Raw genomic sequence first — 56,519 nt, 5'->3', positions numbered from 1 at the left:
TGGTGGGGCTGGGCGAGGGCGAGAACTTCCTGGGGTCGGACGTGGTCGCGTTCATCGAGCACACCCGCACCGCGCTCGAGCTGGGGCAGGACGAGGTCGTCGAGATCACCCCCGATTCCGTCGTCGTCACCGACGCCAAGGGCGCCGTGGTGGATCGCGAGCCCTACTCGATCGACTGGGACGCGGCCGCCGCCGAGAAGGGCGGCTTCGCGACGTTCATGGACAAGGAGATCCACGACCAGCCCACGGCGGTCGCGGACACGCTGCGGGGACGCCTCGACAGCCAGGGCCGCCTCAAGCTCGACGAGGGCGTGGTCGACGAGTACGTGCTCAAGTCGATCGACAAGATCATCATCGTCGCGTGCGGCACCGCCTCGTACGCCGGCCTGGCCGCGCGCTACGCGATCGAGCATTGGACGCGCATCCCGGTCGAGGTGGAGCTCGCGCACGAGTTCCGCTACCGCGACCCCATCGTCTCCGTGAAGACCCTGGTCGTGGCCATCAGCCAGTCGGGCGAGACCATGGACACGATCATGGCGGTGCGCCACGCCCAGAGCCAGGGCGCGACGGTGATCGGGATCGTCAACGCTCAGGGCTCGACGATCGCACGCGAGGCGGACGCAGTGCTGTACACGCGTGCCGGGCCGGAGATCGCGGTGGCCTCGACCAAGGCCTTCGTGTCGCAGATCACGGCCGGCTACCTGCTCGGCATCTACCTCGCGGAGCTGCGCGGCAACAAGTTCCCGGACGAGATCGACGCGCTGCTGCGCGAGCTCGACGCGATCCCCGCCAAGGTGCAGCGGGTCCTCGACACGTCGGCGCCCATCCGGGAGATCGCCGCGTCGATGGCCAACGAGCGCACCGTGCTCTTCCTGGGCCGTCACGTGGGCTTCCCGATCGCGCTCGAGGGTGCGCTGAAGCTCAAGGAGCTCGCCTACATCCACGCCGAGGGCTTCGCCGCAGGCGAGCTCAAGCATGGCCCCATCGCTCTGATCGAGCAGGATCAGCCCGTGGTGGTGATCGTGCCGAGCCCGCGTGGGCGCGAGTCGCTGCACTCCAAGGTGCTGTCGAACGTGCAGGAGGTGAGGGCCCGCGGAGCGCGGACGCTGGTGGTCGCCGAGGAGGGCGACACCGTGGCGGCCACGCACGCGGACGAGATCTTCTACGTGCCGTCGGCGCCGGTGCTGATGACGCCGCTGCTCACCGTGGTCCCGCTGCAGATCTTCGCGCTCGAGCTCGCTGCGGCCAAGGGATACGACGTGGACCAGCCGCGCAACCTCGCCAAGTCGGTGACGGTCGAGTAGCCATGCCGGTTGTGAGCGTAGGAATCGACGTGGTCGCGCTGGAACGCTTCGACGAGGCGGTGAGCCATTCCAGCACCTTCCTTGAGCGCGTGTTCACGCCGCGCGAGCGCGAGCTGGCGCCGCACAGCCTCGCGGCCCGATGGGCCGCGAAGGAGGCGATCGCCAAGGCGCTGGGAGCGCCAGGGGGCATGCGGTGGCACGACTGCGAGATCCTCCGCGAGGACGGCGGACGGCCGCAGCTCACCGTGCGGGGCACCGTCGCGGCACGGGCCGCCGAGCTGGGCATCGACCGCTTCCATCTGTCGCTGTCGCACGACGCCGGCATCGCCTCGGCCGTCGTCGTGGCGGAGTCCGACGCATGAGTGCGCTGGAGGTGACCGTCGACTACGGCGCGATCACCCACAACGTCGAGGTGCTGCGGCGGCACGCGGGCGGCGCCGCGCTTCTCGCCGTCGTGAAGGCCGGCGCGTACGGCCACGGCCTCGTGCCTGCGGCCGCGGCAGCGCGCGCCGGCGGCGCCGCGTGGCTGGGTGTCGCTCAGCCGTACGAGGCGCTGCGCCTGCGCGAGGCGGGGGACACCGGGCGCATCCTGACGTGGCTCTACGGGCCGTCGCTTCCCGCACGGGACCTGATCGCCGCTGACGTCGACGTGTCGTGCTCCTCGATCGAGGTCCTCGACGTGATCGTGGCGGAAGCTCGAGCTGCCGGCACCGCCGCCAGGGTGCACATCTGCGTGGACACCGGTCTCAGCCGCGAGGGCGTGGCTCGCTCGGAGCTCGGAGCGCTGCTGGACCGCGCCGTCGAGGCGCAGGGCGCGGGTGCGGTGCGCGTCGTGGGCATGTGGTCGCACCTCGCGTGGGCAGATGCTCCCGGGCACCCGACCATCGATGCCCAGGCGGACGTCTTCCGGGAGGCCCTGGCCCTCGCGTCCGCGCGAGGCCTCGATCTCGAGGTCCGCCACCTCGCCAACTCGGCGTGCACGCTGACGCGGCCGGATCTCCACTTCGACCTGGTGCGCCCCGGCATCGCGATCTACGGGCTCCCGCCGGTGCCCGATCCGGCAGGGAAGCGCTTCGGCCTGCGCGCCGCCATGGCGGTCAGGTCCGAGGTCATCCTGGTCAAGGACGTGGCCGCTGGCGAGGGCGTCAGCTACGGACACGACTACGTGACCGCGATGCCGACGACTCTGGGGCTGATCAGCGCCGGCTACGCGGACGGCGTGTTCAGGGCTGCTGGCAACCGCGCCGAGGTCGAGATCCGCGGCCGTCGCCACCGGATCGCCGGGCGCGTCTGCATGGACCAGTTCGTCGTCGACCTCGGGCCGGTCACCGACGTGGTCGCCGGCGACGTCGCCACCCTGATCGGCCCTGGCGGTCCCACCGCGACCGAGTGGGCGGACGTGCTCGACACGATCGACTACGAGGTCGTGTGCAGGTTCGGCGGCCTGCGGCCGAAGGGGGCAGCATGATCGACGTGACGCTGGAGATCGCGGACGCCGAGGCCATGCGCGGGCTCGCGCACGACCGCGTCGCTCCGCTGCTGCGCGCCGGCGACCTCGTCATCCTCACGGGAGACCTGGGCGCGGGCAAGACGACGTTCACCCAGGGGCTCGGCGCGGCACTGGGCGTGCGCGGTGACGTCGCGAGCCCGACCTTCATCATCGCCCGCACGCATCCGTCGCTGGGGGACGGGCCCGACCTCGTGCACGTCGACGCGTATCGCCTGTCCTCGCTCGCGGAGCTCGACGATCTCGACCTCGACACGGCGCTCGAGGAAGCGGTCACGGTGGTCGAATGGGGCGAGGACGCCGCGGCGCTCTCTGACGACCGGCTCCACCTCACGATCACGCGCGATCGCGGGGGCGAGGTCGACATGAACGACCCGTCCGGTGGCGTGCGGGTAGTGGCGGTGACCGCGCACGGAGCGCGGTGGGACGGCATCGAGCTGCCCGCGGCCTAGGCTGGTCACCGTGATCCTCGCGCTCGACACCTCCGCGGCTGTCGCCGTCTCGCTCGTCGACGGCGAGGCCGTCGTGGCGTCGCGCTCGACCTTCGCTCCGCGGGGCCACGCCGAGCTGCTCTCGGGGCACGTCCACGACGTGCTGGCAGAGGCGGATGTCGACGGTGCGGACCTCGACTCGATCGTGGTCGGCACGGGACCCGCGCCGTTCACCGGGCTGCGCGTGGGGCTCGTGACGGCACGGACGCTCGGATTCGCGTGGGGCGTTCCGGTCAGGGGCGCGTGCTCTCTCGACGCGCTCGGCGCCGAGCACCGCGACGTCACAGTGGTCGCCGATGCGCGGCGCAAGGAGGTCTACTGGGCGCGGTACGCGGACGGGGTCCGCATCGAGGGTCCGCACGTGAGCGCGCCCACCGACGTTCCTGTCGAGGGTGCGGTCGTGGGGCGCGGGGCCGCGCTGTACCCGGAGGTCTTCGCGGGAGCGGTGGCCGCCGATCCGGACCCCGCGTGGCTCGCGCGCGTCGTCGCGGCCCAGGTCGCGACGGGTGCGTTGGACTTCCCCTTGGAGCCGCTCTACCTGCGCCGTCCGGACGTGCACGGCGTCCCCGGGGCGTGACCCCCGCATCGGCCCCCGCCGTGCGGGACCTCGAGGAGGGCGACCTCCCTCGGCTCGCGGCGCTCGAGGCCGAGATCTTCGGCCGTTCCGCGTGGTCGCGGTCGCTGATCCGCGATGAGCTGCTCTGGGGCCTGTCGCGCTGGCGCGGAATCGACGACGGCGGCGTGCTCGTGGCGTACGCCCTGTACGGATTCGAGGGCGATGCCTTCCACCTCATGAACCTGGCCGTCGCGCCCGAGGCCCGCAGCCGCGGGCTGGCGCGGGCCCTCATGGACGACCTCCTGGCCGAGGCCGCGCGCCTGGAGGCGGCCGACGTCTGGCTCGAGGTGGCGGTCACCAATGATCCCGCGATCGCCCTCTACCGTGCGTACGGCTTCGAGGACGTGCGGGTGCGACGGAAGTACTACCAGCCGGAGGGGATCGATGCCCTCGTCATGCGTCGACGGATGCCCTGAGGCTCGCGCCGAGCCGCTCGCGGCGGCGCAGCCAGCGCTCCATGGGGATGGTGGTCAGCGGCGGCACCGCAGCGATCAGCGCCACCAGCGTCAGGCCCAGGCCCCAGCGGAAGCGCACGGCGCACGCCAGCGCCAGCGCCCCGTAGATCAGGAACGCGATTCCGTGGAGCGGACCGAAGACGCTCACGCCCAGGTCGGTGACGTGCAGCACGTGCTCGAGGAGCATGCCGGCCAGCAGCCCCGTCCAGGTCACCGCCTCGACCACCGCGATCGCCACGAACGAGCGTCCCAGGCGCGACTCGGGCATCGGGAGCGCCTGGGGGTTGGACGGCGTCACAGCACCGTCACCGCCTGATCTGCGCTCATCCTGCCCTGGCGCTCGCCCGCGCCGTGGTCCTCGGGGTGCGGGTATCCCACGCCGAAGAGCACCTCCGATCGCCACGACGTGCCGCTCAGCAGTGCGGCGTCCATGCCCGCCTTGTCGAAGCCGCCGTAGGGGCGCACCGCCAGTCCTGCGGCGCGCAGCCCGATGATGAAGTAGCCCGCCTGCAGCATGGTGCCGGTATGCGACATGCGCTCACGCCGCACCGGGTCCTCGTCGAGACGCGCGGCGGCGGACTCGCTGCCTCCCAGGCTCGGGATCGAGTCGTGGAAGCGCTCGTCGCGGGCGGCCACCAGCAGCAGTGGAGCGCGCTCGAGCTTGGGTCGGTTGCCCGGCAGGGCGTTGTCGATGACGGCCGCGCGTGCCTCATCCGACTGCGCGATGGCCAGGCGCATCGGGACGGTGTTGTTGCCGGTGGGGCCCCATTTGACGAGCTCCCACACCTCGCGGATGGTCTCGACGTCCACCGGCTGGTCGTCGAAGTGGGTGTTCGAGCGCGCGTCGGTGAAGAGGGCGGCGCGCGCGGCAGCGTCAAGCACGAAGGAGGTGGGCATGGGTCCCATGATCCCGCACCCTCCGTCGTGAGCGAAATGGGCCCGATTCGCTCACCTAGGCGCTGAGGCGAGCGAATCGGGCCCATTTCGCTCGGGAAGGGGAGGCCGGTGGGGCGCGCGACTAGGCTGGGCGCGTGAATCCATTGGTGCTGGGGATCGAGAGCACGTGCGACGAGACCGGGGTCGCCCTGGTCGAGGGCACGGAGCTGCTCGTCGACGTGACCGCGTCCTCGATGGACCAGCACGCGCGCTTCGGGGGCATCGTGCCCGAGGTCGCCTCGCGCGCGCACCTCGAGGCGTTCCTGCCCACGCTCGAGGAGGCTCTGACGCGAGCCGGCAGGACGCTCGGCGACGTCGATGCGGTCGCCGTCGCCGCGGGTCCCGGCCTGGTGGGGTCGCTCACGGTGGGCAACGCCGCCGCCAAGGCTCTCGCGCTCGCGATCGACCGGCCGCTGTACGGCGTGAACCACGTGGTGGGCCACGCGGTGGTCGACGAGCTCGTCCACGGCGAGTTCCCCGACCGCGTGATGTCGCTGGTGGTCTCCGGCGGCCACACGTCGCTGCTCCTGATCGAGGGATCCGCGGTGCGCGTGCGCGAGCTGGGGCACACCCTGGACGATGCCGCGGGCGAGGCCTTCGACAAGGTGGGCCGGCTGCTGGGCCTGCCGTATCCGGGCGGCCCGCACATCGACCGGCTCGCGCGCGAGGGCGACCCGACCGCCATCCCGTTCCCGCGGGCGCTCACGGCTCCCAAGTTCCGCGAGAAGCACGCCTACGACTTCTCGTTCTCCGGCCTGAAGACGGCGGTCGCGCGCTGGGTGGAGGCCGAGCGGGACGCGGGCCGCGAGATCCCGCTCGCCGATGTCGCGGCCTCCTTTGCCGACGCGGTTGCGGACGTGCTGGTGATGAAGACCCTCGACGCGTGCCGGGAGCATGATGTCGAGACGCTGGTGATCGGCGGAGGATTCTCGGCGAACTCGCAGCTGCGCGAGATGGCCGCGGCGCGCGGCGAGGCTGCCGGGATCGACGTGCGCATCCCGCCCATCCGCTACTGCACGGACAATGGCGCCATGATCGCGGCGCTGGGATCGGCAGTCGCGCGGCGCGGCGACCCGGCGTCGTCGCTCGACTACGGAGTCGACTCATCGATGCCGCTCACCACCGTGGCGGTCTGACCGGGATGAATCGGGCCCTCGTGGGCGGCCTCGCTGGAGCGGCCGCAGTGGCGGCAGCCGCCGCAGTCTGGTGGTGGTGGCCGGCTTCGGAGGCTCCGGCAGCGCCGACGTCCCCCTCCGCCTCGCCCTCCGCGACGCCGTCGACCACCTCTCCTTCGCCGAGCGCGAGCGCGACCCCCAGCCCGGCGCCCGAGCCCACTCTCGCGTGGGGCCCGACCCTCGCCGAGTGGGACGCCGCGCTCGCCGATGCGCAGGCGCTGAGCGTCGAGCAGGCCGCGGGGCAGGTGCTGGTCGCGGCGGTGTCGACGACCTCGGCCGATGCGGTGGAGACCCTCGTCGGCGACCTGGGTCTCGGCGGCGTCATCGTGATGGGCGACGCGGTCACCGATGCCGATGGTGTGCGCGCCCTGACCGAGGCGGCGCAGCGGGGAGGAGCCGACCGCGACTGGGACACGATCGTGAGCGTGGACCAGGAGGGGGGCGCGGTGTCGCGGCTGCGGCCGCTCGTGCCGGGTCTGCCGTCCTTCATGGCTGCGGGCGCCGCTCAGGACAAGGACGCCGTGCGGTCGATCTACGCCCAGGCGGCGGTCGACATGAGCGAGCTCGGGTTCACGATGGACTTCGCACCGGTCGCGGATGTCACGATCGGCCTCGACGACCCGATCATTCGCGCGCGTTCAGCGGGCTCCGATCCGGACGCGGTCGCGGCCACGGTGGACGCCGCCGTCGCAGGCTTCGTCGATGCGGGCGTCACGCCGGTGATCAAGCACTTCCCCGGGCATGGGTCCGTGACCACCGACTCCCACCAGGCCCTGCCGGTCCAGAGCGCGACCGTCGCGGAGCTCGCGGCCCGGGACCTGGTTCCGTTCGCCTCCGCGATCGAGGCCGGCGCGCCGGCGATCATGATGGGCCACATTGCGGTCGCCGAGTGGGGAGTGGGCCCGGCGACGCTCGAGCCGGCGGCATACGCACACCTCCGCGAGGAGATGGGATTCGACGGCGTCATCGTGACGGATGCGCTCAACATGGGCGCGGTGCAGTCCGGTCGCGCTGCCGGATCGGCCGCCGTCGAGGCGCTGGTCGCGGGCGCGGACGTGCTGCTGATGTCGCCCGACCCGGCCGCCGCGCGCGCAGCGATCGTCGAGGCGGTCCGCGCCGGCGACGTGTCTCGCGATCGCCTCGATGAGGCCGCCGCTCGGGTGATCCTGCTGTCGCGGTGGACGGCCGGCATCGAACGGACGGCCGATGCGGGGGACACGTACGCGCGCGACCTCGCGGTGGCGGGGGCGACGGTCGCCGCGGCGGACTGTGCGGCTCCCTGGGTGGCTGACACCGTCTCGATCTCGGGCGGCTTCGCGGGTGACCGGCAGGCCCTGGCGAACGGTCTCGCCGAGCACGGCGTCGCGGTGGGCCCAGGTGGCACCTCGATCGCGATCGTGGGTGCGGACGACGGACGGGCGAGTGCGGACGTCGTGGTCGCGCTCGGGGGTCCGTGGGGCCTGAGCGGTTCGACCGCGGACGTGTACGTGGGCCTGTACGGCCGCAGCGCCGATGCGATGGCTGGGTTGGCAGACGTGCTCGTGGGTGCGGCGTCGCCGGGCGGAGACTGGCCCGTGAACGTCGACGTTCCGTTCGAGACGTGCGCGCCCTGATGGCTTCCTGACGCCTACAGAGGCTGGACGATCAGGGCCGTGCGGCGGCCTGCGATGCGCGTGAGAACGACCGTCGCACGCTCGTCGCCCCGAAGCTTGAGCTGCGGGCGCAGCTGCTCCGGAGTGACGTCCACGCCGCGCTTCTTGATGTCGACCGTGCCCACGCCGCGGGCGCGCAGCGCTCCTGCGAGCACCTTGGTCTTGAGGGGCATCGCCTCGAGCACGCGGTAGCCGCGTGCGAACGGTGTAGTCACGGGAGCAGGTGCGGCCAGGTAGGCGATCGTCGGGTCGAGGGTTCCGGCCCCCAGCCGGTTCGCGAGCTCACCCACGAGGCCCGCGCGGATCACGGCGCCGTCGGGCTCGTAGAGGTACTCGGTGAGGGCGCTCGGCTCAGCATGGTCGGTGCTGCCGGTCAGCCGTTGCGCGCCGTTGTCGCGGATGACGAGCGCCGCGTGGCCCACGGTCGTCGCGAGGGGCCCGCACCACAGGCCCGCCTCCACCACCGACCCATCGACCGAGACCCACTCGGCCTCGGCTCCATCCGGAACCGCGTCGTGCGGGATCGCGGGGCCTACCTTGACGCCCACCGCCGGCGTCCGCTCGCGGAGTGCGAGAACGGCGTCGAGGGCCGGCGAAGAGTCCCGAGGGTCGTGCCGGCGCCCGCGCGCGTTGCGGCGAGCGGGGTCGGCGAAGATGCCGCCGACCTCCATCTGCGAGACCACGTCGAGCGCATCGGCGTGCACCACGCGCGCGCCATCCCAGTGCCGCAGGTTGTGATCAGCGACGAGGGCGGTCGCCTCGTCGATCTCGAAGGCCGTCACGTCGAGCCCGAGCGCGGCGGCGGCCATCGCATCGGCCCCAATGCCGCACGTGAGGTCCGCGACCTCGTGTATCCCTGCAGCGCGGTAGCGCTGCGCGTGGCGAGCGGCGATAGGCAACCGCGTCGCCTGCTCGAGACCGTCCTGCGTGAAGAGCATCCCTGCCGCGAAGTCGCCGAACTTGACGCCCGCATCGGCCCTCAGCCGTGACTGCGTGAGAACTGCCGCGACGAGCTCGGGCGCGACGCCGCCGGCCCGCAGTTCGCGGCCGATGCTCTCGGCGCTGTCACGACTGTAGGGAGGCATGGCGTCGAGCAGTGCGAGTGCCTGCGACGAGGTCAGCAGGCGGGCGAGCGCGGCGTCCATGCGGTGATCCTTTCACGGAGCGCGAACGCGTCCCCAGTCGGTTAGCACTCGCCCGGTGCGAGTGCTAAATTGGGCAGTGCTCCACCCCGGAGCACGCGGCACCAGCCCCGCTCTCTGACCCCCGCGACGGCAGGAAGCGGAGCGAGTCGCGATCCAGTTCATACGTGGATACATGGAAGGTGAGGTCCGCAGTGTCGGTCTCTATCAAGCCTCTTGAGGACAAGGTCGTGGTGAAGCCGGCGGACGCCGAGCAGACCACCGCCTCCGGCCTCGTGATCCCGGACACCGCCAAGGAGAAGCCCCAGGAGGGCGAGGTTCTGGCAGTGGGCCCGGGTCGCTTCGACGACAACGGCAACCGCATCCCGCTCGACGTCGCGGTGGGTGACAAGGTCATCTACAGCAAGTACGGCGGCACTGAGGTCAAGTACGGCGGTCAGGACCTCCTGATCCTGTCGGCCCGCGACCTGCTGGGCGTGGTCGGCTGACGCCGTCCCACGACATCACGAAGGCCCCGGAGAACGTTCTCCGGGGCCTTCGTCGTGCGAGCCTGGATTGCGCCAGGGGACGGGCGCCCGTCAGCTCGCCTTCTTGAGGCGGCCCGCGATCGTCGCGTGGCGCTCGTCCTCGCTCATACCGCCCCACACGCCGAACGGCTCACGAGCCATCAGCGCGCGCTCTCGGCAGGTGTCGAGGACGGGGCAGCTCTCGCAGTACTTCTTCGCTGCCTCGGCGCGGCGGCGCCGCGCTGCGCCCCGCTCGCCCTCTGGATGGAAGAACAGGTCGGGGTCTGCTTCCCGACACGCTCCTTCGTATTGCCACTCCCACTGGTCCTGCGTTGGTGCCGGCAGCTTCGCAACCGTATCCATGGCACTCCCATCTCTCCTGTTGGGCCCGGGAGAGGGCTCGCCATTGAGCCGATCCCCCCAGGGTGCACTTCACCGTAAAACGGACATATCGGATAGGTCAAGACTCGATAACATCCGTCGTACAGATTGAGCACTACTTCCATTCATACCTGCCCCGAAGCACTTTGGCTAGACCCCCCGGGGGAGCATTCACCGGTCCGACATCGGGCCTTCACGAGTCGCTGACGATTCGGGTCCTCCCGCGTCCCGTCGGGCCGCCGAAGTTCCGTAGAATCGGGCCATGGCGCCCGTTGATCACGACCCCTTCGCCTTCACTGGCCTGACCTACGACGACGTCCTCCTCCTGCCCGGACAGAGCGACGTGATCCCTTCCGAGGTCGACACCTCGACGCGGCTGACCCGCGGCATCCGCATCGCCAGCCCGCTGCTGAGCGCGGCCATGGACACCGTCACCGAGGCCCCCATGGCGATCGCGATGGCGCGCCAGGGCGGCATCGGGGTGCTGCACCGCAACCTGTCGATCGAGGATCAGGCGCACCAGGTCCAGATCGTGAAGCGCTCCGAGTCGGGGATGATCTCGGACCCCGTGACCGTGGGGCCCGAGGCGACGCTCGCCGAGCTCGACGCGCTGTGCGGCAAGTACCGGGTCTCCGGGCTCCCCGTCGTGGACGAGGACCGCACCCTCCTGGGCATCATCACCAACCGCGACCTGAGGTTCGTGGACCCGGGCGCGTTCGAGACCCGCAAGGTCCGCGAGGCGATGACTCCCATGCCGCTGATCACCGGGCACGAGGGCATCTCCAACGACGACGCTGCGGAGCTGCTGGGCCGCCACAAGGTGGAGAAGCTCCCCTTGGTGGATGACGGCGGGCGCCTGACCGGACTCATCACGGTCAAGGACTTCGTCAAGACCGAGCAGTACCCGCGTGCGACCAAGGACGAGCACGGCCGCCTGCGCGTGGCCGCTGCGGTCGGGTTCTTCGGCGACGCCTGGGAGCGCGCCCTCGCGCTCGTCGACGCCGGCGTCGACGCTCTCGTGGTGGACACCGCCCACGGGCATGCGCAGGCGATGATCGACATGATCAAGCGCCTGAAGGCCGACCCGGCGACGGCGCACGTGCAGGTGATCGGCGGCAACGTGGCGACTCGCGAGGGTGCCCAGGCGCTGGTGGACGCCGGCGTGGACGCGGTCAAGGTGGGTGTGGGCCCGGGGTCCATCTGCACCACGCGCGTGGTCGCCGGCGTGGGAGTTCCACAGATCACAGCGGTGAACGAGGCGTTCAAGGCCGCAGGCCCGGCGGGCGTGCCCGTGATCGCCGACGGCGGCCTGCAGTACTCGGGAGACATCGCGAAGGCGCTGGTCGCCGGAGCCGAGTCCGTGATGCTGGGATCGCTCTTCGCGGGCTGTGCGGAGGCGCCAGGCGACCTGGTGCTCGTGGGCGGCAAGCAGTACAAGTCGTACCGCGGCATGGGGTCCATGGGCGCCATGGCCTCGCGCGGTCGCGTCTCGTATTCGAAGGACCGCTACTTCCAGTCCGATGCGCCGAGCGACGACGACATCATCCCCGAGGGCATCGAGGGACGCGTGCCCTTCAAGGGCTCGCTTCACGACGTGGCGCGCCAGCTCGTGGGCGGCCTGGGCCAGTCGATGTTCTACGTGGGTGCCCGCACCATCGACGAACTGCGTTCGAAGGGCCAGTTCGTGCGCATCACGCCGGCGGGCCTCAAGGAGTCCCACCCCCACGACATCCAGATGACGGTCGCGGCGCCCAACTACACCGGTCTCGCGTAGGCGGGCGCGCGGCTCCCGCAGTGGAGATCACCTGGCAGCTGCTCGCGGTCCTCGCGCTGGTCGCGCTTCTCGCCGGCTGCCTCGACACTCTCGCGGGGGGCGGCGGGCTGCTCACCGTTCCGGCCCTGCTTCTTGCCGGAGTCCCGCCCCTGCAGGCGCTCGGCACCAACAAGCTGCAGGCGCCCGCTGGCACCGGCATGGCCACGTATCAGGTGATCCGTCGGCACGGTGTCCGGTGGCGAGAGGTGCGATGGCCCATGCTGTGGGCGTTCCTGGGATCCGTGGCGGGCTCGATCGCCATCCTCTTCGCGTCGACCGACGCGCTCGAGGTGGTCATCTCCGTGGTCCTGGCGGTGATCGCCGCGTACTTCCTCTTCGTACCCAAGGCCCATCACCCGCCGGCATCGCCACGCATGCAGGACCGCGCCTATGAGGGCACGATCGTGCCGGCGATCGGGGCCTATGACGGGGCCTTCGGGCCCGGCACCGGGTCACTGTTCGCGCTGTCTGGCGTGGCGCTGAGGGCCCTGCCCTTGCGGCGGGCGACCGCAGTCGCCAAGACGCTGAACTTCGCGACCAATGTCGCCTCTCTCATCGTGTTCGCCTTCGCCGGGAAGATCGTGTGGGCGATCGGCGGAGTCATGATCGTGGGCCAGCTGATCGGTGCGTACGTCGGTTCGCACATCCTGCTGCGCGTCAACCCTCTGGTGCTCCGGGTGGTGATCGTGGTCGTGTCGCTGACCATGCTGTGGCGCGTGCTCGCGTCGTAGCGATCGGGTGGGCCGCCCACCACACGGCAGTGACAGATGGGTCGTGTGGGGCGCATGCGAGTCCCCACCGTTCACCTGTGCCTCATGGGCACCAGGTGTGTGGTGAGCGGCGCGCGCCGGGGCACAGGAACCGCCACAAGTGACGGATCCGAACGGTCAGGGGTAGAGCCCGCGCAGCTCGTGAGCCTCGATCACGCGCCGCACGCTGAGAGCCGTGGCCGCCTCGCGATAGGTCAGACGATGCGCGCCCGCGTACTCGACCACGTCGTGCCACGCCCGGGTCATCCTCTCCTCGAGCCGGTCCTTCACCTCGCGCTCGCTCCACTGGTAGGCCTGGTTGGCCTGCACCCACTCGAAGTAGGACACGACCACGCCGCCGGCGTTCGCGAGGATGTCCGGCACCACGAGGACGTCGCGCTCGCCCAGGATCGCGTCCGCCTCGTTGGTCGTGGGGCCGTTCGCTCCCTCGACGATGATGCTCGCCCGGACGTGGTCGGCGTTGTCCTCCGTGATCACGCCCTCGACTGCCGCCGGGACCAGGACGTCCACGTCGAGCGTGACGAGCGATGCCGGGTCGATGGGCTCGGCACCCGGGAATCCCGCGACGGAACCCGTCTCGTCCGCGTGCGCTCCCAGCCGGGTGATGTCCAGGCCGTCGCCTGCCCACACCGCGCCGTCGATGTCGCTCACGGCCTGCACCCGCACGCCCGCGTCGGCGAGGAAGCGCGCCGCCCCGCGGCCCACCTTGCCGAATCCCTGGACCGCGGCGGTGGTGTCGGACGGGTCCATGCCCCGGCTCGCCATCGCCATCAGCGCGATGTGCGCGACGCCGCGGGAGGTGGCGAGCGCCCGGCCCAGCGATCCGCCCAGCGAGATGGGCTTGCCCGTCACGACCCCCGGCACGGTGTGCCCGACCGAGGCCGAGTAGGTGTCCATGATCCAGGCCATGGTCTGCTCGTCGGTACCGATGTCGGGCGCCGGGATGTCGACCTCGGGCCCGATGATCGGCAGGATCTCCGACGTGTACCGCCGCGTGACGCGTTCGAGCTCGGACCCGCTGTGGTCGCGGGTGTCGATCGCGACGCCGCCCTTCGCGCCGCCGTAGGGCACGTCCACGAGCGCGCATTTCCACGTCATCCACATGGCGAGCGCGCGAACCTCGTCGAGGTCCACCGCGGGGAAGAATCGCAGGCCGCCCTTCGCAGGCCCGCGCGAGAAGTTGTGCTGCACCCGGAAGCCCTCGTAGACGGCCGTCGAGCCGTCGTCCCGCCGGAGGGGAACCGCGACGGCCATCTCGCGCCGCGGGATCGCCAGCATGCGATGGGTGCCGTCGTCCACGCCCAGGTGATCAACCGCGGCGGCGAGCTGGGCTCGGGCGTCCGCGAGCGGGCCGTGGTGGGCGTCGAGCTGCGTGGGGACCGGCGGCGTGGAGCCGTCGTGCGGGGCAGTCATGCGACCTCCTTGTCGACTGCCTCCACGCTAACGCCGCTGGACGGTGACCGCCCTGCTCGACGGCCCGGACACGCCGGTCAGAACAGTTGATCGGCCTCGGCTTCTTGCGTGGGCTGTTCGTGGATCACCACGGGCCACTCGGGGCTCGGCAGGTCCTCGGTGCGCCCCCGCGACTTGAGCCACGCGGCGAAGCCCACGGCCCAATCGTGGTGCGCCGCCTTCTGCTGCTCGTGCAGCTGGTCGAGATCCACCTCGCGCATCGACGGATAGGCCGCCGCGAGCGCATGCACCAGGTCGAGGGTCGCCAGGACGTCCGCGTCCGCAGCGTGGAGATCATCCGCCACGACGGGCACCGCGTAGAGCGTGCACAGGTCGAGCAGCTTGCGCTTGCCCTTGCGATAGCGATCCAGGTGCCGGTCCAGCACGTACGGGTCCACGATGGGCCGCAAGCCGTGCGGAACGCGCGACTCAAGCGACGCGAGACCGTTCCGCGCGAGCTCGGCCTCCAGGATCGACAGGTCGTACTGGACATTGAAGCCCACCACAGGAACCTCGTCCGCCAGCGCCCGAGCGAGCGCGTCCGCGATCTCCTCCAGCGCATCGGCCGGCCGTGCGCCTTCCGCGCGCGCCTGCTCCGTGGTGATGCCGTGGACCTCGGTCGCCCGTGCAGGGATCTCGATGCCCGGATCGATCAGCCACGTGCGTGTCGAGATCGAGTCCCCGGAGCGCGTGATGATTGCCGCCGTCACGATGCGGTCGCGCGCGGTCGAGATGCCGGTGGTCTCGGTGTCGAAGCCCACCATGGTTCCGTCTAGCCAGCTCATGGGACCACTCTTCCATGTGGGGCTGACACCGCGTGCCGATAGGGTGGAGCGGTGAGCAACGAGATCGAGATCGGCCGCGGCAAGCGCGGTCGCCGGGCCTACTCCTTCGACGACGTCGCGGTGGTGCCGTCGCGCCGCACGCGTGACCCCCAGCAGGTCAGCCTGTCGTGGCAGATCGACGCCTTCCAGTTCGACATCCCCGTCATCGCGGCGCCGATGGACTCGGTGATGAGCCCCGCCACGGCGATCGAGCTGGGGCGCCTGGGAGGCCTGGGCGTGCTCGACCTCGAGGGTCTGTGGACGCGGTACGAGGACCCCACCGCGCTGCTCAAGCAGATCGCCGGCTACGACCCCGCGGACGCAACCGCGCGCCTGCAGGAGATCTACCGCGAGCCCATCAAGGACGAGCTCATCGAGGCCCGCCTTCAGGAGATCCGCGCCGCCGGCGTGCCGGTGGCAGGCGCCCTGTCCCCGCAGCGCACCCAGGAGCACTACGCGACCGTCCTCAAGGCCGGCGTGGACCTGTTCGTCATCCGCGGCACCACGGTCAGTGCCGAGCACGTCTCGGACGCGACGGAGCCGCTGAACCTCAAGAAGTTCATCTACGACTTGGATGTGCCAGTCATCGTCGGCGGTGCCTCGACCTACCAGGCGGCGCTGCACCTCATGCGGACCGGCGCCGCGGGCGTGCTCGTGGGCTTCGGTGGCGGGTCCGCGCAGCGCACGCGCGCGACGCTCGGCATCCACGCGCCCATGGCGACTGCCGTCTCGGACGTCGCGGCGGCGCGTCGCGACTACCTCGACGAGTCCGGCGGCCGCTACGTCCACGTGATCGCTGACGGAGGGTTGGGGCGTTCCGGCGAACTGGTGAAGGCGTTCGCCTGTGGGGCCGATGCGGTGATGATCGGGGCGGCGCTGGCTCGCTCGACCGAGGCTCCCGGAGGCGGCTTCCACTGGGGGCAGGAGGCGTACCACGGCGAGCTGCCGCGCGGTGCGCGCGTCGAGGTGGGTCAGGCGGGAACGCTCGCCGAGATCCTCAACGGACCTGGCCACACCGCGGACGGCACCACGAACATGATGGGCGCGCTGCGCCGGTCGATGGCGACCACGGGCTACTCGGACCTCAAGGAGTTCCAGCGGGTCGACGTCGTCGTGTCGCCGTACCACCCCGCCTGACGGACTTCAGCGCCGGCGAAGCAGCACCACTCCATCGACCAGGTGGCCAGGCTTCCCGTCTGGGCCTACCGCGTCGCGCTCGACCTCCTCGACGCGCACCTCCTCCCACACCTCTGGATCGAGGGCGAGGGCATCGGCCTCCTCGCGCGCAGTCAGGAACGAGTGGTGGCGCACGTGCTCGGGATCCGCCCACGGCGGTGCCGCCGCGTGAGTGACGAGAAGTACGTGACCGCCAGGCGCCACCGCGGCCGATGCGCGCTGCAGGATCGCTGTCCGCGGCAGGTGGACAGGGGAATGGAGAAAAGATGCGGTGACAAGGTCATAGGTGCCGTCCGGCTCCCACTCACTGAGGTCTGCGGCGACGAACGTCGCCGACTCGGCCCCAGCCTCGACGGACGCTACCGCTGCTCGGGTGATGGCCGTCGGCGAAATGTCGACGCCCGTCGCCTCCCAGCCGAGCTGCGCGAGGTGCACCACGTCCGCCCCTTCGCCGCATCCCAAGTCCAGGGCGCGGCCGGGCGTGAAGCGTGCGACCGCATCGGCCACCGTGGCGTTGACCTTTCCCGACCATGCGGGGCCCGCGGAGCCATAGCGGTCCTCCCAGAAGTCCGCGGGAGCCTGATCGTGCCACGTTCCTCTCGCGGCCACCGCGCGGTCGACGTCCTCGCCCACGAGGAAGCCGTTCATGTGCGCTCCCGCCCACGTGCCCGCGCTCGCGGACATGGGGACGTTGGCCATGGGCTGGATGACGTTGCCTGCGGCCCAGATGCGCGGGTGGCTGGTCTTGCCCATCTCGTCGACCGCGATCACGGAAGCGCCCGCGACCTCGGTGCGGTCGAGGCCCAGGTTCGCGAGCGCGTCGTCGTGGGGGATGGGCGCGCCGCCCGCGAACAGTGCGTCGATCGCGTGGGTGGTGCCGTCCGCGGTGACGACCTCGGTGATGGCGTCGCCGGGCCCGCGGATCTCGGTGATCGCGCCGTCGGAGACCGTGATGCCACGGGCGATCATTCGCGCGCGCTCGGCTTCCTCCAGCAGTCCGTCGCGTTGGAGGAAGACCGTGAGGTGCTTCGCGAGCTGGCGGACCATGAAGCCCAGGTGCACCTGCGGCGGCGCGGTCGCCAGCACACCGATGCGCTGGTCGCGCACCTCCCAGCCGTGGCAGTAGGGGCAGTGGATGACGCTGCGGCCCCAGCGCTCGGCGAGTCCCGGGATCTCGGGCAACTGATCGGTGATACCTGTCGCGAGAAGGAGAGTGCGCGCGTGCGCCGTGCCCTCGTCGGTGGTGATGGCCACGGTCTCTTCGCGGTCTGCGACCTCCGTGACGGTGCCGGACCTGACCTCGACGCCGTAGCGCTCCAGTTCCCGGCGGCCGTCCGCGAGCAGATCCGCGGGGTTGCGACCGTCGTGCCCCAGGATGCCGTGCATGTGGTCCGTGAAGCGGTTGCGGGGCTGGCCGCCATCGATCACCAGAGTGCGCCGGCGGGAGCGGCCCAGCATCTGGGCTGCGGAGAGGCCGGCGGCGCCGCCGCCGATGATGACGGCGTCCCAGAGTTCGGTCGTCGCATCGGCGCTGGAGTGGGTGTCGTGTGTCATGGAGCGAGCATGCGCCGGGCTCGCTCGCCGGTGCAAGCCTGCTTGCCAAATATGCAAGACTGGTCGAGTGGACGAACTCTCGCAGGTGGGTCCGAGGCTGCGGGCGGCGCGGCAGGCGCGCGGATGGACCCTCGACGATCTCGCGGCTCGCGCGTCAGTCTCCGCGAGCACTCTGTCGCGGCTCGAGTCGGGCAAGCGGCAGGTGACGCTCGAACTGCTGCTGCCGCTCACGCGCCAGCTGGGGATTCGGGTCGATGACCTCCTGCCGCCCGCCGACCGCGACCCGCGGGTGCGCCGCGCGCCCTTGAAGCGGGGTGGGCTCGTGATGGTCCCCCTTGCGCCCGAATCCTCCACCCTTCGCGCGTATCGGATCACCTATCCTCCCGTTGCCAAACCGCCGGCGCCGCGCGTTCACGACGGCCACGAGTGGCTCTACGTGCTCTCGGGCCAACTGCGACTGCTCCTCGGTGACCAGGAGCTCGTGCTGTCGCCCGGCGAGGCCGCTGAGTTCGACACTCGAGTGCCGCACGCGATGTGCGCTGCGGGGGTCGAACCTGCTGAGGTGCTCAGCATCTTCAATGAGGCCGGCGAGCGGCTGCACACCTACTCGAGTGAGTAAACGGTCCGCGGCGAGCACGCGAGCCACAGTTCGCATGGCGCGAGACCCCGCGGTGTGATGGAGTGAGAGGACGGAACACACACGGGGAGGCGCCATGACTGAGCACGCAGTGCACACGGACCACAGCCACGCGCACGGCGCGGACTGCGGTCACGCGGCCGTCGAGCACGACGGCCACACGGACTACGTCCACGACGGACACGTCCACCACCCCCACGGCGACCATGTCGACGAGCACGAGGGCGTTCACGCGACCGCGGAGGAGCACGCGCACGGCCACGGCGACGACTGCGGTCACGAAGCCGTCGAGCACGGTGACCACGTGGACTACGTGCATGACGGCCACAAGCACGCGGCGCATGGAGATCACTACGACGAGCACTGAGGTCTAGCGAGCACATCGCAGGGGGCGCCCGGCAGTTGCCGGGCGCCCTTGGTGCGTCTGGGGCCACGCGCACCGATGCAGGTGGCGCGTCACCTTGCGCGCAAACGATAACGGTTAGCGTTTCTGACAAGATCTCGTTACCGTGGACGCATGGCAGCGAAGAAGAAGAAGTTCGGCAACCCCGCCCGGCAGGCCCAGGTGGCGGAGGCGGACCAGAAGCGCGCGCTCGCTGTGCAGGCCACCGCGGTCGCGGCGGCCCAGGCACGTAAGGACGAGGGCTGCTCCTGCTGCGACTGCGGCTCCACCTGCTGACGACGGACCTCAAGTCGGCGGCAGCGTCCTGCCCGAAGTGAAACGAGGGCCGATGCGCGGGGCGCCCCGCGCATCGGCCCTCCCTTCACGTAGCGCTACTCGTTGTCGCCGCCCGTGGCGAGCGCTCCCTGGGCCTTCTCGTAGGCGCCGCCCTGCGCATCGGGCCACACCCAATTCGCGACCGCGGGGATGTCCGCACCGTGCTCACGCGCATACCTGCGAGCGGCGAACCGCCGGTCCGACAGCTCCTGGCGCAGCGACGCGGCGCGGGTGCCCAGGTGCGGCACCCGGTCGATGACGTCCATGACCAGGTGGTAGCGATCGATGTCGTTGACCATCGCCATGTCGAAGGGCGTCGTGGTGGTGCCCTCCTCCTTGTAGCCGCGCACGTGCCAGTTGCTGTGTCCCGTGCGGCGGTAGGTGAGGCGGTGGATCAGCCACGGGTAGCCGTGGTAGTTGAAGATCACCGGCTTGTCCGTGGTGAACAGCTGGTCGAACGCGCGGTCCGTGAGCCCGTGGGGGTGCTCCTCCTCGGGCTGCAGGCGCATGAGGTCGACTACGTTGATCATCCGGACCTTGAGGTCCGGCAGCTCCTGGCGCAGGATGTCGACGGCGGCGAGCACCTCGATCGTGGGCACGTCGCCCGCGGCGGCGAGGACCACGTCGGGCTCCTCGCCCAGCGGCACATTCGACGCGAAGTCCCAGATGCCCAGCCCGCGCGTGCAGTGGTCAATGGCCTGGTCCATGGTCAGCCACTGCGCTTGCGGCTGCTTGCCGGCGACCACGACGTTGACGTAGTCGCGCGAGCGCAGGCAGTGGTCGTACGTCGACAGCAGGGTGTTGGCGTCCGCAGGCAGGTAGACCCGCACCACCTCGGCCTTCTTGTTGACCACGTGGTCGATGAAGCCGGGGTCCTGGTGCGAGAAGCCGTTGTGGTCCTGGCGCCACACGTGGCTCGACAGCAGGTAGTTCAGCGAGCCGATGGGCCGGCGCCACGGGAGCTCGCGCGACACCTTGAGCCACTTGGCGTGCTGGTTGAACATCGAGTCGACGATGTGGATGAACGCCTCGTAGGACGTGAAGAGGCCGTGGCGGCCGGTGAGCAGATAGCCCTCGAGCCAGCCCTGGCACTGGTGCTCGGAGAGCATCTCGACCACGCGTCCGGAGGCGGCGGTGTGGGCGTCGTCGTCCTCGCGCTTGCCCTGCCACACCTTGTCGGTGACCTCGAGCACGTCCTGGAGCCGGTTGGAGGCCAGCTCGTCGGGGGCGAAGATCCGGAAGTTGTCCGGGTTGTTCTTCATGACCGCCCTGAGGAAGGTGCCTAGCTGCTTGGTGGCCTGCGCGGGCCCCGCCCCCGGGTGCGGGACGTCGACGGCAAAGTCGCGGAAGTCGGGCATGCGCAGGTCCTTGAGGACCAGGCCGCCGTTCGCCTCGGGACGGGCGGACATGCGCAGCTCGCCGGCCGGGGCGATCTCGCTCGCCGAGGGGAGCGGGGCGCCAGCATCGTCGAACAGTTCGTCCGGGCCGTAGGACTGCAGCCAGTTCTCGAGGGTGCGCAGGTGCTCGTCGGTGTCGCGCGCGTTGGACAGCGGCACCTGGTGCGAGCGCCAGGAGCCCTCGGTCTGCTTGCCGTCGATGTGGTCGGGGCAGGTCCAGCCCTTGGGAGTCCGGAACACGATCATGGGCCACATGGGGCGGTCCATGTCCGGGTTCTCGCGGGCCTCGGCCTTGATCGCGGCGATCTCGTCCATGACGTCGTCCAGCAGGGACGCGAAGCGCGCGTGGATCGAGTCGTGGTCCTCGTCGTCGAAGCCGGCGACGAACACGTGGGGCTTATGGCCGTACCCGCGCATGAGCGCGTCGAGCTCGTCCTCACCGATGCGCGCCAGCACCGTGGGGTTGGCGATCTTGTAGCCGTTGAGGTGGAGGATGGGCAGCACCACGCCGTCGGTGGCGGGGTTGATGAACTTGTTCGAGTGCCAGCTGGTGGCCAGGGGGCCGGTCTCGGCCTCACCATCGCCCACGATCGCGGCGACCAGCAGGTCGGGGTTGTCGAACGCGGCGCCGTAGGCGTGGCTCAGGGCGTAGCCGAGCTCGCCGCCCTCGTGGATCGACCCCGGGGTCTCGGGCGCGACGTGCGAGGGAATGCCGCCAGGGAACGAGAACTGCTTGAACAGTCGCTTCACGCCGGCATCGTCGTACGAGATGTCCGGGTAGGTATCCGTGTAGGTGCCGTCGAGGAAGCTCGAGGCCACCAGTCCGGGACCGCCGTGGCCCGGGCCGATGATGTACATGGTCTCCTGCTGGCGCGCGCGGATCATGCGGTTGAGGTGCGCGTAGAGGAAGTTCAGCCCAGGTGTGGTGCCCCAGTGGCCCACGAGGCGGGGCTTGACGTGGTCCCGGTGCAGGGGTTCGCGCAGAAGCGGGTTGTCGAGCAGGTAGATCTGCCCCACGCTCAGGTAGTTCGTCGCGCGCCAGTAGCGATCGATCGCACCGATCTCCGCGTCGCTTGCCGCATCGCTCGTGCGTGACTGCCAGGCAGTATCCGTCATCGTGACCTCCGTGTCCGTGCTGGTCCTCCCAGCATTCCACCGGCGTGGTGATGATGCGCGGGCAAAGGTCCTAGGTCGCCGGTTGTTCACCCTGCGTGGGGATCCCCGCCTCGCTGTACGCCACCGTGACGAGTGACGGCGCGAACGTCCCGCGGGCTATGGCGCGAGGTGCGAAGGTGCCGCCGCGGGTGGTCGCGGGACGCTCCAGTTGGCCGATGCGGTGGTCGAGCAGGGAGGTCCACGCGGCGGCTCGGGAGGTGGAGCGGGGCGGCAGGAAGGTGAGGATGAGGGTTTCTACCAGCACGAGGGCGCCCGCGGTCACGGAACCCCACACCGGCCCCGCCTCGACCCCGAAGCCCAGCGCGACCACCGCAACGGCACCCACGGCAGCGAGCGCGAGCGCTCCCGTGAGCAGCGGAGAGCTCGCGTGACCCGCGACCGCGGCCCGCAACGTCACCAGCGCCTGGGCGTCGTCGCATGCCAGCACCGCCCGCGCATCGGCCCTCGTGACGGCACGGGTACGCGAGCCTGCTCCGAGCGCTGGCCCGATGCCGAGCGCGGTCCAGAGGTGGTCGAGGTCCGTGTCCTTCGCCATGCGGCCATCATTCGCCGCTCCGCCGGGGTGCGCAAGGGTGGGTGGTCATCCGTCAGCAGGATGGTCCGCCACCTGTTCTATGCATATCGTGGTGCGCGTCCCTACCGCCCCCCGTGCAAGGAGCCTGAGTGACCACCCTCGAGATCGATGGCCTGACCAAGTCCTACGGCACCGTGAAGGCACTGCAGGACGTCTCCTTCGACGTGCCGGGGGGAGAGCTGTTCGGCTTCGTGGGCTCCAACGGAGCGGGCAAGACCACGACCATGCGCATCATCCTGGGAGTGCTGCGAGCCGATGCGGGGGTCGTCCGGTGGAACGGCGCTCCCGTTGATCTGGGGGTGCGCAGGAGCATCGGCTACATGCCCGAGGAGCGCGGGCTCTACCCGCGCATGAAGGTCGGGGAGCAGTTGGTCTACCTCGCGCGCCTTCACGGGTTGAGCGCAGCCGATGCGACGGCCGCGATGGAGCACTGGACCGAGGTGCTGGGGGTCGCCGAGCGCCGCGACGATGCCGTCGAGAAGCTGTCGCTGGGCAACCAGCAGCGGGTGCAGCTGGCATCGGCGCTCGTGCATGGCCCGGACATCCTGGTGCTCGACGAACCGTTCTCCGGTCTCGACCCCGTCGCCGTGGGCGTCATGAGCGACGTCCTGCGCGGGCAAGCCGACAAGGGAGTGCCCGTCATCTTCTCCTCGCACCAGCTCGAGCTGGTGGAGCGCCTGTGCGACCGCGTGGGAATCGTGAAGTCGGGCCGCCTGGTCGCCTCCGGAGCGATCGACGACCTGCGTGCGACGGACACCCTCGCGTGGACGCTCGCCGCGTCCGGCGTGGGGCTGCCTGATGCCCCTCCCGGCGTCTCCGTCGCGCCCGATGGGGACGGACGCTGGCGCGTCGAGGCCGAGTCCGCAGACGCCGCCCAGGCCTTCCTCGCATCGGCCGTCTCCACTGCCACCGTGACGGAGTTCTCGCCTGTCCGCCCCAGCCTGACCGACCTGTTCCGCGACGTGGTCTCCGAGACCGAGGAGGTGGCGTGAGCATGCTGTGGCTGATCGCTCATCGCGAGTTCCGCACGCGCACGTTGTCCAAGGCGAACATCATCTCCAGCGCGATCATGATCGTGCTGATCGTGGGCGCCGCGGTGATCCTCAAGCCCATCCTGTCGAGCGACGATGAGGCGGCCGTGGTCCAGGTGGATCCGGCCACGGCGGAGCTCGTGCCGTATCTCGAAGGCGTGGCCGCCGCGCAGGAGCTCGACTACGTGATCGAGGAGGCGGAGGTGGTCGTGCCGGGCGCCGACGGCGAGATGCCCGAGGGCGTCACGGCCATGATCGCTGGGACTGCGACTGCGCCGGAACTGTACCTCGGCGGCGGGGATGGGACGTTGGTCGGGCTCGTCGACGACGCCACTCGCGCGCTGGCGCTGGAGACCGAGGTGACCGCGCTGGGTGGAGACCCCGCAGCGGTCAGCGGTGCCCTCGACGCGGCGGTGCCGACCGTCGTGATGGTGGGCGACAGCGACGACTTCGACAGCGGCACGTTCTTCGCGGGTCTCGTGGTGATCGTGATGCTGTTCATCATCCTCATCCAGAGTGCCTCGGTGATCATGATGGGCGTGGTCGAGGAGAAGTCCTCGCGCGTGGTCGAGATCCTGCTGGCGACCGTCCGGCCCGCGACGCTGCTGGGCGGCAAGGTGCTGGGCGTGGGGATGTACGCGCTTGTGCAGGCCGCCTCGATGGTGGGCCCGATCATCTTTGCAGCCTGGTATCTGGACCTCTTTGCGACGCTCAACCTCGAGGCGGGCCCGCTGCTGGTGAAGTTCGGCGTGTGGTTCCTGCTGGGCTTCGCCGTGTTCATCGTCTTCTTCGGTGGCCTTGCCGCGCTGGTGTCGCGCCAAGAGGACATCGGGGCGGTGACGACGCCCATGATGCTGCTCATGATGGTGCCGCTGTACCTGGCGATCTACCTGGTGCCGTCCAATCCCGACGGCACGGTGACGCAGGTGCTCACCCAGATCCCGTTCTTCGCGCCGTTCATGGTGCCCATGCGATCGGCGTTCGGTGCCATCACGACCGCGGAGACGCTGCTGGCCGTGACCATCTGCCTCGTGACGATCCCGCTCCTGACGTGGGTCGCGGGCCGCGTCTACGCCGGCGCGGTGCTCAACACTGGAGGGCGCATGAAGCTGGCGGACGCGCTCAAGCGGGGGTGACGGGCGCCGCGAGCGCCCGTGATCGGAACCGCGGATGCACCAGCACGAACAGCGCCACGAGCGCCATCATGGCCGCTCCCGCGATGATCGGTAGCGCTGGCGCGAGCCCATACAGCGCGGTGCCGGCCGTGGGAGCGACCACGAACGTGAGCCCATTGGTCGCGTTGATGAGCCCAGCGAGACCGCCCTGCTCGTCGCGGCGCACCAGCAGCGTCGGCCCTGCGGTGTAGCCGGGCATCGCGATGCCGAGGCCCACGCCGATGACGAGGATCGCGCCGATCAGGGGGACAGCTCCCGCATCGGGAATGAGGATGCCGAACCCAGCGAGGGCGACCACGCTGCCTACCCGCAGAAGCGTGGGTGGGCTCCATCCGCTCCGCGGCACGATCACGGCCTGAGCGACGATCAGTCCGATGCCGGCTGCGAGCAGCGCGCCCCCGCTGACGACGCCGGTCGCCGATGAGCCGAGCCCCAGTCGGTCCTGCACGAGGAAGCCGATCAGCACCTGGATGAAGCCCAACGCGGTGAACATGCCGAAGCCCGCCAGCAGGAACGGCCAGACGCGGCTGTCGAACGGCCGCACCTGTGCCGGCGAGGGAATCAGCGTGTGACGAGGCTCCTTCCGCAGCCGGGCGATGAGCAGTGCCATGCTCGCCGCCAGCAGCACGGGGACCGCGACCAACGGCGCCATGAGCCCCAGTGCCGCGAGCGCGCCGCCCACGATCGCGCCGCCGATCAGGGCCATGCCCTGAACGGCGCCTACGCCGGCCATGCCCTTGACTCGCGCGGCCTCGTCCTCGGTGACATCCGCGATGTACGCCTGCGCGGTGGGCGCGACCGCCGAGATCGCAGCGCCGAACCCGAGCCCTCGCAGGAGCAGGAAGGCGCCGAACAGCGCCGCGCCCGTCACGGCGCCGGTCATGCCGAGCCACGCCACCAGCGCGAACGCTGCCATGACAGTCGTCGCGACGGCGAACGCAGCGACCAGGACCGGCTTGCGTCCGTGTGACTGCGAGCGCCTGCCCCAGTACTGGCTCGTCAGCACGAGCGTCAACGCGGCCGTGCTGATGGTGACGCCTACCTGCCACTCAGCGAGACCGACCTCTCGCGCGAGTGGCGCGATGATCGGATTCAGAGTCATCTGCGCGAGGTAGACGAGGAACACCGCTCCAAGCACGAGCCTGACCTGCGTCTGCGCGGCCTGGGCTCCCGGAGGCGGATCGACGGGCGTGGGGTTGGTCATCGGGTCTCCTTCATGGTCTGGGCATCGGTCGTCGCGGCGCTGGGCGTCGCCTGGAGCTCGCCGGGAGAGACGAGCGTGATTCCGCGGTCGGCGGCCAGCGCCAGCAGGTCGTCATCGTGGCTGATGAGAATGACCACCGCGCCGTCGGCGGCCACCCGTCTGATCTCGTTGGAGATCGACTGGAGGTGTCGACGGTCCACTCCCGAGCTCGGCTCGTCGAAGACGACGATGCGACGCCCCGCGACCCTGGCGGCGGCCACGACCAGGCGCTGCTGCTGGCCGCCCGACAGCGACAGCGGGTGGCGTTGCGCTAGGGCGTCGAGATCGAGCGACGCGAGGACAGCCGACGTGTCGAGGTCGCCTGCGGCATCGGTGCACGCGAGCCTGATCTCCGCCTCCACGCTCTCGGTGAAGAGCTGACGCTGCACGTCCTGCATCACGATCGCCGATGCGCGTTGACGTGCCCCGCGGCTCAATTCGCGACCGTCCAGTCCGACGACACCGGAACTGCGCTGGAGTCCGGTGATGACGCGCGCGAGCGTGGACTTTCCTGCGCCGTTGCGACCCCGGATCGCGGTCACCTCGCCCGCGCGCAGCACCGCGCGAGAGATGTCCAGCACGGTGCGCCCTCCCAGGTGACACCTCACCGCGTCAAGCTCGAGCGCGCCTGCTGGTACCTCACCGGCCGGCACCTCACCGGCGCCCGTGCCCGCCTCGATGCTCGGGCCGGTCGCGGGAGCGCTCGGCAGGTCGGCCGAGCGGACCTCGCCACGCAGGCCTTCTCGGGCCAGGTCCGCGTCGGACACTCCACGAAACTCAGCCGCCGACCAGACGGCGTCGACGGCCCCATCCCGCATGACGATGACGCGGTCGACCAGGCCTTCGAGGTATCGCAGGCGGTGCTCGGCGACGACGATGGTCACCCCTGCCGACTTGAGCTGGCCGAGCGCGCCGATGAGTCGAGCCACGGCGTCGGGCGACAGGTTCGAACTGGGCTCATCCAGCAGCACGACCCTCGGCTCGTGCGCGGTTGCAGAGGCGATGGCGACTTGCTGCTGTTGGCCGCCCGACAGATGGCGCAAGGGCTGGTCCGGCGGCATCCAGGTCGCGAGCCGCGCCACGGTCCGGTCGACCCTGTCCCTGGTGAGCTCACGGGCGAACCCGAGGTTCTCCATCGCGAATGCCGTCTCCTCGCGAACCGAGTCGGTGAAGAACTGCCGCCCGGGATGCTGGAGCACCGTGCCGGTGATGGAACCCAGTGCATCGAGCTCCACGTCGGTCGTGACGACGCCGTCGACCGTCACGGTCCCGGTGAGCACGCCGTCGTCGTGGAAGTGGGGCACGAGGCCGTTGATGAGGCGCAGTGCCGTCGACTTGCCCGAGCCCGACGCTCCGCACAGCGCGACGAGCTCCCCGCGGGCGATGCTCAGGTCGAGTCCGCGCAGGGCAGGGTGGTCGGCATGGGGGTAGGTCCACGTCACTCCGCCGATCTCGATCATGGGATTCCCTCGGCGAGCGGGCTGGGCAGGACCATGCTGATCGCCGCGAGCGCAGCGACGGCTAGCGCCAGAGCAGCGTCGGGCCATCCGAACCGCGGCGGGTCGAGCGTGACGGGCGTCCGGCGGGACCCGAGTCCGCGCAGAATCGTTGACGCCGAGAGATCCTCGCTCGCCCGCAGGCTCGCGGCGATCATCGGGACCGTGAAGCGTTCGATGCTGAGCACGGGATGGCGCACGAAGCCTCGCGCGCCGACGAGCCCGCGAAGCCGCATGGCGTCGAGCACTGCCGCCGAGGTGGATGCGACCACCGGAAAGAAGCGCAGCATCACGGCCAACGTGACCGCGATCGCTCGCGGGATACGCCACGCGCGCAGGCCGGCGCTGAGCCGCGTGGGCGATGTCGTCGCGACGAGGTGCGCCCCCACGCCGAAGGCGGCGACGAACCGGATGAGGTAGCCGCACGCGATGCCGATGGTGGCGGTCAGGCCGTTGGGCCACACCACGGGAAGGATCCACCCCAGCGCGTACATGATCGCCGCCGATGCGAGCAGCACCGCGACCCGCGACCAGGAGGGCTCGGACGCGGCGAGCGCTACGGCCAGCACGATCCCGGCCGGGACGAAGACAAGACCCGACGGGCTCATCACCGCGACGCTGACGACCAGCACCAGCAGGATCCTGGAGCGCGGGTCGAGCCCCCGCCGCGCCACGGCGCCGACGGGAGCCGCGACGTCAGGCGAGGCCAGCGCGGACAAAGTGCTTGCGTAGGACCGCGGTGCCCAACAGGCCCCCCAGGAAGCCGCAGACGATGCACGCGAACCACAGCATCAGGACCACGGGAGCCGACAGCAGTGCGTCCATCTGCTCGACGTAGTCGCTTCCCAATCCGGCGGCTCCCTGTGCCTCGAGGTATGCCTCGCGGTCGAGGAGCAGCGGGATCCAGGGCCCGATCATCCAGGCGGAGAAGATCGTGTAGGCCCAGATGGCGGACCACTTCGACCGGTAGCGGCCCGCGACGATCACGACCTCCGCGAGGAGCGACACCGCCACGATCACGAGCGCGCTCTGCCACGGGTGGCCCCATGCCATGGTCGTGAGCCCGAAGACGACGCCGAACACGGTGACCATGCCCGCATGGCGGACGCGGGTGAGGAACAGCATGTACGGGATGCCGCCCACGACGGGCACGAGGGGGAGCGTCAGCACCATCACGAGTGGACTGATGACGCCGACCATCCCGATCGCGAAGACGACGACGACGTACAGCACGGCGAAGATCGCGATGGTGACGATGTCGCGGGCCGTGAAACTGAACGACAGCGGAGAGCGCTCGGAGGGTGAGGCCGGGGCGCTCGCGGCGGCGGAGGTGGGGGATTCGCTCATGAGGGGACTTTCTGTTCTCGAGAGTGGGTGGGTGCCTCGGACCGGCGAGGCGGGGGATCAGTCCGGTCGGGTGAGCTGCCATCCGGCGGCAGCGACGCGTTCGTTCCAGTAGCGGGCGTAGGTGCCGTTCGCCGCCAGCAGTTCGGTATGAGTGCCGGCCTCGCGGATGCCGCCCGCGCCGTCGAGCATGACGATCTGGTCGGCCGTCATGATTGTCTGCAGGCGGTGCGCGACGACGATCATCGTGCGGCCCTCGCGAGCATGATCGATCGCCTGTCCGATCGCGATCTCGTTGCCGATGTCGAGCGCCGAGGTCGCCTCGTCGAGGAGCACGATGGGTGCATCCTTGAGGAGGGCGCGGGCGATCGACACCCGCTGGCGCTCGCCGCCGGACAGGCTTGAGCCGCCCTCGCCGACCCGGGCATCCCAGCCGCCAGGCAGGCGCTCGGCGATCTCGTCCACGCGCGCCCGCGTAGCGGCCTCGATGACCTGTTCGCGTGTGAGATCCGGGTTGCCCAGCCAGATGTTGTTGAGGATCGTGTCGTCGAAGAGGTAGACGTCCTGGAAGACCGGCGCCACCGCAGCCTCGACGGTTGCCGTGCCGAGCTCCGGCACCGGCACGCCGCCGATCAACACCGCGCCTGCCTCCGGGTCATAGAAGCGGGCAATGAGCTTGGTGATCGTGGTCTTGCCCGAGCCCGACGGGCCGACGATCGCCGTCATCTCGCCGGAGCGCGCTGAGAACGACAGGCTGCTCAGCACCGCGTCGCCGCCGTAGCCGAAGGTGACATCGTCGAAGCGAACACCCCAGTCGGCGGGCTCTCGCGGCGCGGAAGGCTCCGGAAGGTCGGCGACCGCTGCGAGCGCGTCGAGCTGGTCCAGTGTCGTGCGGGCGACGGCGATGCCGCCGCCCAAGTCGCCTGCGTTGATGATCGGTTCGTTGAATCGCACGCCCAGCACCAGCAGTCCGATGAGCGTTGCCACGTCGACGGACCCGCCCACGGCAAGGTACGCACCCACGACGAGCACGACGGTGATCGACAGCTGGACGATGCCCGCAAAGGTCGCGATGCCCACGCCGCCGCTGGCCAGCATCCCTCGGTATGCCTGGTGCTGGCGGTGGAGAGCCTCGTCAACCAGGGTGTCGGCCGCCGATCCCTTGCCCGCGGTCCGGAGCGTGGGCTGGACCCTCGCGAACTCGATGACCCTGCTCGACGCGTCGGCCACCGCCTCGGAGTGGACGGCGTCGGCGCGCGCGACAGCGTTGCTGATCCATCGGTAGCCCAGTACGAGGATCGGCACCATGGCAGTCATCGCGAGTGCCAGCCTCCAGTCGAGAAAGTACATCCCCACCAGCACCGTTGCAGGCGTCACGAAGCCAGTGAGCACAGGCCGCAGCACCGCATAGGGTGCCGAGGAGACGAACATGGCGCCTTGCGTGGCGATGCCCGCCGCCATGCCGGAGCGGTCCTTGGAGAACCACGAGACCGGCAGTTCCACGAGGCGATCGCCCAAACGCTCAAGCAGTGACTCGAGCACCGCGGTGCTCGCGCGCATGCCCACCTGGCTCGCAGTCCACGCGGCGACGACGTAGGCGACCGCGACGACGGCCTCGACCAGCAGCCACGTGCGTGCGCCGCCGAGATCGCCGGAGAACAGGTCCCGCAGCAGCGGGACCAGGAACAGGAACGCCACGCCCTGAAGCACGGCAGCCATGACGATGAAGACGAGCTCGATCATCACCAGCCGACGGGCGTGGTCGGAGCAGTAGCGGAGCATGCGTCGGATCATCCTTCGACCCCTTCCGGCATCGAGCGCGCATGATTGGCCTGGTAGTCGTCCCACATGCGAGCGAAGCGACCGCCCTGCACAACGAGTTCCTCGTGGGTGCCGCGCTCGACTACGCGGCCCTCGTGAAGCACCAGGATCTGATCCGCATTGACGATGGTGTGGAGCCGGTGCGCGATCACCAGGACCGTGCGCTCGTCGGCGAGATTCGACAGCGCCCTCTGGATCGATGCCTCGGAGTCCGGGTCCGCGAACGCCGTCGCCTCGTCGAGGACGAGCACCGGGGCGTCGGCGATGAGCGCTCGCGCGATCGTGACTCGTTGCGCCTCTCCGCCCGACAAGTGCGCGTCCTCACCCACCACGGCGTCGTAGCCGTGCGGGAAGCGGAGGATGCGTTCGTGGATCTGGGCAGCTCGCGCCGCCTCCTCGACCTCGGCATCGGAGGCGCTCGGGCGGCTCAGCCGGATGTTGTCGCGCAGGCTCGCGCGGAGCAGCTGCACGTCCTGGAAGACGAATCCGATGTCGCGGTACAACTCCTTTGAGGCCACATCGCGCACATCCACGTCTCCGATTGCCACGCGGCCTTCGTCGAGGTCGTAGAAGCGGGGCACGAGCTTGGCGAGAGTGGACTTGCCCGAACCCGAGGCGCCCACGAGTGCGATCACGGTGCCCGGTGCGCACATGGCAGAGATCTCGTGCAGCACACGGTGGCCAGCCTCATACCCGAACGACACTCCGTCGAGCTCGATGCCGTGCGAGGACGGGGTCAGCGGAGTCGCAGGCTGGGACACCTCCGGGATCGCGAAGAAGTCCTTGAGAGTCTCCTGCGCCTTCGAGGCATTGCGCAGGAACTGAGCAGAGGCTCCCATCCTCATGAGGGGAGCGGTGAGGCCGAGTCCTAGAATCAGGCCCGGAAGCACGTCGATCGCCGCCGTGCCGGAGTTCACGAGCCATACGCCGACGGCCAGCAGCCACAGCAGTACGATCACCGGCGAGGTGACGACCTCGACGACCGTGAACATCACGGCAGTCTCGCGGGTCCAGTTGTCCACGAATCTGGCGTAGGTCTTCGTCTCGTCGCGATACCTGCGGTGGCTGCGCCCGATCTGCCCAAAGCGCTTGACCACCGCAATGCCATGCACAAACTCGACTGTGGCTCCCGACAGCGCGTGAGCGGCCTCGTCATACAGCTGGTACTTCTCTGCCGTGTCGCGCATCATGAGCCCGTAGAGCACCATGGCGATCACGAGCGGCACGAGCGCTGCAACGGCGAGCTGCCACTGCACCACGAACAAGTACGCGATGCTGACGACCGGTACCGTGACGGCGGTGACGACGTCGTGGATCGAGTGAGCCACCAGCTGGTGCAGCGCACTGACGTCGTTCTCGACCAGCTTGCGGGCGGTTCCTGAGCTGCGGTGATCGAACCAGCCCAGCGGCAGACGCTGCAGGTGACGCACGATCCGGCGCCTGAGGCTGAACTGCAGTTCCGCATCCGCGTAGTGGCTGACCAGGCCGGACCCGAATGCCGCTCCGACGCTCACGAACAGCGCCGCGACGGCGATACCGACGGTGGTCCACACTCGGCTTGTATCGATGGGGTCGCCGTCGAGCGCCGGCAGCAGTGTCCGGGCAAGTTCCACGATCGCGATGAACGGCACCACGCTGGAGATCGCCCCGATGGCGCTGAGCGCGATGATCGTGCCGATGCTCCCGCGGACCGGGGCGAAGAATCCTTCGTCATCGGTTGCCGCCGGAGTGGAGGTGCGGTCGGGGGCGGGGCTGGTCACCGGACGACCCTCCGTTTGCTTGTTGGACTGATAACCATTCCCGCATTGTAGTGTGAACAGTGTTCTAACAGTCAAGGGTGAGAGGGAGAAGCCGTGAGCACACCGACCACATCCGCATCCTTCCACGCAGGCCTGAGCGCGAAAGCTGTGGTGGACGCGGCATGGGAGCTGTCCTGTGAGTCGCACCTGCTCGCGTGGTCGCTGCGCGGTCTCGCCGGCCGCCTGGGAGTCGCGCCGTCGGTCATCTACCATCATGTGGGCGGCAAGGATGAGGTGTGCCGGCGCGTGGTCGAGCGTGTGCTCACGGACATTGACGTCCCCGAGCCCTCGGACGATTGGGAGCAGTGGTTTCGGGATCTGCTGTGGGGCCTCTACCCGCTCGTGACCGGCGTCCCGGGTGTGGCCAAGTGGACACTCATGCACGGGCCCACCGTGCCGTCGATGATCCCGACGCTCGCCCGAGGTCTAGGAGTCCTGAAGCGTGGAGGGTTCGGCGACCGTGTCTCGTTCGCCTATGTTGCGCTGCTCAACACCGCGATGCTCACGATCTCCGTGGGAGACGATCGGCTGCGGCATGAAGGTGATGGCCCGCGCGACCACGCGAGCATGATGGAAGAGTTTGATGCTCTCGTCACCGATGCCGAGGAGCTTCGCGACATGAGGGACACCTTCATGCTGCCCTTCGCGCGCGGCGGTGAGGATGCTGGGCGCATGCGCGAGCAGGCCTACCGCGCGATGATCGACGTGACCATCGCCGGGCTCGCGTCGCAGCTGCCCGCGTCCGGCTAGCCCAGCTGTTCGCTGAGTTCGAGCCAGCGCTCCTCGAGCTGCGCGGTCTCATCCTCGAGGTCGCGCGTCTGCTTGGTGAGCGCTGCGAGCCCGGCGAAGTCGGTCTGGTCGTGCATCAGCATCTCGTGATGCAGTCCCTCGGTGAGTTCCTGGACCTTCGCCATCCGCCGCTCGACCGACTGCAGTTCCTTCTCGAGCGCCCGCCGCTCCGCCCCGCTGAAAGTTTGAACCAATCCCGGCCCTGACACTCCGGCGCCAGGCTCTGATCCGGGGGTCGACCCCGGCGTGTCGCCCGCGGATTGGTTCAAACTGTCGGACGGGAGGGCCGATACGGCGCTTGCCTGGGTGCCGAACGTCCCGACGCCGCCAGTGGCGGCGCGACGGTCACGCGACAGCTTCACGTACTCGTCGACGCCGCCGGGCAGGTGGCGGATGCCGCCGTCCAGCACTGCGTACTGCTGATCCGTCACCCGCTCCATGAGGTAGCGGTCGTGGCTCACGACCACCAGCGTTCCCGGCCACGAGTCCAGGAGGTCCTCCATCGCGGCGAGGATGTCGGTGTCGAGGTCGTTGGTGGGCTCGTCCAGGACCAGCACGTTGGGCTCGCTGAGGAGCACGAGCAGCAGCTGGAGCCGCCGGCGCTGGCCGCCGGAGAGCCTGCCGACCTGGGTCTTGAGCTGGGCGCTCGTGAAGCCCAGGCGCTCGAGCAGCTGGGTGGGCGTCAGCTCCTGGCCGTCGGCGAGCTCGATCGAGCGGAAGCGCTTGACCACGCCCGAGACGCGCTCGCCGACGTGCTCGTCGAGCTCGGCGAGCTGCTGCGACAGCGTCGCGACGCGCACCGTCATGCCGGTCTTCACCCGGCCGCTGGTGGGCTCCTGATCGCCCGTGATGAGGCGCAGCAGCGTCGACTTGCCGGCGCCGTTCTCTCCGAGGAGGCCGATGCGGTCGCCGGGGCCGATGTTCCAGCTCACGTCGGTGAGGGTGTCGGCCGGAGCGCCGGGGTAACGGACCGAGCAGCGGATGAGCTCCACGACGTCCTTGCCCAGGCGCGCGGTGGCCATGCGGGTGAGCTGGATCTGGTCGCGGACGGGCGGCACGTCCGCGATCAGCGCGTTGGCGGCGTCGATCCGGAATTTGGGCTTCGAGGTGCGCGCGGGGGCACCGCGCTGGAGCCACGCGAGCTCCTTGCGCATGAGGTTTTGGCGCTTGGCCTCGGTGGCCGCGGCGATGCGGTCGCGCTCGACGCGTTGCAGCACATACGCGGCGTAGCCGCCCTCGTACTGCTCGACACCACCGTTCACCACCTCCCAGGTGCGCTCGGTGACCGCGTCGAGGAACCAGCGATCGTGAGTGACGACCGCGAGGGCTCCGCGGCCGCGCGCCCAGCGGCGCTTGAGGTGATCGGCCAGCCACGCGACGCCCTCGACGTCCAGGTGGTTGGTGGGCTCGTCGAGGAAGACGGCGTCGTGGTCCTCGACCAGGACGTGCGCGAGGGCGACCCGTCGCTGCTGGCCGCCCGAGAGCGAGCCGACCACCGCATCGGCCGCCAGGTCCGGCACCAGGCCGGACATGACGTCGCGGATGCGCGGGTCCGAGGCCCACTCGTGATCGTCGGCCGTGCCGACGATGGCCTCACGCACGGTGAGCGAGCCGTCGACGTGATCGGACTGGTCGAGGACGCCGATGCGCGTGCCCCGCGCCACGGTGACCTGGCCACCGTGCGGCTCGAGACGGCCGGCGAGCACCTTCAGAAGCGATGACTTCCCCGCGCCGTTGGCACCGACGATGCCGATGCGGTCGCCGTCATCGAGGCCCACCGTCACCTCATCGAGGACGGTGCCGGTGCCGAAGTCGAGGTGCAGCGCCTGCGCGCCGAGGAGATGAGCCACCCGTCAAGGGTAGACGCGCGCCAGGGCGCCGCGTTCAGGACTGCGTGTGCTCGCGGACGTCGACGCGGCCATCGACGCACGGCTCCCACTCAGCCGGTGCGCGCACGACGACCATGGGCCACAGCGGGCTCACCGACATGACGCGGCCGGCAGAGTCCGCCTTGAGGTGCGCGATCTCGTCGAAGACGTCCTCGAGGAGACCGGCGAGGTGCCGGTGCGCGTCGATCGGGTCGTCGCCCAGAGCGGACACGTCGATGGTGTACGTGGAGAAGCCGTTCGCGCGGAGCAGGTCCTCGCGGTCGTACGCGTCGTCCGCGCTCTCGTCCGCAGGGGCGTAGATGAACGGAATCACCGCGCCGTGCGTCGCGGGGTTGAGGAGCGACGCCGAGTGGTCGTCGTACGTGTCGACGGAGACGAACTGCGCCTCCGTGATGACCGTGGCGGCGACGGTGTAGGGGTCATCCTTCGCCGCGGCGATGGCCGCCGCGAGCGGGGATGCGTCCCCGGTGTGGACCACGCGCACGGCCTCGGGTCCGTACATGTCCCCGGGCACGAGGTCCGACATCGGCGTGAAGCCGTGGTCACCCTCGTCGCACATGCCCGCGGTGACGTAGATCGCGCGCAGGCGCCGCTTGTGCGCCGCGCGATCCAGGTGGAGCAGCGCCAGCGAGTGCAGTCGCCCCACGCTCCATTCGCAGCGGGTCGCGGGGCATTCCAGCCCGTCTCGCCAGCGCCTGTCCATCGCCGCGAGGAACTGCTCGGAGGGCTCGCGGCTGGCGTGCGCAGTCCACGTGGTCACGTCGATCAAGGGGGGCTGTCCTCGGGGGATTTCGCGGGGGTTTGTGCTGGATCAGCACCCACGATACGCGCCGCTTTCTCAGACCTTGGAACGCATAGGTGTGACGTTTCTCACACCCCTCGACTCATGTGACGGAGGCCACCGACTGCAGCGCGATCTCGCGCTCCTCGTTGGTGGGAACCACCCAGACCTGGACCTTCGATTCGTCCGCGCTGATGAGGGTCGCCTGCTTCTTGCGGCCGGCGTTGCGTCCGGGGTCGATCACGATGCCGAGCGCCTCGAGGCCCCGCAGCGACTCCAGGCGGACGACGTCGTCGTTCTCTCCCACGCCCGCGGTGAAGGCGATCGCGTCGAGCGATCCCATCTGCGCGAAGTACGCGCCCACGTAGCCCCGAATGCGGCGGCAGTACACCGCGAGCCCCACTGCGGCGTCGTGCGCGCCCTGGTCTGCGGCCGCGTGCACGTCCCGCATGTCCGAGTAACCGGTGAGGCCGATCATCCCGGACTGCCGGTTCAGCAGCGCATCGACCTCATCGATCGACATGCCGGCCGTGCGGGCCAGATGAAGCGTGACGGCGGGGTCGATGTCGCCCGAACGCGTGCCCATCACCAGACCCTCGAGAGGGGTGAGTCCCATCGAGGTGTCGACCGAATGGCCGCCCTGCACCGCGCAGGCGGAGGCGCCGTTGCCCAGGTGCAGCACGATCATCGACATGTCCGCCGGGTCGCGACCCATGAGTCGCGCAGTCTCGCGCGAGACGTAGCTGTGGGAGGTGCCGTGGAAGCCGTAGCGGCGCACGCCGTACTCGGCCGCGACCCTGCGGTCGATCGCGTACGTGTACGCGGCCTCGGGAAGCGTCGCGTGGAAGGCGGTGTCGAAGACGGCCACGTGGGGCAGGTGAGGGAACGCCTCGCGAGCGGCGGTGATCCCCGCGAGGTTCGGGGGGTTGTGCAGCGGCGCGAGCGTCGACAGCAGCGCGATCTGCCTCTCGACCTCGTCATCGATGATCGCCGGGGCGGAGAACTCCGCGCCTCCCTGGACCACGCGGTGGCCCACCACGTCGAGACGGTCGAGGTCGACTCCCGATTCCGGCGCGGAGAGCGACGCGATGATCTCGCGGATGGCGTCGCCGTGGTGGGTGACGCGCTCGATGAGGCCGACCGCGAGGGGTTCGTCCTGAGCGGTGTCGACCACCTGGTACTTCACCGAGCTGGAACCGCAGTTGAGGACCAGTGCCAGGCCCACGTCGTTGACGCTCACGCGTTCTCCTTGTCTGAGTCGATCGACTGCGCCTGGATGGCGGTAATGGCGACGGTGTTCACGATGTCCTGGACCAGAGCGCCGCGCGAGAGGTCGTTCACGGGCTTGCGCAGGCCCTGCAGGACCGGGCCGACCGCGACGGCTCCCGCCGAGCGCTGCACGGCCTTGTAGGTGTTGTTTCCCGTGTTGAGGTCCGGGAAGACCAGCACGGTCGCGCGCCCGGCGACGGGCGAGTCGGGCGCCTTCTTGGCGGCGACTGAGGGCTCGACCGCGGCGTCGTACTGCATGGGCCCGTCCACCACCAGGTCAGGGCGGCGCTCGCGGACGATCCGCGTGGCCTCGCGGACCTTGTCGACGTCGTCTCCCGATCCGGACTCGCCAGTCGAGTACGACAGCATCGCGACGCGCGGCTCGATGTCGAACTGACGCGCGGTCTCGGCCGAGGAGATCGCGATGTCCGCGAGCTGCTCGGCGGTGGGATCGGGGTTGACGGCGCAGTCGCCGTACACGAGCACGCGGTCGGACAGGCACATGAGGAAGACCGAGGAGACGATGCCGACTCCCGGCGTGGTCTTGATGATCTGGAACGACGGGATGATCGTGTGAGCCGTGGTGTGCGCCGCGCCGGACACCATGCCGTCCGCGAGCCCCTCCTGCACCATCATCGTCCCGAAGAAGCTGACGTCCTGGACGCGGTCATGCGCGGCGTCGAGGGTCGCGCCCTTGTGCTTCCTCAGCTCGTAGTAGTGCTGGGCGAAGCGCTCGACGTGCTCGGGGTCGCTGGGGCTGATGATCTGGGCGGCGTCGATCTCGAGACCCAGCTCCGCAGCCCTCGCGCGGATCGCCTGTTCATCACCCAGGATGGTCAGGTCCACCACCTGCCGCGTGAGGAGGCTCGATGCGGCGCGCAGGATGCGATCGTCGTTGCCCTCGGGCAGGACGATGCGCTTCTTGTCCTGGCGGGCACGGTCGAGCAGGCCGTACTCGAACATCAGCGGGGTGACGACGTCGGTCTTGGCGACGTCGAGCAGGGCGGTGAGCGCCTCGGTGTCCACGTGGCGCTCGAACATCGACAGCGCGAGGTCCACCTTGAGCTGTGACTCTCGGGACAGGCGTCCGCGCGTGCTCCAGGAGCGGCGAGCGGTCTGATAGGTGCCGAGCTCCGTGTGGATGATGGGCAGGGTGGGGCTCAGACCCTCGACCAGCCGCCGGACAGGCTCGGGCGCCGCGAAGCCGCCGTTGAGGATGATCCCCGCGAGGGACGGGAATCCCTCGGCGGCGTGCGCGGAGAGCAAGGTCAGCAGTGCGTCGGTCCGGTCGCCCGGGGTGATCACGACGGCGCCCTCGACCAGGTGCTCCAGCAGGTGCTCCGGGTTCATCGCGCCCACGAGGACGTCTCTCACCTCGCGCGACAGCAGCGCCTCGTCGCCCGCGAGCACCGTGCCGTCGACCGCCTCCACGAGCGCGGACAGCAGCGGCGCGACCAGCACGGGGTCCTCGGGCAGCGCGCCCATCCCGATGCCGCTCGGCATCGCTTCGCGAATCTGGTCGACCTGCGCGGCATCGCAGCGGTTGGCGAACACCGCCGCCACGCGGGCGTGATGCTCCTCGAGCTCGGCGCACGCCTGCTCGATGACGCGGGAGATCTCCCGAGGCGTGCGATCGCGTCCGTGCACCACGAGGGCGACCGGCGCGCCCAGGTTCGCGGCGATCCGCGCGTTGAACTCGAACTCGGCTGCGCCGGAGATGTCGGTGTAGTCCGTGCCCACGATGACGACCGCATCGCACTGGCGCTCCACGTCGTGGTAACGCTGCACGATCGTGGTGAGCGCGCGGTCGGGGTCGCGGAAGACGTCCTCGTATGTGACGCCGACGGCCTCCTCATAGGTGAGGTCGACGGACTCGTGGCCGAGCAGGAGGTTCAGCACGTAGTCCGAGCCGTCCGCGACTCGCGCGACGGGGCGGAACACCCCCACCCGGCCCACAGTTCTGGCCAGCAGGGCCATGACGCCCAGTGCCACCGTCGACTTGCCGCTGTCGCCCTCTGCGGACGCGATGTAGATGCTCTGTGCCACGCGACCATCCTTCCACGCAGCGCGAAGTCGTGCCTGCGACGGAAGTCCTGCCGGCTCCGGCGCGATTCCTGTGCTTGCATGCAGATGTGAGGCGTACCACTGTTCGTTCCCCCAGGTCAGCGGGCTGTCCTAGACTCGACCCGCTCCCTGCAGCCGGGGGAGTGGCGCCCGGGGGGAAGCGTCGAGTCACCCTGGGGCGATCCATCGCCGTAGCCGAACCCGAGGGCGCGATATGACCGCGAAGCGAGCACGCGTGCCGTTCTCCCGCGCCGTCATCGGCGTCGTGAACGCCGGTGTCACGCCGCTCGACAGGATGCGCGCGCGGTCAGTGATGGCCGCCAATCGCTTTTTCCTCGTGAGTGCGATCGTGTCCCTGCCCTGGGCGATCGTCATCGCCCTCGCGGATCCGCCCGTCACCGCGGCCGCCGGCCTGACCCACCTCACGATGGTGTGCGTCTGGGTGATCTGCATCGACCTGAACCGCCGCCGGCTGTACCTGTCCGCGACTCTGAGCGGGCTGCTGGTTCCCATCGCCCAGTTCACGTTCCTCGCCTCGGTGTTCTCGATCGACGCTGGTTTCCAGCTTCCGCTGCTCACGGTCGGCGCGATCGCGTTCGTGGTCTTCACCCCGCAGGAGTGGCTCGGCGGCCTGGTCATGACGGTTCTCGCCACGGGCGCCCTGCTGTGGACCTACGGGGGGTCCGCGTTCGACTCCGGAGAGGCGTCAGTCAGCGACGGTCATCTCCGCGGCTTCGCGGTGGCGAACGTGATCCTGGTGGTCGTGATCGTGTCCACGCTGGCGTGGTTCAACAACTACTTCTTCGTGCGCGAGCGCCGCCGCAACGAGCGCCTGCTCGATGAGGCGGAGATTGCCGCGCGGACGGATTCGCTCACCGAGGTGTACAACCGTCGCGGCGTCTCCCCGGTGCTCTCCCAGACCGCGCGAGCGGGCACGTACTGCGTGGCGCTCGCGGACCTCGACCGCTTCAAGCGCATCAACGACCGCCTGGGGCATGGCGCGGGCGACGTGGTGCTGTCGAACGTCGCGAGAACGCTGGTGGCCTCGGTGGGCGATCGGGGCACCGTGGCGCGCTGGGGCGGCGAGGAGTTCCTGGTGGTGCTCCCCGGGATGGAGCTCGACGAGGCGGTGGCGTTCATGGACGAGGCGCGCAAGGCGCTCGAGACCGAGTACCGGTCCGACGGCGTGCTCGAGCGCGTGACCATCTCCGTGGGCGTCGCGCATGCGCCCCGGTACACGAGCAAGGACGAGGTCCTCCGTCTTGCCGACGCCAAGCTCTACGACGCGAAGGCCTCGGGACGCAACATCGTGGTGGGTGCGTCCCTCACTCCACAGCGACGGGGCTGAACCGGCGCCGGCGCCAGCCCACGAGCGCGGGCGTCGACCGTGGCGGTGCCGGCTCCTCGGTAGGCTGGTGATGCTGCAGTGAGGGGGACGCGGGGTGCGGGGGCATCTGCGTGCTGCGGCAGGGGAGGAGAACCATGGGGGCACGGCCTGGCGCCGCCGACGGCGGGCGCCACCTGACCGACGTGGCCGGACGGCTGTTCGACCGTCGGATCGGCAGGCTCGGCGGGGATGCCGGCCGGGCGGTCTCGACCACGCACGCGATCGCGGTGTTCGGCCTCATCATCACGCTGTCCTACACGGCGTTCTTCATCACCTACGACTTCACGACATTCGCGGGCCTGGTCGCGATGAACCTGGGCTTCTCCATCCTGTACGTGCTCGTCATCCTGCTCGCACGCCTGGGTCGCCAGCTGGGCGCCGTGCTCACGATGCTGACGACCGCGATCGTGCAGCTGCTCACCGTCACGTGGTGGGTGGGATGGGAGGCGGGGCTCCACCTCTACCTGCTGCTGGCCGCCCAACTGGTGTTCCTGGTGTTCACGGACCGCCAGCGCGCACTGCGCTGGCTGTACGCCGCCGCCGCGCTTGCGGCCTTCCTGTTCGCGCAGTTCACCATGCCGGCCTCCGAGGGGCGCGGACACATGCCGGAGGTGCTGCTCAACGCACTGCTGTCCGTCAACGCCGTGCTGACGGCCGCCATGCTCTTCTTCCTTGCCGCGTTCGGTCACTTCCGCGGCGAGCAGGCCCGCGCCGAGGCGGCCGAGAACGCGGCTCGCGCCGAGTACCTCGCGAACACCGACGCGCTCACTGGCCTCGCGACTCGCCGACCCGTGATGGAGCGGCTCGAGCTGCTCAGCATGCCCGGCGGCGAGCGATACTCGCTCGCGATCGCGGACCTCGACCACTTCAAGGCGATCAACGACACCTACGGTCACGCAGTGGGCGATCGGGTCCTGGCGGAGGTGGGCGCTCGACTTCGCGGGTGCCTGAGGGTGTCCGACACTGTGGGACGCTGGGGCGGTGAGGAGTTCATCTTCGTCCTGCCCGAGGCCACCCTGGGCGACGCGACCATCATGATGGAGAGGGTGCGCTCGAAGGTGGGTGCGGAGCCCATCGCGTGCGACGGCCACGAGCTCGCGATCACGGTGTCGATCGGTCTCACCGACGGCGACTACGAGGGCACGGCCGACCACGCGATCCGGCGCGCGGACGACGCTCTCTACCAGGCCAAGACCGCGGGCCGCGATCGCGTCAGCGTGGTCAAGGCCTCCGCGCCACAGCCCTCAGAGCCGCGCTCGCGCCGCCGAGGCTCATGACAGGACGACCCGAGGCCGCGCCCGCCCGTGTCCGCTGGTCCCGTGTCGCGCCGGCGCTGGCGCTGGCGACGGCCGCGTTCGTGGTCTGCGGTGCCCTGGGCCTGTGGCAGTGGAACCGCGCGTCGGAGCAGGGCGAGGTGCGCAGCCCGGACCCGGCCGTGCCCATCGCGGCGATCGTCGAACCGGCCTCGAACGCCGGACCCGGCATCGGCCGGGCGGTGTGGACGGAAGGGGAGTGGGCCGACGAGGACGTGGCGCTGGTTCCCGACCGCGAGGTCGACGGCGAGGCGGCCGTGCTGGTGGTCCGCGCGTTCCGGGTCAGCGCCGACGCGTCCGGCACGGGGCAGGAGGCGACGCTCCCCGTGATCGTGGGGTGGCTCGCGCCCGAGGACGTCGACGCGTTCGACACCGCTGCTGGGCAGGCGTCCAGGGTCGAGGGCTACCTCCAGTCGAGCGAGGGCGCCGCGCCGGTGGCCCCGCCTGAGCAGGCGCCGCCCGACGGGGCCTTCTGGTCGTCGGGGCTGTCCCCCGCCGTGCTCGCCCAGACGTGGGAGAGCCCGCTGTACTCGGCGCTTCTCGCCTCGTCCGAGGCGGAGCAGGGCACGCGGGCGCTCCCGTCGCCGGAGCCCGAGTGCAGCCTCGACTTCCGTTCGCTGACGTACGCGCTCGAGTGGTGGCTGTTCGGCGCGTTCTTCGTGTTCATCTCGGCACGGTGGATACGCGACAATGGGCGGGCAGCGCCCGCGTCCGACGCGGCTGCCGCGCCAGACGAGCCCCACGGAGGATCCGCGTGACCGAACCCGCAGCCGACTCGACCGCTCCGGAAGCCGCCCAGAGCGCGCCCTCGACCCGCGCATCGGCCGTGACTGCAGGCGCCCTGCTGCGCTACCGCGTGATGGCGATCGTCACCGGCGTGCTGCTCATCGTCGTCTTCGCCGGAATGCTGCGCTACGTGGGGGTCTTCGAGGCCACCGAGAGCGTCGAGACCGGGCTCGGGATCCTCGCGCAGGTCCACGGCTTCGTCTACATCGTCTACGTCGCGACGGTCCTGCAGCTGTGGATGCAGGCGCGGTGGGGCTACGGACGCCTCGCGACCATGTTCCTGGGCGGCATCGTGCCGGTGCTGTCCTTCGTCATCGAGCGCCGCGTGACCACCGAGGTCCGCGCGTCCCAGTCCCAGGAAGGATGAGCGTGAGCCCGACTCAGCACCGCCCCGTCCTGGTCGTCGACTTCGGCGCCCAGTACGCCCAGCTCATCGCCCGCCGCGTGCGCGAGGCGAGCGTGTACTCGGAGATCGTGCCGCACTCGATGAGCGTCGAGGACATGCTCGCCAAGGATCCGGCGGCGATCATCCTGTCGGGTGGACCGTCGTCGGTCTACGCCGACGGCGCCCCCTCCGTGGACCGCGCGCTGTTCGCTGCCGGGGTCCCCGTGATGGGGATCTGCTACGGCTTCCAGGCGATGGCCGCCGCCCTGGGTGGCACGGTCGCGCAGACCGGTCTGCGCGAGTATGGGCGCACCACGGCAACGGTGGCCGATGCGGGCACGGCTCTCGCGGGAAGCCCGGCCGAGCAGCAGGTGTGGATGAGTCACGGCGACGCCGTGCACGCTGCGCCGGAGGGCTTCCGCGTCCTCGCCACGACCGAGGGCGCCCCCGTCGCCGCGTTCGAGAACCTCGAGCTGCGCATGTGCGGGACCCAGTGGCACCCCGAGGTCAAGCACTCGCCGCTGGGCCAGGCCGCGATCGAGAACTTCCTCTACGAGGTGGCCGGGCTCGAGCCCGACTGGACCAGCGAGAACGTCATCGACGAGCAGGTCGAGCGCATCCGCGCGCAGGTGGGCGACAAGCGGGTGATCTGCGCGCTGTCCGGCGGCGTGGACTCGGCGGTCGCGGCCGCCATCGTGCAGCGCGCGGTGGGCGATCAGCTCACGTGCATCCACGTCGACCACGGCCTCATGCGGGCTGGCGAGGTCGAGCAGATCGAGAAGGACTTCGTCGCCTCGACGGGAGTCCGGCTGATCATCCGCGACGAGAAGGAGCGGTTCCTCAGCGCGCTCGCGGGCGTGTCGGAGCCCGAGGAGAAGCGCAAGATCATCGGGCGCGAGTTCATCCGCGTGTTCGAGGACGCCGCGCGTCAGGTGGTCGAGGAGGCCGGCGCTCACGGCGAGCAGGTCGAGTTCCTGGTCCAGGGCACGCTGTACCCGGACGTGGTCGAGTCGGGTGGCGGCGAGGGCGCCGCGAACATCAAGAGCCACCACAACGTGGGGGGCCTGCCCGACGACCTGCAGTTCTCGCTCGTCGAGCCCCTGCGCACGCTGTTCAAGGACGAGGTCCGCGCGGTGGGTCGCGAGCTCGGCATCCCCGAGGACATCGTCGGCCGGCAGCCGTTCCCGGGTCCGGGCCTCGGCATCCGCATCATCGGTGAGGTCACGTGGGATCGGCTCGAGACGCTCCGCCGGGCGGACGCGATCGCGCGCGAGGAGCTCACGAAGGCCGGGCTGGACCAGGAGATCTGGCAGTGCCCGGTGGTGCTGCTGGCCGACGTTCGCTCCGTGGGCGTGCAGGGTGACGGCCGCACCTACGGCCACCCGATCGTGCTGCGACCGGTGTCCTCGGAGGACGCGATGACCGCGGACTGGTCACGCCTGCCGTACGAGGTGCTCGCGCACATCTCGAACCGCATCACCAACGAGGTGCCCGAGGTCAACCGCGTGACGCTCGACGTCACGAGCAAGCCGCCGGGCACCATCGAGTGGGAGTGAGGCGGGCGGGCCGAGGTCAGCCCTTCGGCTGATCGTCGGCGCCGGGCCCGTCTCCGGAGGCCTCGCCTGCGTCCTCGAGCGACGCGTCTGTGTCGTCCGAGCCCTCCGTGGAGTCGTCGGGCGCGTCATCGCTCGGCGGCGTGGCGCGCATCGGCTCCTCGACCACCGGCGTCGTGGCGGCACGGACGTCGCGCTGGCGGCCGAGGCCGCGCAGCATGCCGGCGAGCAGCAGCCACCCTCCGACGGCGCCGAGCGTGATGATCGCCGCCAGCTCGAGGTCGATGTCGTATCCGGAGAACGCGGCGATGAGGAGGCCGCCCGCCCCGGCGACGAGCAGTCCCCAGACGGCCGATGCGATCCTCTGCCCCGCGCGACGGCGCGGCTCTGCGGTGGTGATCATGGCTGGACCTCCTCGATGAAGACGGCGGCGCTCTCGCCGGTGGCGGCGATCGTGACGACCGGTTCGCCCGGATTGGTGGCGCGGAGCTGTTCGGTCGGGTCGGACGCCGAGTCCGCTCCGCTCCATTCCGCCGGCCAGGCGTCGCACGCCAGGTCGCGCTGCTCCCACACGAGGTGGACGTAGTCCTCGGCGGTGACGATGACGCCTGTGCCCGCGGGAACCTCGAGGCGCGTGGCACCCGCACCGGCGGTGATCGTCACGTCTTCGGTGACGCCATCGAGGCGAATGCGCGACTGGCCGGCGCCGTTCCATGCGCTCGCGTCGCTGACCGATGCGGGATCGTCGGATGAGGACAGGGCCCAGCAGCCTTCGCCCACGTAGATCCGCGAGTAGTCGTCGACGAAGCTGGCCGTCGCGTCGAAGGGCTCCTCGGCCTCGGCCTCCGTCATCTCGACGTCGGGCTCGGTGTCCTGAGCGCCGTCGTCCCAGAAGTCGCCGGTGGCCCACGGCTGGTCGGTGTCTGCGTAGTCTCGCCGAATCTCATCCGCGTTGGCGGTCAGCACCAGGCTGACGAGGACGGCGACCACGGACAGGAAGCCCAGGAGGCCGAACCGGCGACCGGAGATCGCCACGACTACGAGGATCGCGCCCAGGCCCACGGTCAGGCAGGCGCCCCAGGCGAGCGGCGGCGCCACGGCGAGCTCGCCGGCGCGCATGATGCCGAACACGATGGCGGCAGACAGGACCATGACTCCCAGGAACGCCAGGTACGCGCCCTTGCCCGGTCCGGGCACCCGGGGCGGCCGCGGCGGCGCGGGCGGGCGCGGAGGCTGCGGCGGCGCGGAGTACGAGGGCGGCGGCGGCACGAGGCCGGCCGCCGGCTGCGGCGCTGCAGGCGCACTGGCCGGCGGGCGCGGGACTGCGCGGCTGGACGGAGCGGCGCCGGCGCGCGGGTCGCCGGGAAGCAGCGCGGGCTCCCAGGGCTGAGGAGCGCCCGTCGCTGGCGCAGCGGGAGTCCCCTGGCCGGCGGCGCCGACCGCGACGGCAGTAGTGCCGAGCGCTGCCGCAGCGGCCGCGGTGCTCGGGTTTGCCGGGTCGTCGGTCGACGGGTCGCCGGTTGTCGGGTCCTGCGGGCTCTCGTGCGCCGCGTCGTCGGTGGCTGCGGACGATGGCGCCGCGCCTTCTGCTGCACCAGGAGCCGCGCCCGGTGCACCCGGTGCGCCCGGTGCGCCCGGGGCCCCCGGACCACCCGGTGCGCCGTTGCCGGATGCCCGGCGCGATCGACGCACGAGCACCACGACGAGAACGGCCACGCCCGCGAGGAGGGCCAGCGGCACCAGCACGGCGAACACGCCGAAGACGCTGCCGATGCGCCCGGTGACGCCTCCACCCGCGGAGTCGAACAGGTCGCCTGCGTTCCAGATCGAGAACACGGGGCCCCAGTCGAGAGCGCCGAACCCGAGGAGCGTCATGACGCCGATCCCGAGCAGGGCCCCGACGTTGGTGACGCCGCGGCCGAAGTTCTGGATGATGATCGCGCCGCGGCGATCGGGCAGCAGGCCCCACGCGGCGGCGTAGGCCAGCAGGACCAGGCCCGGGAAGATGAAGCCCGCGAGCACGGTCAGCAGGCGCGCCGGCACGGCAGCGAGGCCCACACGCTCACCAAGACCCTCGACCACGCCGCCGAGCACGCCGTGCTCGCCTCGGGTCAGTCGCCATCCGCGGATGGCGGTGAAGAATGCGGCCTCCTTGGGGGGCTGCGGCGCGTCGGTCATGGCACTCCTCGTCTGTCCTGGTGCCGCACACGGGTGCGGCGCTGATCCCAGTCTCGGAGGTGGTGCCCGTCCACCGCTATGAGGTACCACCCTGATTGACACCCTGACCTTGGTGCGGGAGCGCCCCTGAGATCCGTCCCCACCACCTCGGCACCGCCTGCCCTTGTGTGACGATGTCTCCATGACCACGAGCGAAACGCCTGCTCGCCGCGTCCACGGGCCGCTCGCGAGCCCGCTCGCGCGCCGCCGCGGCGTGCCCTCGGTGTGGCTCGTGCTCGGCGGCCTCGCGCTGCTGATCGTCGCGGGCGTCATGGCGGTCGACCGCTGGGGCACCGGGGAGCTCGCGCCGTGGGTGATCCCGCTCGTCGTCTTCCTGGCGGCGCTGGGCCTAGTGTGGAGTCCGCTCGACGGCGCCTTCGGCCAGGACGCTCGTCGGCTCGACGTGTCGGGGATGCTCCGCCGGGATGCGTGGCTCCGGCTGCTGGTGGGCCTGGCGCTCGGCGTCGCGGCGCTGTGGTGGTTCGCGGCCTGGGAGTTCACGGACAACGCGGTGGCCCGCGCCATCATCACGCCGGCGGTGGTCGTCGTCGGCATCGGGCTGCTGCTGTCGCCCTGGTGGCTGCGGCTGATCCGCCAGGTGTCGGTCGAGCGCGAGGAGCGGATTCGGGAGCACGAGCGAGCCGAGATCGCCGCGCATCTGCACGACTCGGTGCTCCAGACGCTGACCATGATTCGTGCTCGCGCGAGCGATCCCGACGTGGTGGCGCGGCTCGCCCGCGCGCAGGAGCGCGACCTGCGCACCTACCTCTACCAGGACTCCCGCTCTCCCGACGAGTCTGTGGCGACCGCGCTCGCCGACGCGGTGGGCGAGGTGGAGGACGTGCACGGCGTGGCTGTCGACATCGTCAGCGTGGGCGACGCCCCGACCGACGAGGCGCTGTGGGCGGCGGTGCAGGCCACGCGCGAGGCGGTCTCGAACGCCGCACGCCACGGCGAGCAGCCCATCTCCGTCTACGCGGAGCTCACCGCGGACGGGTACGAGGTGTTCGTGCGCGATTCCGGGCCCGGCTTCGACCCGGATGAGGTGCCTGAGGACCGGCTCGGCATTCGCCAGTCGATCGTGGGACGCGTGGGGCGGCACGGCGGCACCGCAGAGGTGCGCAGTGCGCGAGGCGACCGAACCGAAGTGACGATCAGAATGCCGAGAGAGGTGCGCAGATGAGCGTGTCAGTGGTGATCGTGGACGACCACGACGTGATCAGGGTGGGGGTGCGGGAGTCGCTCGACGACGACATCGTCGTGCTCGGCGAGGCCCGCGACGTCGAGTCGGCGATCGCGGAGGTCCTCGACCGTCGCCCCGAGGTGGTGATCCTCGACGTGCACCTGCCCGGCGGCCAGGGTGGCGGCGCGATCGACGTGCTCGAGGGCATCAAGGGCCGGGTGGAGGGCACCCGGGTTCTCGCGCTGTCCGTGTCGGACTCCGCCGAGGACGTCGTATCGGTGATCCGCGCAGGCGCGCGCGGGTACGTGACCAAGTCGATCTCGGGTCCGGACCTGTCCGATGCGGTGAGGAGGGTCGCGTCTGGCGACGCGGTGTTCTCGCCGCGCCTCGCCGGCTTCGTGCTCGACGCCTTTGGTGCGGCCGGCGGGGAGGTGGCGAGCGCGGATGAGGACCTCGACAAGCTCACCGCTCGCGAGCAGGAGGTGATGCGACTGATCGCGCGCGGCTACACGTATCGCGAGGTGGGCGAGAAGCTCTTCATCTCGATCAAGACGGTGGAGACGCACGTGGGCAAGGTGCTCCACAAGCTTCAGCTGACCAACCGCCACGAGCTCGCCCACTGGGCGGCTCAGCGCCGGATCGTGTGAATTCGCGACCGGGAAGGCCAGGTCACAGAGTGGTGAACTTTCTCCTCCCGGCTCGCCGGAACGGGCGATATGTGGAGAAGATGACGTATGAGCATGCACCTGGGGGAACGCAGTGAGGCACGTCGACTGAGGTCCACGCTGCCGCCGCTCGAGCCGGAGCCGACGGCACGGCGCACGTACCGAGCCATGCTCGAGCGCCAGATCCAGCCCGTGATGTACGGATGGGGATTCGACGGGTCCGACGAGCAGTACCGCTTCCCGAGCGAGGTGTGGCACCTACTCGTGGGCTTCGCTCCCATGGCGTGGAGCACCGTGGGCGCGGTGCGCTTCGAGGTCGGTGTGCTCGCCGTGCCACGCGAGGTGTGGAGCCAGTGGCGTGCCAATGAGCCCGCTCTCCCTGAGGAGCCGAATCCGACGGTCTACTACGCGCACGACGCCACGGCCTCGGGCGGCCTCGCCGCGCCTCTGCGCGAGCTCGCGGGCGAGTCCGGCGACGTCCGATGGTCGGTGCATGCGAACGCCGATCCGGCCCCCACGGCCGCGGCGGTGCTCGGGGCGATCAGGAGGCACGTCCTGCCCGCGTTCGCGGGCCGGTCTGAGGCGCCGCCGATCGCGGTCTGACGTCACCTGCGCCGCTCGACAGTCGCGGTGGCGGCGGCATACCCTTCACCGCTTGCACTCCGGAGGGTTTGGGGTAGTTTGTGCCTCCAGGAGCGGGTGCGAAGCGGACACACCCGGACAGGATGGCGACGATGGCGGGCCTCTCGGGAGGTCAGACGGACGAGGACGCGCGCCTGCGCGCGCTCGCGTTCTGGGTGGGCCACCACCAGGCCGGCGCCCCCGCCCCGCGGATCGGTCCCCCGCAGGCGACCGCCGCATCGGCCCCTGCTCCGCGCGACCCGGCCGTCGCATCGGCTCCCCTGGGGTCCTCGCCGTCCGACAAGGCCGAGCGTGCCGCGGCACGGGAGCAGCGCATCGGCGAGCTGGCGGCGATGGTTCCTCAGCTCAAGGTCATGTCTACCGACCGCCGCGCGCCGGTGCGCGCGACCGTCGCACGGTGCTTCGGCATCCTCGCCACCGCCGGCCGCGCGCCCGCCGACCGGGAGGTGTGGCGACTGCTGCTCGGGCTCGCGAAGTACGACGACGAGCCCGAGGTGCGTGCCGCGGCAGAAGCCGCGCTGGCCGCGCTCGAGAAGCACGGGACCGTGGCGCTCCAAGCGTCCTAGCCGATCTCGGCGAGCGCCCGCTCCGCCTCGAGGCTCTGCTTGAGCTGCGCGTCCGTCAAGGTCCAGAGGGTCAGCTCGTGGCGGATGGGCGTCGCCGCAGAGATGTCGACGTCCGCCTTCACCGCTGCCTCGAGCCCGGTGATGGTGACGCCGGAGACGACCATGAGGTGACCGTCGTCGAACGACCAGTGCGCCGAGCAGCGCATGTCGCGACCGGGGGCGACGCCCTGCGAGCAGAGGCTGTCCGCCGCGGGCGCGGCGCCGAGGCCGGCCTCGAGGTCGGCGACGACCCGGTCGAAGCGCGTGGTGAGCCCGTCGGTCTCGACGAACTCCCAGCACCGCAGGGGCGCGTCGGCACCGCCATCCCAGTCCTCGAGGAGCTCCGAGCAGTCGACCGCCGTGATCTCGGGGTCCGATGGCTCCCAGCCGTCGAGCGACTGGGCGGCCTCGGGGGCATCCGCGGAGCATCCGGCGAGGAGGGCGGCGGCGATCAAGCCGAGGGGGACGAGCGTGCGCATGGCCTGACCCTACTGAGGGCGGCGGTGCACGCCGGGAAGGATGTCGCGACCGTCGGCGGGTGTCCGCCCCACCGCCTAGACTCGTCGGGTCATGGACGCGCTCTTCGATATCTCCGACGGCTCCCCCGCGACCCCTCAGGCGGCCGCCCACTCCGCGCTGGTGGAGGGCCTCAATCCCTCGCAGGCGGAGGCGGTCCTGCACCACGGCGAGGCGCTGCTGATCATCGCCGGCGCGGGGTCGGGCAAGACCCGCGTGCTGACGCATCGCATCGCCCACCTGCTCGAGTCCGGTCGCGCCCGCCCGCACGAGATCCTCGCGATCACCTTCACCAACAAGGCGGCGGGGGAGATGCGCGAGCGCGTGGCGGCGCTGGTGGGGCCCGAGGGCCGGCACATGTGGGTCGCCACCTTCCATAGTGCGTGCGTGCGCATCCTGCGCCGCGACTACGAGGCAGCCGGCCTGAAGTCGACCTTCTCGATCTACGACTCCGCGGACTCCCAGAACCTCATGAAGCTGGTCATGAAGGAGCTGGACATCGACCCCAAGAAGTTCACGGCGAAGGCGCTGCTGAACCGCATCGGGACGTACAAGGACGAGCTCATCGACCCTGCGACGGCACTTGCCGGGTCTGAGATGGCGAGTCGGTTCACGATCGAGCACGCGGCGGGGCGCGCGTATGGCGAGTACCAGCGGCGCCTCGAGGCCGCGAACGCCGTCGACTTCGACGACATCATCGTGAAGACGGTGCGGCTGCTGCAGGAGAACCCGCAGATCGCGCGCGAGTACCGCGAGCGCTTCCGTCACATCCTGGTGGACGAGTACCAGGACACCAACCACGCGCAGTACGTGCTGGTGCGCGAGCTCGTGGGGCCCGCAGACGACGCCAGCCTGCCGCCCGGCGAGCTCACCGTCGTGGGTGACGCGGACCAGTCCATCTACGCCTTCCGCGGCGCCACGATCCGGAACATTTTGGAGTTCGAGAAGGACTACCCCAACGCGCACATCGTGCGCCTCGAGCAGAACTATCGCTCGACGCAGAACATCCTGTCCGCCGCGAACGCGGTGATCGCGAACAACGAGGGCCGCCCGCCCAAGAACCTCTGGACCGATGCCGGTGCCGGGGAGCGCATCCAGGGATACGCCGGCGAGAACGAGCAGGAGGAGGCGCAGTACATCGCGGACGAGATCGCGCGGTTGATTGCCGCCGGCGAGGTCGCGCCCGCCGATGTCGCGGTCATGTACCGCGCGAACGCTCAGTCCCGCGCGATCGAGGAGCGCTTCATGCGCGCGGACGTGCCGTACAAGGTCGTGGGCGGCACGCGCTTCTACGAGCGCAAGGAGATCAAGGACATGCTCGCCTACCTGGCGGCTGTCGTGAACGAGGATGACGACGTCGCGACGCGGCGCATCATCAACACGCCCAAGCGGGCGATCGGCGATACGTCCGTGGAGGCGGTCGACAGGCTGCGGCGCAGCCTGGGGACGGCCGATGCGCCCGTCAGTTTCGGGGTCGCGTTGCGGTCCGCGTCGGAGGCAGGGCTGCAGGCGCGCGCGGTGCGCGCGATCGAGCAGTTCGTCGCGCTCATGGATGACCTCCGCGCGCTGGCGAGGGACAACGGTCCGGCCGGCGTCCTGGACGCGATTGCTGACCGGTCCGGGATGCTTGCGGCCTACCGCGCTTCCGAGGACCCGCAGGACGCGTCGCGCGTCGAGAACATCATGGAGCTCGTGTCCGTGGGTCGCGAGTTCTCGGAGGAGAATCCCGACGGCACCCTGCCGGACTTCCTCGAGAAGGTCGCTCTGGTGGCCGATGCCGACCAGCTTCCGGACGCGGACGGCAGCGGCGGCGTGGTCACGCTGATGACGCTGCACACCGCCAAGGGCCTCGAGTTCCCGGTCGTCTTCCTCACCGGCATGGAGGACGGGACCTTCCCGCACATGCGGTCCATCGAGTCCGGCGCCCCCAAGGACATGGAGGAGGAGCGCCGCCTCGCGTACGTGGGTCTCACGCGTGCGCGCGAGCGGCTGTACCTCACGCGCGCGCAGATGCGCGCGAGCTGGGGTGCGCCCCAGTATTTCGGGGCGTCGCGCTTCTGCGAGGAGATCCCGTCCGAGCTCATCGAGTGGAAGGTCTCCGAGACCACGATGTCCTCGCTGCGCGCGCGGTCCGACCGGAGGGGGTCGTCGTCGTGGTCGTCCGGGGGATGGGGCTCGGGTGGATCTGGCGGCTCCTACGGAGGCTCTCAGGACCGCGATGACGGCAACACCTACGCCAAGGCGGGGGCCGTTCGCTCCCGCCGCGTGCCGCCCTCGCCGCCCGGCGCATCGGCCGGCGATGTGGGCTTCGAGGCCGGCGAGCGCGTGCTGAGCGACAAGTTCGGGATGGGCAAGGTCGTGGGCACCGAGGGCTCGGGCCGCAACGCGGTCGCGGTCGTCGACTTCGGTGACGCGGGCGTGAAACGCCTGGTGCTGCGGTTCAACTCGCTCGAGAAGCTCTAGCGCCCGGGGCATCCCGGGCCCGTGGGCGGCGATCTCGGCACTCAGGCATCGGGGAGCGGGTTCGAGCTCTCGATGGGTCGCAGCGGCTGGATGGTCGCTGACGAGTGGTGCCTCCGCGTCGAGATGTACGCCATGTACGCCGAGCGCGACGTCGCGACCAGCGAGAATCTCGGCACTGACGTCACATCCATGTGCCTGGAGGCAGCTGGCGTCCGGTCTCGCGTCTCCCTGGTGGGTTGCCGGGCTGCCGCTCGATGTCAGAGGTCGATGGTGGGATGTTCCCATGACGGTTTCGACGGCAGATCTCGAGCGGCTTGTCTCGCTGCTGAGCGCTGTCGCGTCCGAGGACATCTCGGGGCTGTCGAGGGCGGCGCTGGTGGACCGCCTCGAGTGGGTGGGCAAGGTGTCTCGCACGGTGGGGGCGGTCGAAGCCCGCTATGCCGGCGAGGTGGCCCGGCGCACGGATCCCGACTTGCCGGGTGGGGGTCTCGCCCGAGGGGAGGGCCACGGGGATGCGCCCACGATGTTCTCGAAGTTTCAGGGCGGGACGGTGCCGCGCGCGCGGTCGACGGTGGAGGCGGGGGATGCATTCACGCCGATCGAGGACAATTCCGCCCCGATCGCGGAGCCCTCGGCTTCGACTGAACCCCAGCAGGCGCCCGCGGCGAAGACGCGGCCCAAGTATCCGCTCGTGGCGGGCGCGCAGATGGTCGGGGATCTGGCGGTGGAGGCCGCTGCGGCGATCGTGAAGGGGCTCAACGAGCTCGCAGGCCGGGTATCGAATGAGGCGCTGACCGAGCTCGAGACGCGGTTCGTGAACAAGGCCCGCACGCTCAATGTCGCTGGCGTGAAGCGCATGGTGGCACGCGCGGTCGCGAGAGTCGATGTCGAGGAGCACCGCAAGCGCGAGCAGGTCAACCACGAGCAGCGGTACTTCTGGTGGAAGCAGGACCACACCGGCAAGGTGGTCTTCCACGGTGAGATGGATGCCGTCACCGCGGCCCCGATCCTGACGGTGCTGGAGCAGATGGCCACTCTGCAGGTCCGCCAGCAGTCGCGGCCGGACCAGTTCCACGAGACTGCTGGCGACGGGGAGGTCGTCGAGCGCCGCACGATCGGGCAGATCCGCGCCGACGCGCTGCACGATCTCGCCCGCCACGCGCTGGACTGCGAGGGCACCCAGAAGTCCGGTGTGCGTACCTCGCTGGTCATTCGGATGACGCGCGAGCAGGCCGCGACCGGCGAGGGGCTGGCCTCGATCGACGGCATCGCCACGCCTGTCTCGGCGCGCGAGGCCATGCGCCTGGCCGGCGACGCCTGCACCATCCCCGAAGTCGTCGATCGCGATGGAACGGTGCTCAACTGGGGCAGACGCAAACGGCTGTTCACCGGCGCTCAACGCACCGCGCTGCTGGGGCGCGACGGCGGCTGCGCCAGGTGTCATGCCCCGCCTGAACACTGCGAGTCCCATCACATCGTGTTCTGGGCGATGGGCGGGCGCTCCGACCTTGAGAACGGCGTCATGCTGTGCACGCGATGTCACCACGACATCCACACCCAGGGGTGGCAGGTCGCCGTCACTGCCGGACGCGTGCACTTCGTCCCGCCCGCACACCTCGACCCGACGCGAACACCCCAACCGGGCGGTGACGCCGTCTTCGACATCGACCTGGGTGGCATCCACCTGCTCGGGAACGAGCCATTGCCGCCCGTGACCCCCGAGGATGAGGCCTTCATCCGTGCGCTCGACCGCGAGGCCTGGGCCCTCGAGGATGCGTGGCACGCGGCGCACCCGAACGCGACCGAGATCATGTGTGCGTAGACGCTGGTCCGGCGGGCATCAGCCCGGGCGGTGTGACGGCCGTCCCGCTAGGCTGGCGAGGTCACCCCGACTGCTGGAGGAATAGTGGAAGCCAAGACCTCGAAGGTGTCCATCGTCGGCGCGGGCGCCGTCGGTGCAACCCTGGCCTATGCAGGCCTGATGCGCGGTTTCGCGCGGACCGTCGCTCTGTACGACATCAACAAGGCCAAGGTCGAGGCGGAGGCTCTCGATCTCGCTCAGGGCATCCAGTTCATGCCCGAGGCGACGGTGCTGGGATCGGACGACATCAGCGTGGTCGAGGGGTCGGACGTCGTGGTCATCACCGCCGGAGCCAAGCAGCAGCCCGGCCAGTCGCGTATGGACCTCGCGGGTGCCACGATCTCGCTCATGGACAAGGTCCTGCCGCCGTTGATCAAGGCCGCGCCGAACGCGATCTACATCCTCGTCACCAACCCTGTGGACGTCGTGACGCTCGCCGCGATCAAGAAGTCCGGTATGGATCCGGCGCAGATGTTCGGCTCAGGCACGGCGCTCGACACCTCGCGTCTCCGCCACCAGATCGCGGCGAAGTGCGACGTGGCCGTGGGCAACGTCCACGCGTACATCGCGGGCGAGCACGGCGACTCCGAGGTGGCGCTGTGGTCCTCGGCAACGATCGGTGGCCAGCCGCTCACGGAGTGGCGCGGCCGCGACGGCGAAGTCGTGATGACCGAGGAGGTGCGGGAGCAGATCCACCACGACGTCATGCGATCCGCCTACACGATCATCGAGGGCAAGGGCGCGACCAACTACGCGGTCGGCGCGGCCGGCGCGCGCATTGTGGAGGCCGTGCTGGGCGACCAGCGGCGCATCATGCCGGTCTCCACGCTCATCGACTACCCCAATGTGGGCGAGGTCTGCATGTCTCTGCCCGCCGTGATCGGCCGCAACGGCATCGAGCACCACGCCGTGACGCCCATGGACGCTGCCGAGGAGGCCGCGCTCGAGGCGTCGGCCCGCTCGATCCGCGAGACCGCGGAGCGGTTCGGAGCGGTCTAGGCCCCGTTCGCGAGTGGGAGCGGCGAACCGTCAGGCCGAGCGCGACTGCGAGACGATGACCGGGGTGCCCACGGGAGCGGCGGCTCCCAGGTCGAGCGCGACAGCGTTCGGGACGCGGATGCAGCCGTTCGACACCGCCTGACCCACGAGATCGGGCTGGTTGGTGCCGTGCACGGCGATCTGTGGCGGCCCGCCGTTGAACTCCTCCAGGACCTCGGAGAAGCCGTTGAGCCCGAGCGCGTATGCGCCGTAGACGCCGGTGTCGTTGGTGCTGAAGTCCAGCGGATCCGTGACCCAGAAGGTCCCGAGCGGCGTGGGTGATTCGTCCGCCCCGATGACCACGGCGCTGGTCAGGACAACCTCCGCGCCATCCACCAGCTCCAGCTCCCGCTCGTCGAGGTAGATGTGGATCGCCATGTCTGTGGAGGTGACGGTCACGTCGTCGGCTCGCACCCATGAGCGCTCGTGATTGGGGGCGCCGATGCCCTCGACCTCGATCCACATGGCGCCGTCGATCTCCACGGAGTCGAACCCCAGCAGCGTCGTGGGCGACCCGTACAGTGACCACTCGCTGAGCTCTCCGCTCGGCTCCTGGTCACCAGCGTTCGCGAAGATCGCGATCGGAGCTCCCGTGGTCTGGACGACCATCTCGCCGGGCGCGATGCCCGCCTCTGACGAGGTCGCCGAAGGCGATGGCGATGGCGTGGTGGACGGCGCTGGCGTCGCTGGGGACGTGGACGGCGTGCCCGACGCCTGGACGTCGTCGTCGGGCCGCGGCCAGAACACGATGGCGACCACCGCGACAGCCGCGGCGACGGCGGCGGCGACGATCGCGGCCACGAGCGCCCGGTTGCGCTGCTTGGGCTCGGTGGCCGTGGGCTCGGTGGCCGTGGGCTCGGTCGCCGCGGGCTTGTCCGCGGGCACACTGTCCGCGGGCTCGTCGGCGGCCGCTGCGGAGTTCACATCGGAGGGCACCGGACAAGGGTA

Annotated in this window: 54 protein-coding genes; 30 read left to right on the top strand and 24 right to left on the bottom strand. The window is 70.3% G+C overall.

Features of this window, described 5'->3' with window-relative positions; genetic code table 11:
- The 6 genes from glmS to rimI all read left to right on the top strand — a co-directional run.
- Positions 1-1,304: glutamine--fructose-6-phosphate transaminase (isomerizing) (gene glmS / locus QZ483_RS00505; RefSeq protein ID WP_297080944.1), on the top strand; the 1,304-nt coding region annotated here is incomplete at its 5' end.
- A gap of 2 nt (positions 1,305-1,306) precedes the next feature.
- The gene (locus QZ483_RS00500) at positions 1,307-1,666 is read left to right on the top strand and encodes a holo-ACP synthase (RefSeq protein ID WP_297080940.1); all 360 of its coding nucleotides are present in this window, start codon (positions 1,307-1,309) and stop codon (positions 1,664-1,666) included.
- Entirely contained in the window at positions 1,663-2,772 is a 1,110-nt protein-coding gene (gene alr / locus QZ483_RS00495; protein ID WP_297080938.1) for an alanine racemase, read from the top strand. The genes QZ483_RS00500 and alr overlap by 4 nt, the downstream gene beginning before the upstream one ends.
- Positions 2,769-3,263 carry a tRNA (adenosine(37)-N6)-threonylcarbamoyltransferase complex ATPase subunit type 1 TsaE gene (gene tsaE, locus QZ483_RS00490; protein ID WP_297080936.1) on the top strand — a complete coding sequence of 165 codons (495 nt, stop codon included), beginning with the start codon at positions 2,769-2,771 and terminating at the stop codon, positions 3,261-3,263. The genes alr and tsaE overlap by 4 nt, the downstream gene beginning before the upstream one ends.
- A 10-nt stretch (positions 3,264-3,273) precedes the next feature.
- Positions 3,274-3,879, top strand: a complete 606-nt coding sequence (tsaB, locus tag QZ483_RS00485; RefSeq protein WP_297080934.1) for a tRNA (adenosine(37)-N6)-threonylcarbamoyltransferase complex dimerization subunit type 1 TsaB — start codon at positions 3,274-3,276, stop codon at positions 3,877-3,879.
- Positions 3,876-4,334, top strand: a complete 459-nt coding sequence (gene rimI / locus QZ483_RS00480; protein ID WP_297080932.1) for a ribosomal protein S18-alanine N-acetyltransferase — start codon at positions 3,876-3,878, stop codon at positions 4,332-4,334. Before tsaB ends, rimI begins: the two co-directional genes overlap by 4 nt.
- On the opposite strand, the gene QZ483_RS00475 is transcribed toward rimI, so the two are convergent.
- Positions 4,312-4,641 carry a DUF3817 domain-containing protein gene (locus QZ483_RS00475; protein WP_297080930.1) on the bottom strand — a complete coding sequence of 110 codons (330 nt, stop codon included), beginning with the start codon at positions 4,639-4,641 and terminating at the stop codon, positions 4,312-4,314. The genes rimI and QZ483_RS00475 overlap by 23 nt on opposite strands.
- Positions 4,642-4,667: 26 nt before the next feature.
- Positions 4,668-5,270: a malonic semialdehyde reductase gene (locus QZ483_RS00470; protein ID WP_297080927.1), complete on the bottom strand. Its 603-nt coding sequence runs from the start codon at positions 5,268-5,270 to the stop codon at positions 4,668-4,670.
- A 134-nt stretch (positions 5,271-5,404) separates the two neighbouring features.
- Between QZ483_RS00470 and tsaD the strand changes: the two genes are divergently transcribed.
- Both tsaD and QZ483_RS00460 read left to right on the top strand, forming a co-directional pair.
- Positions 5,405-6,445, top strand: coding sequence for a tRNA (adenosine(37)-N6)-threonylcarbamoyltransferase complex transferase subunit TsaD (gene tsaD / locus QZ483_RS00465; RefSeq protein ID WP_297080926.1), 1,041 nt, complete (start codon positions 5,405-5,407; stop codon positions 6,443-6,445).
- 5 nt (positions 6,446-6,450) lie between these two features.
- Positions 6,451-8,097, top strand: coding sequence for a glycoside hydrolase family 3 N-terminal domain-containing protein (locus QZ483_RS00460; protein WP_297080923.1), 1,647 nt, complete (start codon positions 6,451-6,453; stop codon positions 8,095-8,097).
- A gap of 14 nt (positions 8,098-8,111) precedes the next feature.
- Here the strand turns inward: QZ483_RS00460 and QZ483_RS00455 are convergent, their stop codons facing one another.
- Positions 8,112-9,281, bottom strand: coding sequence for a THUMP-like domain-containing protein (locus tag QZ483_RS00455; RefSeq protein ID WP_297080922.1), 1,170 nt, complete (start codon positions 9,279-9,281; stop codon positions 8,112-8,114).
- 191 nt (positions 9,282-9,472) lie between these two features.
- On the opposite strand from QZ483_RS00455, the gene groES reads away from it, so the two are divergent.
- Positions 9,473-9,766, top strand: a complete 294-nt coding sequence (gene groES, locus QZ483_RS00450; RefSeq protein WP_297080951.1) for a co-chaperone GroES — start codon at positions 9,473-9,475, stop codon at positions 9,764-9,766.
- 90 nt (positions 9,767-9,856) lie between these two features.
- Here the strand turns inward: groES and QZ483_RS00445 are convergent, their stop codons facing one another.
- Entirely contained in the window at positions 9,857-10,147 is a 291-nt protein-coding gene (locus tag QZ483_RS00445; RefSeq protein ID WP_297080919.1) for a WhiB family transcriptional regulator, read from the bottom strand.
- A gap of 280 nt (positions 10,148-10,427) precedes the next feature.
- Between QZ483_RS00445 and guaB the strand changes: the two genes are divergently transcribed.
- Both guaB and QZ483_RS00435 read left to right on the top strand, forming a co-directional pair.
- Complete coding sequence (guaB, locus tag QZ483_RS00440) at positions 10,428-11,939, top strand: IMP dehydrogenase (RefSeq protein ID WP_297080917.1); 1,512 nt, start codon at positions 10,428-10,430, stop codon at positions 11,937-11,939.
- Between the two features lie 20 nt (positions 11,940-11,959).
- Complete coding sequence (locus QZ483_RS00435; protein WP_297080915.1) at positions 11,960-12,709, top strand: TSUP family transporter; 750 nt, start codon at positions 11,960-11,962, stop codon at positions 12,707-12,709.
- 156 nt (positions 12,710-12,865) lie between these two features.
- On the opposite strand, the gene QZ483_RS00430 is transcribed toward QZ483_RS00435, so the two are convergent.
- Entirely contained in the window at positions 12,866-14,161 is a 1,296-nt protein-coding gene (locus QZ483_RS00430) for a Glu/Leu/Phe/Val dehydrogenase (protein ID WP_297080914.1), read from the bottom strand.
- Between the two features lie 77 nt (positions 14,162-14,238).
- Positions 14,239-14,985 (bottom strand): exonuclease domain-containing protein, encoded by a 747-nt coding sequence (locus tag QZ483_RS00425; protein WP_297080912.1) that lies wholly within the window; start codon positions 14,983-14,985, stop codon positions 14,239-14,241.
- A 51-nt stretch (positions 14,986-15,036) separates the two neighbouring features.
- On the opposite strand from QZ483_RS00425, the gene QZ483_RS00420 reads away from it, so the two are divergent.
- Positions 15,037-16,161 (top strand): GuaB3 family IMP dehydrogenase-related protein, encoded by a 1,125-nt coding sequence (locus QZ483_RS00420; protein ID WP_297080910.1) that lies wholly within the window; start codon positions 15,037-15,039, stop codon positions 16,159-16,161.
- A 6-nt stretch (positions 16,162-16,167) separates the two neighbouring features.
- Here QZ483_RS00420 and QZ483_RS00415 read toward each other — a convergent pair whose 3' ends face one another.
- Positions 16,168-17,754 carry an FAD-dependent oxidoreductase gene (locus QZ483_RS00415; protein WP_297080908.1) on the bottom strand — a complete coding sequence of 529 codons (1,587 nt, stop codon included), beginning with the start codon at positions 17,752-17,754 and terminating at the stop codon, positions 16,168-16,170.
- 67 nt (positions 17,755-17,821) lie between these two features.
- Here QZ483_RS00415 and QZ483_RS00410 point away from each other — a divergent pair, with 67 nt between their 5' ends.
- The 3 genes from QZ483_RS00410 to QZ483_RS00400 all read left to right on the top strand — a co-directional run bounded on the left by QZ483_RS00410 (position 17,822) and on the right by QZ483_RS00400 (position 19,070).
- Positions 17,822-18,373: a helix-turn-helix domain-containing protein gene (locus tag QZ483_RS00410; protein ID WP_297080906.1), complete on the top strand. Its 552-nt coding sequence runs from the start codon at positions 17,822-17,824 to the stop codon at positions 18,371-18,373.
- A 94-nt stretch (positions 18,374-18,467) separates the two neighbouring features.
- A complete protein-coding gene (locus QZ483_RS00405) occupies positions 18,468-18,758 on the top strand; it encodes a hypothetical protein (RefSeq protein ID WP_297080904.1) in 291 nt (96 codons plus the stop codon).
- A gap of 150 nt (positions 18,759-18,908) precedes the next feature.
- Positions 18,909-19,070, top strand: a complete 162-nt coding sequence (locus QZ483_RS00400) for a hypothetical protein (RefSeq protein WP_297080903.1) — start codon at positions 18,909-18,911, stop codon at positions 19,068-19,070.
- A 95-nt stretch (positions 19,071-19,165) separates the two neighbouring features.
- On the opposite strand, the gene QZ483_RS00395 is transcribed toward QZ483_RS00400, so the two are convergent.
- Together QZ483_RS00395 and QZ483_RS00390 are read right to left on the bottom strand one after the other, a co-directional pair.
- A complete protein-coding gene (locus QZ483_RS00395) occupies positions 19,166-21,622 on the bottom strand; it encodes a phosphoketolase (protein WP_297080901.1) in 2,457 nt (818 codons plus the stop codon).
- A gap of 70 nt (positions 21,623-21,692) precedes the next feature.
- Entirely contained in the window at positions 21,693-22,217 is a 525-nt protein-coding gene (locus QZ483_RS00390; RefSeq protein WP_297080900.1) for a hypothetical protein, read from the bottom strand.
- A gap of 128 nt (positions 22,218-22,345) precedes the next feature.
- Here QZ483_RS00390 and QZ483_RS00385 point away from each other — a divergent pair, with 128 nt between their 5' ends.
- Positions 22,346-23,248: an ABC transporter ATP-binding protein gene (locus QZ483_RS00385; RefSeq protein ID WP_297080898.1), complete on the top strand. Its 903-nt coding sequence runs from the start codon at positions 22,346-22,348 to the stop codon at positions 23,246-23,248.
- 2 nt (positions 23,249-23,250) lie between these two features.
- On the top strand, positions 23,251-24,423 hold the full coding sequence (locus QZ483_RS00380; protein ID WP_297080949.1) for an ABC transporter permease: 1,173 nt from the start codon (positions 23,251-23,253) through the stop codon (positions 24,421-24,423).
- Here the strand turns inward: QZ483_RS00380 and QZ483_RS00375 are convergent.
- The 6 genes from QZ483_RS00375 to QZ483_RS00350 are packed head-to-tail and all read right to left on the bottom strand — an operon-like array spanning position 24,410 to position 32,126.
- Positions 24,410-25,666: an MFS transporter gene (locus QZ483_RS00375; RefSeq protein WP_297080895.1), complete on the bottom strand. Its 1,257-nt coding sequence runs from the start codon at positions 25,664-25,666 to the stop codon at positions 24,410-24,412. The two genes, QZ483_RS00380 and QZ483_RS00375, sit on opposite strands and share 14 nt — an antisense overlap.
- Positions 25,663-27,165 (bottom strand): ATP-binding cassette domain-containing protein, encoded by a 1,503-nt coding sequence (locus QZ483_RS00370; protein ID WP_297080892.1) that lies wholly within the window; start codon positions 27,163-27,165, stop codon positions 25,663-25,665. The genes QZ483_RS00375 and QZ483_RS00370 overlap by 4 nt, the downstream gene beginning before the upstream one ends.
- Positions 27,162-27,920 carry an energy-coupling factor transporter transmembrane protein EcfT gene (locus QZ483_RS00365; protein WP_297080891.1) on the bottom strand — a complete coding sequence of 253 codons (759 nt, stop codon included), beginning with the start codon at positions 27,918-27,920 and terminating at the stop codon, positions 27,162-27,164. Before QZ483_RS00365 ends, QZ483_RS00370 begins: the two co-directional genes overlap by 4 nt.
- Positions 27,898-28,548, bottom strand: coding sequence for an MptD family putative ECF transporter S component (locus QZ483_RS00360; RefSeq protein WP_297080889.1), 651 nt, complete (start codon positions 28,546-28,548; stop codon positions 27,898-27,900). Before QZ483_RS00360 ends, QZ483_RS00365 begins: the two co-directional genes overlap by 23 nt.
- A 57-nt stretch (positions 28,549-28,605) precedes the next feature.
- Positions 28,606-30,327 carry an ABC transporter ATP-binding protein gene (locus QZ483_RS00355; RefSeq protein WP_297080887.1) on the bottom strand — a complete coding sequence of 574 codons (1,722 nt, stop codon included), beginning with the start codon at positions 30,325-30,327 and terminating at the stop codon, positions 28,606-28,608.
- Positions 30,328-30,335: 8 nt separating this feature from the next.
- A complete protein-coding gene (locus QZ483_RS00350; protein WP_297080885.1) occupies positions 30,336-32,126 on the bottom strand; it encodes an ABC transporter ATP-binding protein in 1,791 nt (596 codons plus the stop codon).
- A 93-nt stretch (positions 32,127-32,219) separates the two neighbouring features.
- On the opposite strand from QZ483_RS00350, the gene QZ483_RS00345 reads away from it, so the two are divergent.
- The gene (locus QZ483_RS00345; protein ID WP_297080884.1) at positions 32,220-32,915 is read left to right on the top strand and encodes a TetR/AcrR family transcriptional regulator; all 696 of its coding nucleotides are present in this window, start codon (positions 32,220-32,222) and stop codon (positions 32,913-32,915) included.
- On the opposite strand, the gene QZ483_RS00340 is transcribed toward QZ483_RS00345, so the two are convergent.
- The 4 genes from QZ483_RS00340 to pta all read right to left on the bottom strand — a co-directional run bounded on the left by QZ483_RS00340 (position 32,912) and on the right by pta (position 38,939).
- Complete coding sequence (locus QZ483_RS00340; protein ID WP_297080882.1) at positions 32,912-34,804, bottom strand: ABC-F family ATP-binding cassette domain-containing protein; 1,893 nt, start codon at positions 34,802-34,804, stop codon at positions 32,912-32,914. The two genes, QZ483_RS00345 and QZ483_RS00340, sit on opposite strands and share 4 nt — an antisense overlap.
- Positions 34,805-34,838: 34 nt before the next feature.
- Positions 34,839-35,603 carry a hypothetical protein gene (locus QZ483_RS00335; RefSeq protein WP_297080947.1) on the bottom strand — a complete coding sequence of 255 codons (765 nt, stop codon included), beginning with the start codon at positions 35,601-35,603 and terminating at the stop codon, positions 34,839-34,841.
- Positions 35,604-35,727: 124 nt separating this feature from the next.
- The gene (locus QZ483_RS00330) at positions 35,728-36,864 is read right to left on the bottom strand and encodes an acetate/propionate family kinase (RefSeq protein ID WP_297080880.1); all 1,137 of its coding nucleotides are present in this window, start codon (positions 36,862-36,864) and stop codon (positions 35,728-35,730) included.
- Complete coding sequence (pta, locus tag QZ483_RS00325) at positions 36,861-38,939, bottom strand: phosphate acetyltransferase (protein ID WP_297080878.1); 2,079 nt, start codon at positions 38,937-38,939, stop codon at positions 36,861-36,863. The genes QZ483_RS00330 and pta overlap by 4 nt, the downstream gene beginning before the upstream one ends.
- 232 nt (positions 38,940-39,171) lie before the next feature.
- Between pta and QZ483_RS00320 the strand changes: the two genes are divergently transcribed.
- The 5 genes from QZ483_RS00320 to guaA all read left to right on the top strand — a co-directional run bounded on the left by QZ483_RS00320 (position 39,172) and on the right by guaA (position 44,384).
- Positions 39,172-40,305 (top strand): diguanylate cyclase, encoded by a 1,134-nt coding sequence (locus QZ483_RS00320; RefSeq protein WP_297080877.1) that lies wholly within the window; start codon positions 39,172-39,174, stop codon positions 40,303-40,305.
- 134 nt (positions 40,306-40,439) lie between these two features.
- A complete protein-coding gene (locus tag QZ483_RS00315) occupies positions 40,440-41,621 on the top strand; it encodes a diguanylate cyclase (RefSeq protein WP_297080875.1) in 1,182 nt (393 codons plus the stop codon).
- A complete protein-coding gene (locus QZ483_RS00310; protein WP_297080873.1) occupies positions 41,618-42,415 on the top strand; it encodes an SURF1 family protein in 798 nt (265 codons plus the stop codon). Before QZ483_RS00315 ends, QZ483_RS00310 begins: the two co-directional genes overlap by 4 nt.
- Entirely contained in the window at positions 42,412-42,810 is a 399-nt protein-coding gene (locus QZ483_RS00305; protein WP_297080871.1) for a DUF3817 domain-containing protein, read from the top strand. The genes QZ483_RS00310 and QZ483_RS00305 overlap by 4 nt, the downstream gene beginning before the upstream one ends.
- On the top strand, positions 42,807-44,384 hold the full coding sequence (guaA, locus tag QZ483_RS00300) for a glutamine-hydrolyzing GMP synthase (RefSeq protein WP_297080870.1): 1,578 nt from the start codon (positions 42,807-42,809) through the stop codon (positions 44,382-44,384). Before QZ483_RS00305 ends, guaA begins: the two co-directional genes overlap by 4 nt.
- A 16-nt stretch (positions 44,385-44,400) precedes the next feature.
- Here the strand turns inward: guaA and QZ483_RS00295 are convergent, their stop codons facing one another.
- Both QZ483_RS00295 and QZ483_RS00290 read right to left on the bottom strand, forming a co-directional pair.
- A complete protein-coding gene (locus tag QZ483_RS00295; RefSeq protein ID WP_297080868.1) occupies positions 44,401-44,784 on the bottom strand; it encodes a hypothetical protein in 384 nt (127 codons plus the stop codon).
- Positions 44,781-46,559 carry a PspC domain-containing protein gene (locus QZ483_RS00290; protein ID WP_297080866.1) on the bottom strand — a complete coding sequence of 593 codons (1,779 nt, stop codon included), beginning with the start codon at positions 46,557-46,559 and terminating at the stop codon, positions 44,781-44,783. The genes QZ483_RS00295 and QZ483_RS00290 overlap by 4 nt, the downstream gene beginning before the upstream one ends.
- A 181-nt stretch (positions 46,560-46,740) precedes the next feature.
- Here QZ483_RS00290 and QZ483_RS00285 point away from each other — a divergent pair, with 181 nt between their 5' ends.
- From QZ483_RS00285 to QZ483_RS00270, 4 genes are all read left to right on the top strand, one after another.
- Positions 46,741-47,781, top strand: a complete 1,041-nt coding sequence (locus tag QZ483_RS00285) for a sensor histidine kinase (protein ID WP_297080863.1) — start codon at positions 46,741-46,743, stop codon at positions 47,779-47,781.
- A complete protein-coding gene (locus tag QZ483_RS00280; RefSeq protein WP_297080861.1) occupies positions 47,778-48,428 on the top strand; it encodes a response regulator transcription factor in 651 nt (216 codons plus the stop codon). Before QZ483_RS00285 ends, QZ483_RS00280 begins: the two co-directional genes overlap by 4 nt.
- 87 nt (positions 48,429-48,515) lie before the next feature.
- On the top strand, positions 48,516-49,049 hold the full coding sequence (locus tag QZ483_RS00275; RefSeq protein WP_297080859.1) for a hypothetical protein: 534 nt from the start codon (positions 48,516-48,518) through the stop codon (positions 49,047-49,049).
- Positions 49,050-49,180: 131 nt separating this feature from the next.
- Positions 49,181-49,654 carry a hypothetical protein gene (locus QZ483_RS00270; RefSeq protein ID WP_297080857.1) on the top strand — a complete coding sequence of 158 codons (474 nt, stop codon included), beginning with the start codon at positions 49,181-49,183 and terminating at the stop codon, positions 49,652-49,654.
- Here QZ483_RS00270 and QZ483_RS00265 read toward each other — a convergent pair.
- Entirely contained in the window at positions 49,651-50,172 is a 522-nt protein-coding gene (locus QZ483_RS00265) for a hypothetical protein (RefSeq protein ID WP_297080855.1), read from the bottom strand. The two genes, QZ483_RS00270 and QZ483_RS00265, sit on opposite strands and share 4 nt — an antisense overlap.
- A gap of 91 nt (positions 50,173-50,263) precedes the next feature.
- Between QZ483_RS00265 and QZ483_RS00260 the strand changes: the two genes are divergently transcribed.
- The gene (locus tag QZ483_RS00260; protein ID WP_297080853.1) at positions 50,264-52,672 is read left to right on the top strand and encodes a UvrD-helicase domain-containing protein; all 2,409 of its coding nucleotides are present in this window, start codon (positions 50,264-50,266) and stop codon (positions 52,670-52,672) included.
- Between the two features lie 41 nt (positions 52,673-52,713).
- Here QZ483_RS00260 and QZ483_RS00255 read toward each other — a convergent pair whose 3' ends face one another.
- The gene (locus QZ483_RS00255) at positions 52,714-52,848 is read right to left on the bottom strand and encodes a hypothetical protein (RefSeq protein WP_297080851.1); all 135 of its coding nucleotides are present in this window, start codon (positions 52,846-52,848) and stop codon (positions 52,714-52,716) included.
- Positions 52,849-52,955: 107 nt separating this feature from the next.
- Here QZ483_RS00255 and QZ483_RS00250 point away from each other — a divergent pair, with 107 nt between their 5' ends.
- Positions 52,956-54,494: an HNH endonuclease signature motif containing protein gene (locus QZ483_RS00250; RefSeq protein WP_297080849.1), complete on the top strand. Its 1,539-nt coding sequence runs from the start codon at positions 52,956-52,958 to the stop codon at positions 54,492-54,494.
- A gap of 84 nt (positions 54,495-54,578) precedes the next feature.
- Positions 54,579-55,532, top strand: coding sequence for an L-lactate dehydrogenase (locus QZ483_RS00245; protein WP_297080847.1), 954 nt, complete (start codon positions 54,579-54,581; stop codon positions 55,530-55,532).
- A 30-nt stretch (positions 55,533-55,562) separates the two neighbouring features.
- Here QZ483_RS00245 and QZ483_RS00240 read toward each other — a convergent pair whose 3' ends face one another.
- The gene (locus tag QZ483_RS00240) at positions 55,563-56,507 is read right to left on the bottom strand and encodes a L,D-transpeptidase (protein WP_297080845.1); all 945 of its coding nucleotides are present in this window, start codon (positions 56,505-56,507) and stop codon (positions 55,563-55,565) included.
- Between the last annotated feature and the right edge of the window lie 12 nt (positions 56,508-56,519).

This window comes from uncultured Demequina sp. (assembly GCF_913055775.1).
Lineage (GTDB): Bacteria > Actinomycetota > Actinomycetes > Actinomycetales > Demequinaceae > Demequina.
The sequence above is the reverse complement of the archived record's forward strand: the minus strand, read 5'-3'. Positions and strand labels throughout refer to the sequence as shown.

Coding starts and splice junctions, on each gene's coding strand:
- QZ483_RS00475 (WP_297080930.1), bottom strand. CDS start 4,641: ATGCCCGAGTCGCGCCTGGGACGCTCGTTCGTGGCGATCGCGGTGGTC.
- guaA (WP_297080870.1), top strand. CDS start 42,807: ATGAGCGTGAGCCCGACTCAGCACCGCCCCGTCCTGGTCGTCGACTTC.
- QZ483_RS00280 (WP_297080861.1), top strand. CDS start 47,778: ATGAGCGTGTCAGTGGTGATCGTGGACGACCACGACGTGATCAGGGTG.
- tsaE (WP_297080936.1), top strand. CDS start 2,769: ATGATCGACGTGACGCTGGAGATCGCGGACGCCGAGGCCATGCGCGGG.
- QZ483_RS00445 (WP_297080919.1), bottom strand. CDS start 10,147: ATGGATACGGTTGCGAAGCTGCCGGCACCAACGCAGGACCAGTGGGAG.
- QZ483_RS00290 (WP_297080866.1), bottom strand. CDS start 46,559: ATGACCGACGCGCCGCAGCCCCCCAAGGAGGCCGCATTCTTCACCGCC.
- QZ483_RS00250 (WP_297080849.1), top strand. CDS start 52,956: ATGACGGTTTCGACGGCAGATCTCGAGCGGCTTGTCTCGCTGCTGAGC.
- QZ483_RS00500 (WP_297080940.1), top strand. CDS start 1,307: ATGCCGGTTGTGAGCGTAGGAATCGACGTGGTCGCGCTGGAACGCTTC.
- QZ483_RS00375 (WP_297080895.1), bottom strand. CDS start 25,666: ATGACCAACCCCACGCCCGTCGATCCGCCTCCGGGAGCCCAGGCCGCG.
- QZ483_RS00275 (WP_297080859.1), top strand. CDS start 48,516: ATGAGCATGCACCTGGGGGAACGCAGTGAGGCACGTCGACTGAGGTCC.
- QZ483_RS00395 (WP_297080901.1), bottom strand. CDS start 21,622: ATGACGGATACTGCCTGGCAGTCACGCACGAGCGATGCGGCAAGCGAC.
- QZ483_RS00270 (WP_297080857.1), top strand. CDS start 49,181: ATGGCGGGCCTCTCGGGAGGTCAGACGGACGAGGACGCGCGCCTGCGC.
- QZ483_RS00265 (WP_297080855.1), bottom strand. CDS start 50,172: ATGCGCACGCTCGTCCCCCTCGGCTTGATCGCCGCCGCCCTCCTCGCC.
- QZ483_RS00455 (WP_297080922.1), bottom strand. CDS start 9,281: ATGGACGCCGCGCTCGCCCGCCTGCTGACCTCGTCGCAGGCACTCGCA.
- QZ483_RS00390 (WP_297080900.1), bottom strand. CDS start 22,217: ATGGCGAAGGACACGGACCTCGACCACCTCTGGACCGCGCTCGGCATC.
- QZ483_RS00415 (WP_297080908.1), bottom strand. CDS start 17,754: ATGACACACGACACCCACTCCAGCGCCGATGCGACGACCGAACTCTGG.
- QZ483_RS00380 (WP_297080949.1), top strand. CDS start 23,251: ATGCTGTGGCTGATCGCTCATCGCGAGTTCCGCACGCGCACGTTGTCC.
- QZ483_RS00425 (WP_297080912.1), bottom strand. CDS start 14,985: ATGAGCTGGCTAGACGGAACCATGGTGGGCTTCGACACCGAGACCACC.
- QZ483_RS00260 (WP_297080853.1), top strand. CDS start 50,264: ATGGACGCGCTCTTCGATATCTCCGACGGCTCCCCCGCGACCCCTCAG.
- QZ483_RS00310 (WP_297080873.1), top strand. CDS start 41,618: ATGACAGGACGACCCGAGGCCGCGCCCGCCCGTGTCCGCTGGTCCCGT.
- QZ483_RS00285 (WP_297080863.1), top strand. CDS start 46,741: ATGACCACGAGCGAAACGCCTGCTCGCCGCGTCCACGGGCCGCTCGCG.
- QZ483_RS00360 (WP_297080889.1), bottom strand. CDS start 28,548: ATGAGCGAATCCCCCACCTCCGCCGCCGCGAGCGCCCCGGCCTCACCC.
- QZ483_RS00405 (WP_297080904.1), top strand. CDS start 18,468: ATGACTGAGCACGCAGTGCACACGGACCACAGCCACGCGCACGGCGCG.
- QZ483_RS00355 (WP_297080887.1), bottom strand. CDS start 30,327: ATGCTCCGCTACTGCTCCGACCACGCCCGTCGGCTGGTGATGATCGAG.
- QZ483_RS00320 (WP_297080877.1), top strand. CDS start 39,172: ATGACCGCGAAGCGAGCACGCGTGCCGTTCTCCCGCGCCGTCATCGGC.
- QZ483_RS00295 (WP_297080868.1), bottom strand. CDS start 44,784: ATGATCACCACCGCAGAGCCGCGCCGTCGCGCGGGGCAGAGGATCGCA.
- QZ483_RS00315 (WP_297080875.1), top strand. CDS start 40,440: ATGGGGGCACGGCCTGGCGCCGCCGACGGCGGGCGCCACCTGACCGAC.
- QZ483_RS00430 (WP_297080914.1), bottom strand. CDS start 14,161: ATGACTGCCCCGCACGACGGCTCCACGCCGCCGGTCCCCACGCAGCTC.
- QZ483_RS00400 (WP_297080903.1), top strand. CDS start 18,909: ATGGCAGCGAAGAAGAAGAAGTTCGGCAACCCCGCCCGGCAGGCCCAG.
- QZ483_RS00470 (WP_297080927.1), bottom strand. CDS start 5,270: ATGCCCACCTCCTTCGTGCTTGACGCTGCCGCGCGCGCCGCCCTCTTC.
- alr (WP_297080938.1), top strand. CDS start 1,663: ATGAGTGCGCTGGAGGTGACCGTCGACTACGGCGCGATCACCCACAAC.
- QZ483_RS00460 (WP_297080923.1), top strand. CDS start 6,451: ATGAATCGGGCCCTCGTGGGCGGCCTCGCTGGAGCGGCCGCAGTGGCG.
- QZ483_RS00370 (WP_297080892.1), bottom strand. CDS start 27,165: ATGATCGAGATCGGCGGAGTGACGTGGACCTACCCCCATGCCGACCAC.
- guaB (WP_297080917.1), top strand. CDS start 10,428: ATGGCGCCCGTTGATCACGACCCCTTCGCCTTCACTGGCCTGACCTAC.